General features: G+C 70.0%; 50 protein-coding genes, 1 tRNA gene and 2 pseudogenes (1 of these 53 cut by a window edge). 26 read left to right on the forward strand and 27 right to left on the reverse strand.

Annotated features, from left to right (window positions below; genetic code table 11):
* The 5 genes from AB0E98_RS26265 to AB0E98_RS26285 all read left to right on the forward strand — a co-directional run.
* A protein-coding gene (locus AB0E98_RS26265) for a CGNR zinc finger domain-containing protein (protein ID WP_361707014.1) crosses the window boundary here: on the forward strand, positions 1–240 show its final stretch. Its footprint begins 405 nt before the window's first position; 240 of the gene's 645 nt are visible here — the last part of the coding sequence; its start codon lies off the left edge, out of view; its stop codon occupies positions 238–240.
* A gap of 86 nt (positions 241–326) precedes the next feature.
* The gene (locus AB0E98_RS26270; RefSeq protein ID WP_361707017.1) at positions 327–758 is read left to right on the forward strand and encodes a hypothetical protein; all 432 of its coding nucleotides are present in this window, start codon (positions 327–329) and stop codon (positions 756–758) included.
* 78 nt (positions 759–836) lie between these two features.
* Positions 837–909, forward strand: a tRNA-Thr gene (locus AB0E98_RS26275).
* 82 nt (positions 910–991) lie between these two features.
* Entirely contained in the window at positions 992–1,789 is a 798-nt protein-coding gene (locus AB0E98_RS26280; protein WP_361707019.1) for a CPBP family intramembrane glutamic endopeptidase, read from the forward strand.
* Positions 1,790–1,991: 202 nt separating this feature from the next.
* Positions 1,992–3,026, forward strand: a complete 1,035-nt coding sequence (locus tag AB0E98_RS26285; protein ID WP_361707022.1) for a hypothetical protein — start codon at positions 1,992–1,994, stop codon at positions 3,024–3,026.
* A 27-nt stretch (positions 3,027–3,053) separates the two neighbouring features.
* Here AB0E98_RS26285 and AB0E98_RS26290 read toward each other — a convergent pair whose 3' ends face one another.
* Both AB0E98_RS26290 and AB0E98_RS26295 read right to left on the reverse strand, forming a co-directional pair.
* A complete protein-coding gene (locus tag AB0E98_RS26290) occupies positions 3,054–3,341 on the reverse strand; it encodes a hypothetical protein (RefSeq protein WP_361707024.1) in 288 nt (95 codons plus the stop codon).
* A gap of 155 nt (positions 3,342–3,496) precedes the next feature.
* Complete coding sequence (locus AB0E98_RS26295) at positions 3,497–5,008, reverse strand: LCP family protein (protein WP_361707027.1); 1,512 nt, start codon at positions 5,006–5,008, stop codon at positions 3,497–3,499.
* Positions 5,009–5,216: 208 nt separating this feature from the next.
* On the opposite strand from AB0E98_RS26295, the gene AB0E98_RS26300 reads away from it, so the two are divergent.
* The 3 genes from AB0E98_RS26300 to AB0E98_RS26310 all read left to right on the forward strand — a co-directional run bounded on the left by AB0E98_RS26300 (position 5,217) and on the right by AB0E98_RS26310 (position 8,814).
* Positions 5,217–6,611: a tetratricopeptide repeat protein gene (locus AB0E98_RS26300; RefSeq protein ID WP_361707030.1), complete on the forward strand. Its 1,395-nt coding sequence runs from the start codon at positions 5,217–5,219 to the stop codon at positions 6,609–6,611.
* Positions 6,612–6,694: 83 nt separating this feature from the next.
* Positions 6,695–8,107, forward strand: a complete 1,413-nt coding sequence (locus AB0E98_RS26305; RefSeq protein ID WP_361707033.1) for an MFS transporter — start codon at positions 6,695–6,697, stop codon at positions 8,105–8,107.
* 98 nt (positions 8,108–8,205) lie between these two features.
* Positions 8,206–8,814, forward strand: coding sequence for an RICIN domain-containing protein (locus tag AB0E98_RS26310; RefSeq protein ID WP_361707037.1), 609 nt, complete (start codon positions 8,206–8,208; stop codon positions 8,812–8,814).
* Positions 8,815–8,922: 108 nt separating this feature from the next.
* Here the strand turns inward: AB0E98_RS26310 and AB0E98_RS26315 are convergent, their stop codons facing one another.
* Complete coding sequence (locus tag AB0E98_RS26315) at positions 8,923–9,597, reverse strand: hypothetical protein (protein ID WP_361707040.1); 675 nt, start codon at positions 9,595–9,597, stop codon at positions 8,923–8,925.
* Positions 9,598–9,815: 218 nt separating this feature from the next.
* A complete protein-coding gene (locus tag AB0E98_RS26320; RefSeq protein ID WP_361707042.1) occupies positions 9,816–10,430 on the reverse strand; it encodes a maleylpyruvate isomerase family mycothiol-dependent enzyme in 615 nt (204 codons plus the stop codon).
* 71 nt (positions 10,431–10,501) lie between these two features.
* On the opposite strand from AB0E98_RS26320, the gene AB0E98_RS26325 reads away from it, so the two are divergent.
* Positions 10,502–11,425 (forward strand): LysR substrate-binding domain-containing protein, encoded by a 924-nt coding sequence (locus AB0E98_RS26325; protein WP_361707045.1) that lies wholly within the window; start codon positions 10,502–10,504, stop codon positions 11,423–11,425.
* A 103-nt stretch (positions 11,426–11,528) separates the two neighbouring features.
* Here the strand turns inward: AB0E98_RS26325 and AB0E98_RS26330 are convergent, their stop codons facing one another.
* A complete protein-coding gene (locus AB0E98_RS26330; protein WP_361707048.1) occupies positions 11,529–13,082 on the reverse strand; it encodes an MFS transporter in 1,554 nt (517 codons plus the stop codon).
* 95 nt (positions 13,083–13,177) lie between these two features.
* Here AB0E98_RS26330 and AB0E98_RS26335 point away from each other — a divergent pair, with 95 nt between their 5' ends.
* Complete coding sequence (locus AB0E98_RS26335; RefSeq protein ID WP_361707051.1) at positions 13,178–13,567, forward strand: helix-turn-helix domain-containing protein; 390 nt, start codon at positions 13,178–13,180, stop codon at positions 13,565–13,567.
* Here the strand turns inward: AB0E98_RS26335 and AB0E98_RS26340 are convergent.
* The gene (locus AB0E98_RS26340; protein WP_361707053.1) at positions 13,546–13,842 is read right to left on the reverse strand and encodes a hypothetical protein; all 297 of its coding nucleotides are present in this window, start codon (positions 13,840–13,842) and stop codon (positions 13,546–13,548) included. The genes AB0E98_RS26335 and AB0E98_RS26340 overlap by 22 nt on opposite strands.
* A gap of 234 nt (positions 13,843–14,076) precedes the next feature.
* On the opposite strand from AB0E98_RS26340, the gene AB0E98_RS26345 reads away from it, so the two are divergent.
* The 4 genes from AB0E98_RS26345 (at position 14,077) to AB0E98_RS26360 (ending at position 18,121) form a co-directional block, all read left to right on the forward strand.
* Positions 14,077–14,727: a CatB-related O-acetyltransferase gene (locus AB0E98_RS26345; RefSeq protein ID WP_361707056.1), complete on the forward strand. Its 651-nt coding sequence runs from the start codon at positions 14,077–14,079 to the stop codon at positions 14,725–14,727.
* Positions 14,728–14,831: 104 nt separating this feature from the next.
* Positions 14,832–15,383 (forward strand): DUF6542 domain-containing protein, encoded by a 552-nt coding sequence (locus AB0E98_RS26350; RefSeq protein ID WP_361707059.1) that lies wholly within the window; start codon positions 14,832–14,834, stop codon positions 15,381–15,383.
* Positions 15,376–16,713, forward strand: a complete 1,338-nt coding sequence (locus AB0E98_RS26355; protein ID WP_361707061.1) for an LCP family protein — start codon at positions 15,376–15,378, stop codon at positions 16,711–16,713. Before AB0E98_RS26350 ends, AB0E98_RS26355 begins: the two co-directional genes overlap by 8 nt.
* Positions 16,714–16,849: 136 nt before the next feature.
* Positions 16,850–18,121, forward strand: a complete 1,272-nt coding sequence (locus AB0E98_RS26360; RefSeq protein ID WP_361707064.1) for a serine hydrolase domain-containing protein — start codon at positions 16,850–16,852, stop codon at positions 18,119–18,121.
* On the opposite strand, the gene AB0E98_RS26365 is transcribed toward AB0E98_RS26360, so the two are convergent.
* A complete protein-coding gene (locus AB0E98_RS26365; RefSeq protein ID WP_361707067.1) occupies positions 18,108–19,199 on the reverse strand; it encodes an alkene reductase in 1,092 nt (363 codons plus the stop codon). The two genes, AB0E98_RS26360 and AB0E98_RS26365, sit on opposite strands and share 14 nt — an antisense overlap.
* A gap of 82 nt (positions 19,200–19,281) precedes the next feature.
* On the opposite strand from AB0E98_RS26365, the gene AB0E98_RS26370 reads away from it, so the two are divergent.
* The 3 genes from AB0E98_RS26370 to AB0E98_RS26380 all read left to right on the forward strand — a co-directional run bounded on the left by AB0E98_RS26370 (position 19,282) and on the right by AB0E98_RS26380 (position 22,295).
* Positions 19,282–19,671: a MerR family transcriptional regulator gene (locus tag AB0E98_RS26370; RefSeq protein ID WP_361707069.1), complete on the forward strand. Its 390-nt coding sequence runs from the start codon at positions 19,282–19,284 to the stop codon at positions 19,669–19,671.
* 181 nt (positions 19,672–19,852) lie between these two features.
* A complete protein-coding gene (locus AB0E98_RS26375) occupies positions 19,853–20,452 on the forward strand; it encodes a PadR family transcriptional regulator (RefSeq protein ID WP_361707070.1) in 600 nt (199 codons plus the stop codon).
* Positions 20,453–20,573: 121 nt separating this feature from the next.
* Positions 20,574–22,295 carry an acyl-CoA dehydrogenase family protein gene (locus AB0E98_RS26380; RefSeq protein WP_361707072.1) on the forward strand — a complete coding sequence of 574 codons (1,722 nt, stop codon included), beginning with the start codon at positions 20,574–20,576 and terminating at the stop codon, positions 22,293–22,295.
* Positions 22,296–22,380: 85 nt separating this feature from the next.
* On the opposite strand, the gene AB0E98_RS26385 is transcribed toward AB0E98_RS26380, so the two are convergent.
* Both AB0E98_RS26385 and AB0E98_RS26390 read right to left on the reverse strand, forming a co-directional pair.
* Positions 22,381–23,925 carry an AMP-binding protein gene (locus tag AB0E98_RS26385; RefSeq protein WP_361707075.1) on the reverse strand — a complete coding sequence of 515 codons (1,545 nt, stop codon included), beginning with the start codon at positions 23,923–23,925 and terminating at the stop codon, positions 22,381–22,383.
* 212 nt (positions 23,926–24,137) lie between these two features.
* Complete coding sequence (locus AB0E98_RS26390) at positions 24,138–24,896, reverse strand: MerR family transcriptional regulator (protein ID WP_361707077.1); 759 nt, start codon at positions 24,894–24,896, stop codon at positions 24,138–24,140.
* Between the two features lie 190 nt (positions 24,897–25,086).
* Between AB0E98_RS26390 and AB0E98_RS26395 the strand changes: the two genes are divergently transcribed.
* Positions 25,087–26,676, forward strand: a complete 1,590-nt coding sequence (locus tag AB0E98_RS26395) for an amidase (protein ID WP_361707080.1) — start codon at positions 25,087–25,089, stop codon at positions 26,674–26,676.
* 211 nt (positions 26,677–26,887) lie between these two features.
* The gene (locus AB0E98_RS26400; RefSeq protein ID WP_361707083.1) at positions 26,888–27,886 is read left to right on the forward strand and encodes a phospholipase; all 999 of its coding nucleotides are present in this window, start codon (positions 26,888–26,890) and stop codon (positions 27,884–27,886) included.
* A gap of 186 nt (positions 27,887–28,072) precedes the next feature.
* Here the strand turns inward: AB0E98_RS26400 and AB0E98_RS26405 are convergent, their stop codons facing one another.
* Positions 28,073–28,420 carry a hypothetical protein gene (locus tag AB0E98_RS26405; protein ID WP_361707086.1) on the reverse strand — a complete coding sequence of 116 codons (348 nt, stop codon included), beginning with the start codon at positions 28,418–28,420 and terminating at the stop codon, positions 28,073–28,075.
* A 264-nt stretch (positions 28,421–28,684) separates the two neighbouring features.
* Between AB0E98_RS26405 and AB0E98_RS26410 the strand changes: the two are divergent.
* From AB0E98_RS26410 to AB0E98_RS26430, 5 genes and pseudogenes are all read left to right on the forward strand, one after another.
* A pseudogene (locus AB0E98_RS26410) lies at positions 28,685–28,906 on the forward strand (dipeptidase); the annotation flags it as partial.
* Between the two features lie 17 nt (positions 28,907–28,923).
* Positions 28,924–29,307 carry a MazG-like family protein gene (locus tag AB0E98_RS26415; RefSeq protein ID WP_361707089.1) on the forward strand — a complete coding sequence of 128 codons (384 nt, stop codon included), beginning with the start codon at positions 28,924–28,926 and terminating at the stop codon, positions 29,305–29,307.
* The gene (locus AB0E98_RS26420; protein WP_361707091.1) at positions 29,304–29,831 is read left to right on the forward strand and encodes a hypothetical protein; all 528 of its coding nucleotides are present in this window, start codon (positions 29,304–29,306) and stop codon (positions 29,829–29,831) included. Before AB0E98_RS26415 ends, AB0E98_RS26420 begins: the two co-directional genes overlap by 4 nt.
* Before the next feature lie 429 nt (positions 29,832–30,260).
* Positions 30,261–30,764 carry a hypothetical protein gene (locus tag AB0E98_RS26425; protein ID WP_361707094.1) on the forward strand — a complete coding sequence of 168 codons (504 nt, stop codon included), beginning with the start codon at positions 30,261–30,263 and terminating at the stop codon, positions 30,762–30,764.
* Positions 30,765–31,129: 365 nt separating this feature from the next.
* Positions 31,130–31,705 carry an EF-Tu/IF-2/RF-3 family GTPase gene (locus tag AB0E98_RS26430; RefSeq protein WP_361707097.1) on the forward strand — a complete coding sequence of 192 codons (576 nt, stop codon included), beginning with the start codon at positions 31,130–31,132 and terminating at the stop codon, positions 31,703–31,705.
* A gap of 239 nt (positions 31,706–31,944) precedes the next feature.
* Here AB0E98_RS26430 and AB0E98_RS26435 read toward each other — a convergent pair whose 3' ends face one another.
* Positions 31,945–32,559 carry a GPP34 family phosphoprotein gene (locus AB0E98_RS26435; protein WP_361707099.1) on the reverse strand — a complete coding sequence of 205 codons (615 nt, stop codon included), beginning with the start codon at positions 32,557–32,559 and terminating at the stop codon, positions 31,945–31,947.
* Between the two features lie 679 nt (positions 32,560–33,238).
* Positions 33,239–33,883, reverse strand: a complete 645-nt coding sequence (locus tag AB0E98_RS26440) for a TetR family transcriptional regulator (protein ID WP_361707102.1) — start codon at positions 33,881–33,883, stop codon at positions 33,239–33,241.
* Between the two features lie 57 nt (positions 33,884–33,940).
* Here AB0E98_RS26440 and AB0E98_RS26445 point away from each other — a divergent pair.
* A pseudogene (locus AB0E98_RS26445) lies at positions 33,941–34,486 on the forward strand (SDR family NAD(P)-dependent oxidoreductase); the annotation flags it as partial.
* On the opposite strand, the gene AB0E98_RS26450 reads toward AB0E98_RS26445, so the two are convergent.
* From AB0E98_RS26450 to AB0E98_RS26505, 12 genes are all read right to left on the reverse strand, one after another.
* Positions 34,482–35,849, reverse strand: a complete 1,368-nt coding sequence (locus AB0E98_RS26450; RefSeq protein ID WP_361707105.1) for an integrase — start codon at positions 35,847–35,849, stop codon at positions 34,482–34,484. The pseudogene AB0E98_RS26445 and the gene AB0E98_RS26450 overlap by 5 nt on opposite strands.
* A 367-nt stretch (positions 35,850–36,216) precedes the next feature.
* Complete coding sequence (locus tag AB0E98_RS26455) at positions 36,217–36,573, reverse strand: hypothetical protein (protein WP_361707108.1); 357 nt, start codon at positions 36,571–36,573, stop codon at positions 36,217–36,219.
* A gap of 708 nt (positions 36,574–37,281) precedes the next feature.
* Positions 37,282–37,896: an aminoglycoside phosphotransferase gene (locus AB0E98_RS26460; RefSeq protein ID WP_361707110.1), complete on the reverse strand. Its 615-nt coding sequence runs from the start codon at positions 37,894–37,896 to the stop codon at positions 37,282–37,284.
* Between the two features lie 323 nt (positions 37,897–38,219).
* Complete coding sequence (locus AB0E98_RS26465; RefSeq protein WP_361707112.1) at positions 38,220–39,149, reverse strand: uracil-DNA glycosylase family protein; 930 nt, start codon at positions 39,147–39,149, stop codon at positions 38,220–38,222.
* Positions 39,150–39,576: 427 nt separating this feature from the next.
* Positions 39,577–41,610, reverse strand: a complete 2,034-nt coding sequence (locus tag AB0E98_RS26470) for an ABC transporter ATP-binding protein (protein ID WP_361707115.1) — start codon at positions 41,608–41,610, stop codon at positions 39,577–39,579.
* Entirely contained in the window at positions 41,607–42,155 is a 549-nt protein-coding gene (locus AB0E98_RS26475) for an NUDIX domain-containing protein (RefSeq protein ID WP_361707117.1), read from the reverse strand. The genes AB0E98_RS26470 and AB0E98_RS26475 overlap by 4 nt, the downstream gene beginning before the upstream one ends.
* Positions 42,156–42,310: 155 nt before the next feature.
* A complete protein-coding gene (locus AB0E98_RS26480; RefSeq protein ID WP_361707120.1) occupies positions 42,311–43,132 on the reverse strand; it encodes an endonuclease/exonuclease/phosphatase family protein in 822 nt (273 codons plus the stop codon).
* A gap of 171 nt (positions 43,133–43,303) precedes the next feature.
* The gene (locus AB0E98_RS26485) at positions 43,304–43,975 is read right to left on the reverse strand and encodes a nucleotidyltransferase family protein (RefSeq protein WP_361707123.1); all 672 of its coding nucleotides are present in this window, start codon (positions 43,973–43,975) and stop codon (positions 43,304–43,306) included.
* A 105-nt stretch (positions 43,976–44,080) separates the two neighbouring features.
* A complete protein-coding gene (locus AB0E98_RS26490) occupies positions 44,081–44,902 on the reverse strand; it encodes an endonuclease/exonuclease/phosphatase family protein (protein WP_361707126.1) in 822 nt (273 codons plus the stop codon).
* A 21-nt stretch (positions 44,903–44,923) separates the two neighbouring features.
* Positions 44,924–45,100 carry a hypothetical protein gene (locus AB0E98_RS26495; RefSeq protein WP_361707128.1) on the reverse strand — a complete coding sequence of 59 codons (177 nt, stop codon included), beginning with the start codon at positions 45,098–45,100 and terminating at the stop codon, positions 44,924–44,926.
* 255 nt (positions 45,101–45,355) lie between these two features.
* A complete protein-coding gene (locus tag AB0E98_RS26500; RefSeq protein ID WP_361707130.1) occupies positions 45,356–46,483 on the reverse strand; it encodes a hypothetical protein in 1,128 nt (375 codons plus the stop codon).
* A gap of 226 nt (positions 46,484–46,709) precedes the next feature.
* On the reverse strand, positions 46,710–47,096 hold the full coding sequence (locus tag AB0E98_RS26505; protein ID WP_361707132.1) for a hypothetical protein: 387 nt from the start codon (positions 47,094–47,096) through the stop codon (positions 46,710–46,712).
* A gap of 677 nt (positions 47,097–47,773) precedes the next feature.
* Between AB0E98_RS26505 and AB0E98_RS26510 the strand changes: the two genes are divergently transcribed.
* The gene (locus AB0E98_RS26510; RefSeq protein WP_361707134.1) at positions 47,774–48,334 is read left to right on the forward strand and encodes an NUDIX domain-containing protein; all 561 of its coding nucleotides are present in this window, start codon (positions 47,774–47,776) and stop codon (positions 48,332–48,334) included.
* A 139-nt stretch (positions 48,335–48,473) separates the two neighbouring features.
* Here the strand turns inward: AB0E98_RS26510 and AB0E98_RS26515 are convergent, their stop codons facing one another.
* From AB0E98_RS26515 to AB0E98_RS26525, 3 genes are all read right to left on the reverse strand, one after another.
* Positions 48,474–49,106, reverse strand: coding sequence for a DsbA family protein (locus AB0E98_RS26515; protein ID WP_361707137.1), 633 nt, complete (start codon positions 49,104–49,106; stop codon positions 48,474–48,476).
* A 53-nt stretch (positions 49,107–49,159) separates the two neighbouring features.
* The gene (locus AB0E98_RS26520; protein ID WP_361707139.1) at positions 49,160–49,819 is read right to left on the reverse strand and encodes a 3'-5' exonuclease; all 660 of its coding nucleotides are present in this window, start codon (positions 49,817–49,819) and stop codon (positions 49,160–49,162) included.
* A 100-nt stretch (positions 49,820–49,919) separates the two neighbouring features.
* A complete protein-coding gene (locus AB0E98_RS26525; protein ID WP_361707142.1) occupies positions 49,920–50,885 on the reverse strand; it encodes a phosphoribosylaminoimidazolesuccinocarboxamide synthase in 966 nt (321 codons plus the stop codon).
* Positions 50,886–51,098: the final 213 nt, after the last annotated feature.

Genomic DNA, 51,098 nt, shown 5'->3' on the forward strand with positions numbered 1-51,098 from the left:
GTTCTGGTGGCGGTCTTCGAAGCGCAGCGGGACGGTACGTGGGGCCGCCTCAAGACCTGCCGTGCCCCGCGCTGCCGGGTCGCCTTCTACGACCGTTCGCGCAACAACAGCGGTGTCTGGCACGAGGTCAAGTCCTGTGGCAACGCGGCCAATCTGCGTGCCTGCCGGGCCCGCCGACGGGCCCGGGAAGCCGGGCCGGAGGCGAAGGAGGCGCCGGGCGCACGTCACCCACACCGGTGAGCTTCACGGCGGGTCCGCACCCGTGCGCGGCGGTAAGCGGGAAGGCTGGCCCCCGGACCCGATCCGACCGGCCACGAGGTGGAGCGATGACGAGAACCCGGCTGCTGGCGGCGGCCCTGACCGCGGCCCTTGCCCTGACCGCCGCGCCCCTGGCGTCCGCGATGACGCCGTCCGCGGCCCCGAAGCCCCCGAAGCACAGGCATCTGAGCCTCACCAACCAGGACAACAGACAGTCCCTCGCGGTGCACAAGGGCGACGAGATCACCGTCCGGCTCTCGGGGGAGCGGACGCCCGACTCGACCTGGACGTGGAGCGTGCCCACGGCCGCCGACGGCGCCGTGCTGCGCCGCGGCGCCGTCGGTACGGCCCCGAACGGCGACACCACGGCCGTCTTCCACGCCCAGGCGGACGGGACGACCACCCTGGACTCCCGGCTGAGGTGTGTCGCCGATCAGCCCGGCCACGTGTGCTCGCAAGCGGTCGTCCCCTGGCAGGCCACCGTGCGCGTGCGGCGGTAGCGCGACGACCGCCCGGCGCGGCTCCTCCGGGCGCCAAAAAGCCCGTCTGACCATGGGGTATGCTTCTTCTCGTCGCCGGCCCCAATAGCTCAGTCGGCAGAGCGTCTCCATGGTAAGGAGAAGGTCAACGGTTCGATTCCGTTTTGGGGCTCTGTAACGGAAGGCCTCCACCGATGCGGTGGAGGCCTTCCGCGTAGCGGTGGCGATCCCCGCTCCCGCGGAACGAGGTAAGCATGGGTCCCCCTTCATCCGCTTCCCGCGCCCGGGGTACGCGGGCACCCCGCGCCGCCCGTGACTGGTGCCTGGTCGTCGCCGGTTTCCTGCTCGCCTTCGGGCTGTCGAGCGCCGTCGCCGTACAGATCCTGCTGACCGGGCGCATCGATCTCCCCGATTGGGCCGTTCGCCACCTCCCCGGCATGAAGGCGGGCTTCCTGGTCGCCGCCGTCGCGATGGCGCTCGCCCACCGGTGGCTCGGCCACGGCACCGCCGACCTGGGCCTGGTGGCACGCCCCCGCCGCCGTTTCCCGTACGGCGGGCTCGGCGCCGCCGGGGTGGCCTACCTCGGCATGTGGATCGGCTTCGAGGCGATGCGGCTCTTCCCGTCACCCGGATACGCCCCGGCCGGCCGCACCAGTGCCGGTGAGCAACTGCTGGCCAACCTCCACAGCGCCCTCGTCGAGGAGACCCTCCTGCTCGCCCTGCCCATGGCGGTGATGACACGGCTCCGCTGGTCGTGGTGGGCACAGCTCGCGGTACTGATCGCCCTGCGGGTCCCCTTCCACCTCTACTACGGGTACGGCGCGTTCGCCCTCTGCCTGATCTGGATGGGCGGATACGTCCTCGTCTACCGGCGGACCGGGATCGTATGGCCCTTCATGCTGGCCCACTTCGTCTACAACTCGGCCCACGCCGACTACCTGCCGACCGTACTGAGACCCCTGCTGGGGCTGGCCTTCTGGCTCCTCGGCGTCATCGCCCTCGTTCGCCTGGCCAGGGACGAGAAATGGCCATCCCGTCGCCCACACGGATGAATCCGTCAAAATCGCCATCTGATTGTCGGGCGATGCCGCTTCCATGGACCCGTCGTCGGGAAGTCGCGCGCGCATTCGGGAGGGCCGGTTGGACCGCCGCACGTTTCAGAGCCGACTTGTTTCGCTGGGGAGCCTGATGGTGGCCGGGGCGCTGCCGGGGACGTGGGGGAGCGCGGCCGCCGGGCCGGCGGGGAGTGAGGGGGTGTCGCCCCGGCGGTCGGTGGTCGAGTACGGGTTGCCACCCGCCGAGGAGACACACGAGATCGTCAAGGTGCCGGACAAGCCGATGGCACTGGTGTCGCAGATGTCCGACAGTCATCTGGTGAAGCTGGCCCTGGACCCGCGTACCGAGCGGGTGACCGGCGTCAAGGCGTTCGCGCTGGGGCCGAAGGACGCGATGCTGCACGGGCTGGCGGTGTCGGAGCGCCACCCCGGACGGATCTGGGCCACCCACGAGGGCGGGAACCGGCTGCTGCTGGTCGACCCGAGGGCGGACGGGCTCGATGCCGCGCCGCGCGTCGAGCGGGAGATCGGCATCCCCGGCGGTGGCCGGGGCCCGCACTACGTCAACGAGTACGGCGACACGCTGTGGGTGACGTTGAAGGGGAGCGACCAGGTCCTGGCCCTGGATCACACCCGCCCGGAACGGTTCCGGCTGTTCGAGGCGAAACCGCACCCCATCTTCGCCGCCCGGCACCCCGACAGCGGCGACTTCTACGTCAGCCAGGACAGCGCGAGCACGGTGCTGCGGATCGATCCGCGGAGCGGACGCACCTCACAGACGCCGATTCCCGCCGAACGGGGCAGCACCCCGGTCGGGCTGATCGGCGGAGCCGGCGGGGTCTGGGTGGTGCTGCTCGGCACGGACCAGGCCGGGACCGGCACGTTCGGCCGGATCGACGAGGACGGCCGGACAACCTGGCACCGGCTGCGCGCCCCGCAGGGCCGCTCGGCGTCGCTGCTGCACCTGGCCTTGGGGCGCGGACGAGAGCCCGTGTTGTGGCTGCTGGCGTCGTCGATCGTCTCCGACGACGCACGGGATCTCATCATCCGGGTGCGGTTCGACTCGTCGTGGACGCGGATCGTCGAGGAGGAGTACGTAGCGCTGCCGACGCAGATGTGCAAGGCGCATCGCCTGCTGCCGCTCGCGAACAGCGTGCTCGTCACCGAGCTGACGACCGCCACGGTGGCACAGCTGACCGCCGCCCGGCACATCCGTCCGGACGACGGCGTGTGAGCGCCGGCGCCGGGGACCGTACCGGCCCTAGCCGTGGCGGCTCTCCGGCGTTCGCGTCGCCTCCTGCTCGCCGGACCGCCTGCCCTCGGCCCATCCCGTGAGGAACGCCGAGATCAATTCGGCTCCGCGCGCGGCGAGATGACGCCGCCGCTCCCAGCGGGAGCGGGGCGGTACGCCGCCCCGGCCGCGCCCCGGATCGAGAGCGAGGGCGGTGAGGCGTCGGCCCGCCTGGGCCAGGTCGGCGAGGATCCGGTCCCGGCGCGGCCCGACGGGTGTGCTGTGGAGGGCGGTGTACAGACCCTCGATCTCGGACACGACCGCCCCGAGGCGTAAGTCGGTACCGCCTGTCGATGTCGTCCTGCCCTGCGCCAATTGCCGCCCCCTTCGTGCGTTCGCGTGCCCGGCGCACAACACTTGCCCGCTTGCGCAACTTCGCAATCCTGTCTGGGTGTTCGGCTCCGGCCGACCGGTCACCCGTAGGACAGGTTGGAGCACACGTCGTCGTCCGCCGACCGGGCGGTGCCGGCCACCTGGGTGGGCACGGCCGTGGGCGCCGGGGCCGGCGTCGTCGGCTCGGCCGGGGTCGGGGCGGCCGCGTACGCCTGGCCCAGGATAACGATGACGCCCGGTGTGCCGGAGGGGCGAAGTTCGGCTCCGGGGAACAGGCGGGCGACGGTCTGGGCGTGGCCGTGCTGCCCGGGTCCGTAGCTGATGACCGTGGCCGTCCCCTGGTGGGAGCGGCTGTTCGCGGTTCCGGTGACGGTGAACCCGCTGCCCTTCAGCGTCTCGGCGGCGCGGGCGGCCAGGCCCGGCGTCGTGGTGCCGTTGTGCACGGCCACGTCGATGCCCGAGCCGGACACGGGGGAGGGGGCGGTGGTGGCCGGCGCGGGCGGTTTGTCGTCCTGCTCGCCGCGCGCGTTCTGGCCGTCGATGGTGCGGTCGTTCCTGATCGCCTCCCAGAGGGCGTCCGCGTCGGGGTGGACGATCGCGACCCGGTTGCCCTGGTACTGCCAGGGGAGCGTGACGAACTTGGTGTTGTGGAGGTCGACGTCCTTCAACGACATCGCGAAGGAGAGCAGTTTGCGGGCCGAGTCGAGGCCGGGGTCGACCGTCATGGACTTGGTGGCCGCGTCCGCCAGCGGCAGCAGGGTGGTGGGGTTGAAACCCTGGCCCTTCACCTTCTTGATGAGGCTCGCGACGAACGCCTGCTGCCGCTTGATGCGGCCGATGTCGGAACCGTCCCCTATGCCGTGCCGCAGCCGCACATAGTCCAGCGCCTCCTGGCCGGAGACCGTCCGGGGGCCCTTGGGGAAGATCAGCCGGCCCTTCGAGCCGAGGTTGGGGTTGAGGTCGCCCTGGTAGACGTCGTTGGGCAGGCAGACGTTCACGCCGCCGACGGCGGACGTCATCTTCGAGAACCCCACGAAGTCCACGACGACCGCGTGGTCGACGCGAAGGCCGGTCAGCTTCTCCACCGTGTTCTGCGTACAGGCGGGGTTGCCCTTCGCGGTACGCCCGACCGAGAAGGCCGAGTTGAACATCGCATTGCTCTGGGGAGCCGTCCATGTGCCGTCGGGGTGCCGGCACGAGGGGATGTCGACCAGCGTGTCACGGGGGATGGAGACCGCGACGGCGTGCTTCTGGTCGCCGTAGACGTGCAGGAGGAAGGCGGTGTCCGAGCGGCCGAAGTCGTCGCCTCCGCCACCCATCCGCGCGTTGTCCCCGGAGCGTGAGTCCGACCCGATGACCAGGACGTTCTGGCCGCCGAACCCGGCGGCGGGCCGGTTCTTCGACAGGCCCTCCGCGCCGAAGCTGTCGATGTTGCCGTTGAACTCGTAGTAGAGCCAGCCCCCGGCGGCCACCATCAGCACGACCGTGGACGCCGATATGGCGGTGATGACCCGCACCCGGCCGCGACGGCGCTCCCGGATGCGGATGGCCTGCCGGCTCTGACGCCGAGGAGCCACCGATGTGCCTGTCATATGTGCGCTTTCGTCCGCGTGGCTACCGGGGAACGGCCGGCTCGCCCCACTCGTCAGTTGTACAGTTGCGCAATGTAGCAAGGGTTGGGGAGGTCGTGGCCTGCGGGTTCCAGGAATCCCGCCAAGGGAGGAAGGACGCTTGTGTCCACCGCTCCGGGGCGGGGCAGGGATCCCGACCGGATGAGGTGACCCGGCGGAAGGACGACGAGTGGCCACGGACCGGCACGCCCACACGATGACGCACACCGGCGCCGAAGCGGTGCGGTACTACGAGAAGGCGCTGGACAGCCTCCTCTTCTTCCGCGAGGAGACGGCCGCGGAGACCGGCGCGATGCTCGACGCCTCACCCCGTTCCGCCATGGGCAACGTCCTCCGGGCGTACCGGGGACTGCTGGGCACGGAGGAGAAGGACGCGGCCGAGGCGGCCACGGCGTTCGCCGCCTACCGGAAGGACGTACCGGTCGCCGAGCTGACACCGCGTGAACGCATGCACGTCGAGGCGGCCTCCTCCTGGCTGGGCGGCGACTTCCACGAGGCCGGCCGCCTCCTCGCCGAGCTCGTCGTGGCGTACCCGAAGGACGCCCTCGCCCTGGCCGTCGGACACCAGACCGACTTCTTCACCGGCAACGCCGCGCTGCTGCGCGACCGGATCGGCGGCGCGCTGTCCGCCTGGGACGAGCACGATCCCCACTACGGACTCCTCCAGGGCATGTACGCGTTCGGCCTGGAGGAGGCGGGCCACTACACCCGCGCCGAGCGCGTGGGCCTGGAAGCCGTCGAACGCAACCCGCGCGACGTGTGGGGCATCCACGCCGTGGTGCACTCCTACGAGATGCAGGGCCGGTACGAGGACGGCATCCGCTTCCTCGACACCCGTACGGGCGACTGGTCGACCGGCAACTACCTCACCGTGCACAACTGGTGGCACTACGCCCTCTACGTCCTCGAAACCGGCCGCACGGACGACGTCCTGGCCGTCCACGACGCCGCCCTCCGCCACGACGGCTCCGCCGGGGGCGCGATGGAACTCCTGGACGCCGCCGCGCTGCTCTGGCGGCTGTACCTGGCGGGCATCGACACGGGCGAACGCTGGCCCGCACTGGCCGACGCCTGGGCCGCACGGCACGACGGCCCGTACTACGCCTTCAACGACGTCCACGCCGTCATGGCCTACGTCGGCGCCGATCGCCTGTCCGACGCCGAACGCCTCATCCGCGACCGGCGGACCTGGCTGGAGGGGACCGGCACCGGGGCGGGCGTGTCCAACGTCGCGATGACCGCCGAGATCGGGCTCCCGGCCTGCCGCGCCCTCGTGGCGTACGGGCAACGACGCTACGCCGACGCCGTCGACGAGCTGCTTCCGCTGCGGCGCCGCTTCCATGACTTCGGCGGCAGCCACGCCCAGCGCGACGCCCTCCAGAAGACCCTGGTCGAAGCAGCCCTGCGGGCCGGACGCCACGACCTGGCCCGCACCCTGCTGAGCGAACGCGCCGGCCTCCGCCCCCAGTGCCCCTACGACCTCAAGGCCCGCGCCCGCCTCGCCCGGGCGACGGCGGCCGCCTCACGCACGGACCGATCCGGAAACCCTGCCGGCCACGGCTGACATCTGCGCCGATCCGGTGAACCCGGCACCCGTGTGTGCGCCCGGCCCTGTGTTCTCGTCCGCCCGCGCCGACAGTGTTCTCCATGGACGACCGGCCCACGGGATGGAGCACGCGGGTACCGCGTGAGCGCGCGCGGCCGCGATGGGTGCGGGAGTCGCCCGTCTCCTGGCAGTTGGCGGTGCTGACGGTCTGTTTCGGCGGCTTCATGAGCCAGCTGGACGCGAGCATCGTCACCCTCACCTACCCGAGCCTGGAGCGGGAGTTCGGCGAACGGCTGGCCGCCGTGCAGTGGGTGTCCCTGGTGTACATGCTGGTCACGGCGGCGGTGCTGGTCGCGGTCGGCCATGTGTCGGACGTGGTGGGCCGCAAACTGGTCTACCTCTACGGCTTCGGCCTGTTCGCGCTCTCCTCCGCCGCCTGCTCCCTGGCCCCGGACCTGACGGCGCTGGTGTGCTTCCGCGCCGTACAGGCGCTGGGGGCGGCGATGCTCGCGGGCAACAGCGTGGCCCTGGTCAGCCTGGTGGCCCCGCGCGAGAAGCTGCGCACCGCGCTGGGCATGCAGGCGGGAGGGCAGGCGCTGGGCCTGGCGGCCGGGCCGACGCTGGGCGGGGTGCTGGTGTCGGCGGTGGGCTGGCGCTGGGTGTTCTGGATCAACGTGCCGGTCGGCGTCCTGGCGACGCTGCTCGGCCGCTACCTGCTGCCCCGTACGGTCGAACGGGCCGGCGGCGCCCGTTTCGATCTGCGGGGGACGGCCTGGCTCGCGGTGGCGTCGGCCGCGTTGCTGGGCGGGGTCTCGGTGTTCTCCGGGACGCCGCTGCCGGGCTGGTCCGGCGTGGTGCTGCTCGCGGTGTCGGCGGCGGCGTCCTGGGGTTTCGCGCGGCGCGAGGCACACGCCCCCGAGCCCTTGGTGCCGCTGTCGCTGCTCCGGGACCGGCGGATCGGATGGGGGCTGGTGGGGGCCCTGGCCGGGTACCTCGTCCTGTTCGGACCGCTGGTGCTCGTCCCCCTGGTGCTGACGCGGCGCGGGGAGGGCGAGATGCGGGCCGGCCTGCTGCTCGGCGCCCTGCCCGCCGCGTTCGCGCTCGCCTCCAACCTTCAGGAACACCTGCTTCCCCGGCGGTGGAACGGCCGCCGCCGCGCCCTGGCCGGGGCCGCGCTGTCCATGGCGGGGCTGATGGGACTGGCGTTCGCCTGCCCGGCGGACCGGTGGCTGATCTGCTGGCTCGCCGTGCTGGGCCTGGGGCTCGGCCTGTTCACCCCGTCCAACAACGAAACCCTGATGCGGGCCGTGCCACGTCGGCTGTCCGGCACGGGCGGCGGCATGGTCAACACGGCCCGGGCCCTGGGCACCGCCCTCGGTATCGCCGTCGTCACCCTCACCCTCGAACTGGGCGACGGCCGCGGCGCGGGATCGGTCCTGCCCCCGCTCCCCGTTCTCACCCTCGCCGCGGCCGCTGCTCTGGCCGGGGCGTCAACGGTGCTGGTGGGGCAGTAGGGGTGGCCGGTTCCGTGTATGGACGACCGCTGTCGGCAGGGCTAGTCATGACCACGACATGAAGCGCGTTCATGGCGGAATCAGGAAGGGGATCGTCCATGTCACCTCGACGCGTCACGACCGGTCTTGCGCTGACGACGGCGCTGCTCACCGGCACGGGCCTGGCCACGGCCTCGGCCACCCCCCGTGAGACAAGACCGACGAACGCCGGCACCGCTGCCGCGACCTCGCTCCAGAGAGCCCACCAGGGCGCCCGTACCCTCGGGGAACGGGTCCAGGCGGGGGTCGTCAGGATCGCCAGCCTCTACGGGCGGACTCCCGGCCAGTGCCTGGACGCGGACGCCAACGCGGGCGGCAACGGCACCAAGGTGCAGGTCTGGGCATGCAACGGCAGTTCCCAGCAGGCGTGGATCTCCTGGGACGACGGGGCGATGGAGAGCGCCCGGTTCCGGGGCATGTGCCTCGACGCCGACACCAACGGCGGCGGCCGCAACGGCACCAAGGTGCAGCTGTGGCAGTGCAACGGAACGGCACAACAGCGGTGGTTCACGTTCCGGAACGACCTCGCGATCTACAACGACCTGTTCTACAACAACGGCAACACCGTCCTGGACCGGGACACCAACGTGCCCGGCAACGGTGCCCGTGCGCAGCTGTGGGCCAAGAACTTCCAGTCCCAGCAGTGGTGGCGTCCCGACCCCGCCTGATCACGAGGGCAGGGGTGTTCCGCCGTGTTCGTCACGGCGGAACACCCCCCGAGGGCTCGCTACCGGCCCGTCAGCTCGGCCGGCTGTGTCTCAGCGTCTCAGCGCGCTTCAGTGCTGCGGGTGCCGGCCGACACGGTCGTAGCGCTGGTTGTTCGTCCTGACGGACTTGTCGACCGACGTGCTGTTGTCGATCGTGGTGCTCTTGTCGACCGTGGTGCTGACCTGGGACTCCGAGATCTGCCCGCAACGGTTGTGGTTGGCCTGCTGCACGTTGGAGAGGTCCGCCGTGCCGCCCTTGCCGCCGTTGGCCGTCGCCCCCTGGTGCTGGGCGCCGTTGGTCGAGCCGGAGCCACCGCTGCCCGGGCCGCCGGTGCCGCGACCGCCCGTGCCGGGTCCGCCCGAGGCGGGGCCGCTGGTGCCGCTGCCGCCCGTGGCGTCCGGGCTGCCGCCGCCGAAGACGCTGCCGCCACCGCCGGCCCCGGCCGACCCGCCGCTGGCGTCACCGCTGGAGGCGTTGCCGCCCGAGCCGGTGCCACCGGCGCCGGAGCCGCCCGTCCCGTCACCGCCCACACCGACACCCAGGAGGTCCTGCGCCTGCCGCACCACCGCGGTTCCTCCGGAGGCGTCGACCAGGCTGGCGTTGTACGGGTTGTTGCAGTAGATGTTCGTGTAACCCTCGCCGTGCCCCGAATCCGCCGAAGCGGCCGAGGCGGTCCCGCAACCCACTCCGATGGCGGTGATGGCGAGCGTGGCGGCCGCGGCGACCCGCTGGATGATGCCCACAGGATTCCCCTCCAGTCGACGCCGGCGCACGTATGACCGGCGTACTTTCACTTCGAGTTAACTGCCGACCGGGGGAAGGGTGACGGGTTAAATGTGATGCGTCACCTTTACGGCATTCACCCACCCTTCTTGAGGGCTTCCATCGCCCCGGGTGACAAGGGAAAGTGACGGGCTGTCAATCACAGGGGGCGGCCATGTAGGCGCTCGGGCAAGGCCGTTCAGCTCAGGGGCGCCGTCGCGCGGCCCGCCGGGAGTTCACGCCCGTACGCGAGCAGCAGGAGCTCCTGGGCGGGTCCCGCCAGCGCCCTGCCCGAGCCGTACGACCACTCCAGATCGGTGGCGCGAAGCTCGACGCCTTCGAGCCTCGCCTTGAAGAACCGGAGCGTGCTCGGCTGAACGGTCCGGAACACGATCCGCAGGCGCTCCTCGGGGACCCGGCGTCCCAGGCCGAGGGGGACGGTGATGTCCAGGCCGTGGACCACGTCGTGCCCGAGCGCCGCCGGCAGCCCGCCCACCGGGGGCTTCCAGGGGTGGTGGGCGTTCTCCCGCAGCGCCTGGGCGATCTCGCGCCGGGACAGGGCCGCGGCGTCGCGGCGCGCGAGCCGGTCCGTCATCCTGTGGAGGTTGCCGCCCGCCCGGGCGAGTTCCAGCGCCGTCCTGCCGAACGAGTACCGGAACCCCTGGCTCATGTGGGCGGCGACCTCCCGTACCCGCCACCCCGCGCACAGGGACGGCGCGTCCCACTGGGCCTCGGTCAAGCTGTCGAGGACATCGGCGAGTTCACGCCGTTCCGACGCTATCGCCGCACGAACATCCACCGTCGCACTCTCCATGGCCACCAGCCTGATCGAACGCTTGCCAGAAGTCCAAGAGCCGGTATTTCTCGCTACTAGAATCCCTGCTTATGGAGCTCCGCCAGCTGAAGTACTTCCTCACCGTCGTCGAGGAGGCCAACTTCACCCGCGCCGCCGCCCGTCTCCACCTCGCCCAGCCGGGAGTGAGCGCTCAGATCCGGCAGCTGGAACGAGAGCTCGGGCAGGCCCTGCTGGACCGCTCCGGCGGCACCGTGACCACGACCGCCGTGGGTGAGGCGGTCCTTCCCTACGCCCGGGCGGCACTCGCGGCCGTCGAGGGGCTGCGGCAGACGGTGGACGAGTTCACCGGGCTCATACGGGGGCAGGTCACCATCGGGTTCGTGTCGGGCGCGGTCGCCGACGGTTTCGACGTGGCCACCGTGCTGGCCGACTTCCACGAGGACCACCCACGGGTCGAGATAGCGCTCACCGAGGACACCTCCGAGCGGATGCTCGCGGCCCTGCGCCTCGGCGAACTCGACCTCGCCGTCGTCGGCCTCGTCGGTGAGGACCACCTGCCGGGCATCGGTCTCCAGGTCGTCGTCGACACCCCGCTGGTCGCCGCCATGGCCCCGGACGATCCGCTGCTCTCACGGTTCGGCCGCGCCGCGCTCCCGCTGAGCGCGCTCGCCGGCCGTTCGCTGATCAGCCTGCCACGTGGCACAGGCCTGCGCGGAGTGCTCGAACACGCTTGTGAGCAGGCCGGGTTCAAGCCTCGCATAGCCTTCGAGGGTGCCGCGCCGAAGCTGCTGGCCCGGCTCGCCGCCGTTGGCCTCGGGGTGGCCATCCTCCCCGAGCTGCCGCCCGAGGGTGCCGCGGCGCTGGGCCTGCGCACCCTCCCCGTCACCGCCCCTCGCCTCCGTGGCCGGGTCGCCCTCGCCTGGCCGGCGGACGGCCCGGCCGCCCCGGCGGCCAAGGCCCTCCTCGCGCGCATGCGACAGGCCTTCCCACCGGCCCGGTCCGCACAGGACTGAAGGTCCGTGAGCCCGGCCGCGCCCGCTTGAGGAGTCCGTCGGGTGACCGTTGGACGGGCGGGGCGCGTGCCGTCCTCGGCCCGCTGCCAGCGGTCCGTCCCGCCTAGCGGTCCGTCCCGCGCGGGCGCAGTACGAGGGCCGCGAGCAGAGCGGTGAGGGCGAGCCCCGCGGCGGCGACCGCGGCCACGGCCGTGAACCCGTGGTCGTAGGCGTGCCGGGCGGCCGACATGACCTGCCGGGCGGCCGCCGTGCCGACACGGTCGGCGACGTCCTCGGCCCCGCCGAAGGACTGCTCGACGGTGGACCGGTCGTCCGGGCCCAGCGCGGGGAGGCCGGGGAGGCCCGTGCGGTAGGCGGCGGCGAGGACGGTGCCGAGTACGGCCACGCCCAGGCCGGCGCCGAGCTCGAAGGACGTCTCCTGGATCGCGGCGGCCTCACCCGACCGTTCGGGGGAGGCCGCCCCCATGATGGAGTCGGCGCCGAGCGTCATCACGACACCGGCCCCGTAGCCGGCGATGAGCATCGTGCCGACGAGGGTGGCGTAGTGGCCGGCGTCACCGATCAGGGCGAGCAGGGCGAAGGCGGCGGCGCAGGCGATGAGGGCGCCGGTGAGCGACCAGCGGTTGCCCCAGCGCGCCGAGAGCCAGGGCGCGGTCGCGGCTCCCACCGCGTTGGTGGCGGCCAGGGGCACGAGGGCGAGCCCGGCGCTCAGCGGTGAGTGGCCCCCGACCTGCTGGAGCCACTGGGTGAGGAAGAACAGCAGGGCGACGTAGGAGCCGAAGCAGCTGATCACGCAAACGGTCGAGGTGGAGAAGCGGCGGTCGTTGAACAGGGCGACGTCAAGGAGCGGTTCGGCCAGGCGCCGCTGACGCCGTACGAAGAGCACCAGCAGACCGGCGCCGACCGCGGCGGTGACGACGACGGAGGCGTCGACCGTCAGATGCTCGCCGGCGCGCTTGAGCGCGTACACGACCCCCGCAAGGCCCACGACCGACAGGGCCACGCTGGCCAGGTCCCAGCGGCGGGGCGCGGGATTCCTCGACTCGGGGACGACACGCGCGCCGATGACGAGGATGACCAGCACGATGGGGACGTTGACGAGGAAGACGGCTCCCCACCCCCACCGTTCGGTCACGAGCCCGCCCACCAGCGGCCCCACGGTCGCTCCCACGCTGTGCGCCGCGGTCCAGACGCCGATGGCGACGGCGCGCTCCCGGTCGTCGGTGAAGACGACGCGGATCACGGCGACGGTGGACGCCATGATCATCGCGGCGCCGGCCCCGAGCCCCACGCGCGCGGCGATGAGCTGGGGCGTGGTCGCGGAGAACGCGGCACAGGCGGACGCCAGTCCGAAGACCGCGAAACCGCTCAGCACCATGCGCTTGCGGCCGATGCGGTCGCCCAGCGTCCCGCACGTCACGAGCAGGGAGGCCAGCGTCAGGGAGTACACGTCGACGATCCACAGCAGTTCCACCGCGCTGGGATGCAGGTCCCTCGTCATGCTCGGCACGGACACATGGAGCACGGTCAGATCGATGCCGCAGAGCAGCAGGCTGGTGGAGAGCACGGCCAGGACCGCCCAGCGCCGTGCGGGCGGGAAGGGCTGATCCTTGGCCGTTGGGGGATTCGTACGTGTCGGCGTCTCGCTTCGGGGCATGACGGCACTATGGGCCGCTACTGACGCACAGGACAAGTACGGTCATGAATGTGCCATAGTGCCATTCTGTATACCGAGTTGGGGAGGTGGGCTCCGTGCGGGGCGACATCGAGGACACTCCGGAGTACTGCGACGTCGAGGCGGCGATGGAAGTGCTCGGCGGCCGCTGGAAACTGGCGATCCTCAAGAAACTGCTGGACGGCACCATGAGGTTCAGCGAGCTCAAGCGCGCGTTGCCGCGGATCACCCAGCGGATGCTCACACGTCAGTTGCGGGAGCTGGAGGCGGACGGGCTGGTCACGCGGACCGTCCACCGCGAGGTGCCGCCACGCGTGGACTACACGCTCACCGAGACGGGCCGGAGCCTGGACGCCATCGCGAACCAGCTCGACGTCTGGGGGCGCTGGTATCGCGCGACGCGCGGGGAGCAGGGCGGCGCGGAGCAGGCGGAGTCCGGCTCGCCTCACGCGGAACGCGGCCGGTAGGGGCCCAGCTCCCATGCCCACCGGTGCCGCAGCACCAGCGCCGCGACATCGAGCGGGGTGAAGGGGATGTCATGCCAGGTCAGCTCCCTCTCCGCCACGGCGGCCGGCAACCGCCGTTCCGGCTCGGGATCGACCGCGTGCCGCGCGAGGACGGCCCGGGTGCGTGAGCCGTCGGTGACCAGGAGACCCCGGCCGCGGCCCGCGCAGTGCCCGCTGTCGGCCCCGCCGCCGGCGAGCCGCTCGGCCGGCCGGGCGAGAGCCGTTTCCCCGTTCACCGCCTCCTCGGCCGGAACCGGCGACCGGGCGGCCCACCCGATGGAGCCACGCCCCGCTCATGCCGGGCGGCCGACTCCTCGGCGGTCAGCCCCTCGCCGATGCGGGCCACGAGCATTTCGTGCCGCCATGCTGTGAGTATGCCGGCCGGACGGTAAACCTCTTTCCCGGACGGCGAAGTGTTTGCGAGCATGAAATGGAACCACCGCCCCGCAACCCATGAGGACCCCCCTGCCATGCCTGTCGCCGCAGATCCGACCGTGCTCCATCCGATGCCTGGTCAGCCGCGGGTGGTGCTGCTCAAGCCGCTGGTGAAGTCCCCGCTGATCGAGGTGGGGGAGTACTCCTACTACGACGACCCGGACGACGCGACCGCGTTCGAGACGCGCAACGTGCTCTACCACTACGGTCCGGAGAAGCTGGTCATCGGTAAGTTCTGCGCGCTGGGCACGGGTGTGCGGTTCATCATGAACGGCGCCAACCACCGCATGGACGGCCCCTCCACCTTCCCCTTCCCGACCATGGGCGGCTCCTGGGCCGAGCACTTCGATCTGCTCACCGGGCTACCGGATCGAGGGGACACGGTCGTGGGCAACGACGTGTGGTTCGGTTACGGCGTGACGGTGATGCCCGGCGTACGGATCGGCCACGGCGCGATCATCGGATCCGGTGCCGTGGTCACCGCGGACGTACCCGACTACGGGATCGTCGGCGGCAACCCGGCCCGCCTCGTCCGCACCCGTTACGGCGCCGAGGACGTCGCCCGCCTGCTGGCGGTGGCCTGGTGGGACTGGCCCGCCGAGCACATCACCGAGCATGTGCGGACGATCATGTCGGGGAGCATCGACGACCTGGAGGCGGCCGTCCCGGACCTCAGCCCCATGTGACGCGGGCGCGGGACGCGGGGAACGCGGGGGCATCGCTTCCACCAGGAACCGATGCGCTCCTGCGGCACCCATACTTGCTATATTGCGCAACTATGCAATCCGGAATGCCCACGGCAGACCAACGGGCCACCCCATCGCGCGGCAGCGCGAGGCCCTCGCCCGACCCGGCCACGCCGCGCCCCCACGTCGAGGGGGCGCGGCGGGTGCCGGCCCCCCGGGGCCGGGCGGCGGCCGCGCACGGCAGGAGACGCGGCAGATCGCGGACGCGGCCCCGCGGGGCGGCCCTGATCGCTCTGGCCGCCCTGGTGCTGCCGGTGGCCGGGATCGCCGTGGACGGGCTGACCGGTTCCGCGCCCGGCCGGGCCTTCGTGGCCGCAGCGGTCGGCGCCGCGGTTCTGGCGGCCATGACCTGCTCACGGGCGGGCGCCTGGTGGGTGGCGTACGCCCCGCCGCTGGTGGTCGCGCCGATCACGGCGGTCGCCGAGGGGCTGGGCGGCGGCACGGCGGACGGTCACGGCAAGGGGATCGCGACCGCGGTGGTGCACTGCGCCGTCGACGCCTTCCCGGCGATGGCGGCGGCCGAGGCCGCCCTCCTCGTCGTGCTGGCCGCGCGGTGGATCCGGTCCCGGCGGAGCACGAGGAGGAACGGTGCGTGAGGAGCAGGACGCCGCCGCACGGCACGGCGTCGACAGGGCGGATGAGCTGTCCTCGGCCGGTGGCCCCGCCCGGGGCGGGGCGCCGCGGCATCGGGTTGGCAGGCGCACTCCCCGCACGGTCGTCACCGCGCGGGTCGTCGTGGGCCTCGCCTCCGCCGCCGTCCTGGCGACCAGCGGGGTCTCCTGGGCCGCGTACCGCTGGATCACCAACGGCCTGAACACCTCCGACGCCCTCGACAGGGTCGGGCGGAACGCGCCGAGACACCTCGACAACTCGGTCAACCTGCTGCTGATAGGCCTCGACTCCCGCAAGGACATGAACGGCAACGACCTGCCGAAGGAGTTCGTCCAGGACCAGTTGCACGCGGGGTCGAGCGACATCGGTTACTACAACACCAACACCCTGATCCTGATGCACATCCCCGCCGACGGCGGAAAGGTCCAGGCGTTCTCCATCCCCCGCGACGACTACGTCCAGACCTTCAACGGCGACGGTTCCTCCCAGGGACACTTCAAGATCAAGGAGGCGTACTCCAACGCCTACACCGGCGCCCGGGAGCGGCTCTACCGCGACGGCGTACGCGGCGGCGATCTGGAGGCGGGGAGCCGGGAGGCCGGCCGGGAGGCGACCCTGGCCACCGTGCAGAACTTCCTCGGAGTGCCGATCGACCACTTCGCCGAGGTCAACCTGCTGGGCTTCTACGACATCGCCAAGGTGCTCCAGCCGATCCAGGTCTGCCTGAAACACCCGGTGCGCGACCGCTACTCCGGCGCCGACTTCCCCGCCGGCCTCCAGGAGCTGAACCCCAAACAGGCGCTGGCCTTCGTCCGCCAGCGGCACGGGCTGGACGGCGGCGATCTGGACCGGACCCACCGGCAGCAGGCGTTCCTCTCCTCCGTCACCCACAAGCTCAAGACCCAGGGCGTCTTCGACGACCTGGGCAAGCTGCGGGGCCTGTTCGGGGTGGTGAAGAAGGACCTGGTCGTCGACAGCAAACTCGACGTGATCGACTTCGCCCGGCAGGCCGGCAACCTCACCGGCGGCAACGTCGAGTTCAACACCCTGCCGACCGAGGGATCCGCGACGCGCAACCGCGAGGAGGTGGAGCTCGTCGACCGGGACAAGATCCGGGCGCTCGTACAGGCGAAGATCGGCCGGCCTGCCCCGTCCTCGTCGCCGTCGTCTTCCTTGCCCTCCTCCCCGCCGCCGTCGCCGTCGCGGGGTGGGAGCGGCGGAGGACCGTCCTCTCCGGGACCGGAGTCGTCGGCGTCGGCCGGCGGCTTCGCGGGTGAGTCGGTGAAGGAGGGCGGTATCCCCTGCGTGAACTGACGTGCCGTGAGGACGGTCGGGGTCCCCTGAGAGGACGTCAGGGTCGGGCCCCGGCCCCGGGTCAGGGGCGCGTCAGGGGTGGATAGGGGGCGTTACCGGATGCCGGGTCCGGTCGGGTGCCGGAATCATGATCGTCATGACTTCGACCTTCCTCTCCCGCCGGGCCCTCGTGGGCACCACCCAGGCCCTCGTGGGCGCCGCGCTGACCGCAGCTCTCCTCGCCGGTGCCACCGCTCCCGCGGCGTTCGCGGCCACGCAGCCGTCCAAGACCTCCTCGGCGGCCAGGCCGGCGACGCCCGCCGTGCCGCCGCTCGACACGGCGGCCCTGCGCGCGGCCATCTCCGACCTGGCCCACCCCCAGGCGACGGCCGCGCAGCTGAGAGTCAGCGGCACGGCCGGCCAGTGGTACGGCACGGCGGGCGTGGCGGACATCAGGACGGGCGCGCCGGTCCGGGCGGACGACACCTTCCGGGCGGGCAGCATCACGAAGGTCTTCGTCGCCACGGCGGTGCTCCAGCTGTCGGCGGAGGGCCGGGTGGACCTGGACAAGCCGGTCCAGGACTACCTGCCCGGCCTGCTCCCCAAGAGCTACGCGCCCATCAAGGTCTCGCAGCTTCTCAACCACACCAGCGGCCTGCCGAACGAGAGCGACGCCGGTATTCCGCAGCGGGACACCCCGGAGCAGATCCTCGAGCACCGCTACGACCGGTGGACGCCCAAGAAGATCGTGGCCACCCTGCCCGACGGCCCGGTGAAGTTCACGCCGGGCACGAAGCAGGAGTACCGGGGCATGAACTACGTCCTGGCGGCCATGCTGATCGAAAAGGTGACGGGCAAGCCGTACGCGAAGGCGATCGGTGAGCGCGTCCTGCGCCCGCTGGGCCTCCGTCACACCTCCTTCCCGGGCAACGACCCGAAGATCCACGGCCCGCACGTCCACGGATACCTGGCGATGGCGGACGGCACGCTGAAGGACGCGACGGACTTCGACCAGTCCGAGGCCTGGGGCGAGGGCGAACTGATCTCCACGACGGGTGACCTGGACCGCTTCGTCACGGCCCTGTTCACCCCCGGCAGGCTGCTGCCCAAGGCGACGCTGGACAAGATGTTCACGCTGCCGGGCGCCGACGTGCGGATGGTGGACGGTTCCCCGGCCTCCTACAGCATGGGTCTCCAGTCGGTGACGGTGAACGGCGTGACGCTGTGGGGCAAGACGGGGGAGCGGTACGGCTACAACTCGGCGGTGGTCGCGACGCGGGACCTCCAGCGCAAGGTGGTGTACTCCTGGAACCCCACGCACCGGGACAAGTCCCAGATGGGAATGGTGCTGCGTATAGCGAGCGCGGTCACCAAGCCTGCGTCGCCTTCGCCTTCGCCTTCGGCTGGTCAGGCGGTCAACGCGGGGTAGCGGTGTATCCGGTGGCCCCTCCCACGTACATCGTGTACTTCTCGCGCACCGGGTTGAGGGGCGCTCCGGTGCGCAGGCGGGCGACGAGGTCGGGGTTGGCGATGAAACCGCGGCCCAGCGAGATCAGGTCGGCTCCCGCGGCCAGCAGGCGTTCTCCGGCGGCCTGTCCGCCGTCGGCGGGGAGGGGGCTCGGCCATCCCAGGTCGGGGTTGGCCATGAGAGTGCCGGGCCACGCGTCGCGGAGAGTCGCGAACAGGGCGTCGGCGGGGTCGGCGAACTCGATGTGGAGATAGGCCAGACCGGCGTCCGACAGGGCGTCGATGAGCGTGGGGTAGAGCCGCTCGGTGTCGCCTTCCTCGATGCCGTTGACGGTGTTGGCCGGAGAGATGCGCAGGCCCACCCTGTCGGGGCCTATCGCGTCGGCCACGGCGCGGGTCACCTCCACCGCGAAGCGGACGCGGTTCGCCGCCGGGCCGCCGTAGGCGTCCGTGCGGTGGTTGGTGTTGCGCGCCATGAACTGGTGGAGGAGCTGACCGTTGGCCGCGTGCACTTCCACGCCGGCGAAACCCGCCGCCACGGCGTTGCGGGCGGCCTGGGCGAAGTCGGCCACCGTGGACCGGATGTCCTGAACGGTCATCTCACGCGGCACGACGGAGGGCCGGCGACCGTCGGGGGTGTGGATCGTCTCGGGCAGCGGGACGGGGGAGGGGGCGAGCGGCATCAGCCCGCTGTTGAGCGGGTGGCCGACCCGGCCTCCGTGCTGGAGCTGGAGGAACATCCTTCCGCCGGCCGAGTGCACGGCATCGGTCACACGTCGCCACCCGGCCACGTGGGCCTCGCTGTGGATCGCGGGAATGTTGGGGTATGTCCGGCCCACGGCGTTCGGAGTGGTGCCCTCGGCGATGATCAGGCCTGCCGAGGCCCGCTGGGCGTAGTAGGTGGCCATCAGTGCCCCGGGGACGCCGTCGGCTCCGGCCCGGTTCCTGGTGAGGGGGGCCATGACCAGGCGGTTGGGCAACTGGAGGGGGCCGAGACGGGTGGCTTGGAAGAGGGCGGGGCGTACGGTCGTCTGCGTCATGCCCGTACGGTAGGAACTGACATCGGTGTCAGGTTCAAGTCCGGGCGGGTGCGCGCCCGGACGCCATGGGGCGGGGGGAACGATGCGGATAGGGGAGCTGGCCGAGCGTACGGGGGTGAGTGAACGCTCGTTGCGCTATTACGAGAAGCAAGGTCTGCTCACTGCCGAGCGCACGCCCGGCGGCCATCGCGAGTTCGGCGAGTGGGCCGTCGATCGGGTCATCCGCGTTCAGGCCCTCTTCGCCGCGGGCCTGAACAGCGCGAAGATCGCCGAATTGCTCCCCTGTATGCGTGACGTGGACGGCGGCCCGTCCGCGCGGGCGACCGAACGGCTTGTCGCCGAACTCGCCAAGGAGCGCGAGCGGACAGACCGACTGATCATGGATTTGATCCGCGCCCGTGACGTCCTGGACGAGGCGATCGGCCTGGCCTCCCCGCCTCACAGGCCATCGCAGGAGTCCGTCGCGCCGTGATCGCCCGGCGGCCGCCGGGTGCCCGGGGCCTCTGCCGCCGGGTGCCCGGGGCCTCTGCCGCCTCTGCCACCCCCGGCCCGGGGCTCGGGTCGCTCCCTCGCTGCCCGGTGGGGGCGTGAGCCGTGTCTCACCGTGCTCGGGTCACTTGCCTATGAAACGAGTTGCATAGAGGATCCGGCGTATGGCGCTCGAGCACGCGATCCTCGTCTCTTTGCTGGAGAAGCCGGGCTCCGGCTATGAGCTCGCCCGGCGATTCGACCGGTCCATCGGCTACTTCTGGACCGCCACCCACCAACAGATCTACCGCGTCCTGAAGCGGATGGAGAGCGACGGCTGGGTCGACGTTCACGAGGTGCCACAGCAGGGCAAGCCGGACAAGAAGCATTATTCGGTCGCCCCTGCCGGGCGGGCCGCCCTCTCCGACTGGCTCCACGAGCCCATCGAACCCGAGAGCGTCCGGCACGACCTCGCCGTGAAGATCCGGGGTGCCGCTTTCGACGACCCGACCGCCCTGATCCGCCAGGTCGAGCGGTACCACCGGGCGCACTCCGAACGGCTGACGCACTACCTCGCGGGCGAGCTGCGCGATTTCACCGGGCCCGACGCGCCCACCGAATCCGGACCGGACGCGATGCGGGAGCTCCAGCACGTCGTACTGCGCGGCGGCATCGAGTACGAGCGGATGACCCTCGCCTGGCTCGACGACGTCCTCGCCACCCTCCACCGCATCCAGGTGGCCCACGCCAGCGGAACGTGGACCGGCGAACGCCCCGGCGCCTGACTCCCCGGCCCCGACCCGGCCCCTGACCCCCGTGTCCGGGTCCCGGCCTCCCGGGGCACCCCACCGACAGCGACACCGAACCGTTCACCCCCCGACTCGCGCCGGAAAGGCGGACACAACCATGGCCGACCCGCTTCTCTTCAACCCGCGCACCTACGACCCCGCGCACTTCGACCCCGAGACCCGCAGACTGCTGCGCGCCACCGTCGACTGGTTCGAGACCCGAGGCAAGCGCAGGCTCATCGAGGACTACCGCTCCCGCGCCTGGCTGGCCGACTTCCTCGAATTCTCCACCAAGGAGGGCCTGTTCGCGACCTTCCTCACCCCCGCCGCAGCCGCCGCCGACCAGCCGGACAAGCGCTGGGACACCGCCCGCATCGCCGCCCTCAACGAGATATTCGGCTTCTACGGGCTCGACTACTGGTACGCCTGGCAGGTCACCATCCTCGGCCTCGGCCCCGTCTGGCAGAGCGACAACACCGCCGCCCGCACCCGCGCCGCCGAGCTGCTCGACCAGGGCGAGGTGTTCGCCTTCGGCCTGTCGGAGAAGACCCACGGCGCCGACATCTACTCGACCGACATGCTCCTGGAGCCCGACGGCGAGGGCGGCTTCCGGGCCACCGGGTCCAAGTACTACATCGGCAACGGCAACGCCGCGGGCCTCGTCTCCGTCTTCGGCCGCCGCACCGACGTCGAGGGCCCCGACGGCTACGTCTTCTTCGCCGCCGACAGCCGCCACGAGGCGTACCACCTCGTCAAGAACGTGGTCGACTCCTCGAAGTACGTCAGCGAGTTCCGCCTCGAGAACTACCCCGTCGCCGCCGACGACGTCCTGCACACCGGACAGGCCGCCTTCGACGCCGCGCTGAACACCGTCAACGTCGGCAAGTTCAACCTGTGCACCGCCTCCATCGGCATCTGCGAGCACGCGATGTACGAGGCCGTCACCCACGCGCACAACCGCATCCTCTACGGCCGCCCCGTCACCGCCTTCCCGCACGTGCGCCGCGAGCTGACCGACGCCTACGTCCGCCTCGTCGGCATGAAGCTCTTCAGTGCCCGCGCCGTCGACTACTTCCGCTCCGCCGGTCCCGACGACCGCCGCTACCTCCTCTTCAACCCCATGACGAAGATGAAGGTGACGACCGAGGGCGAGAAGGTCATCGACCTCATGTGGGACGTCATCGCCGCCAAGGGCTTCGAGAAGGACACCTACTTCGCCCAGGCCGCCAGCGAGATCCGCGGCCTGCCGAAGCTGGAGGGCACGGTCCACGTCAACCTCGCGCTGATCCTCAAGTTCATGCGCAACCACCTGCTGGACCCGGCCGACTACCCGGCCGTCCCGACCCGCCTCGACGCGGCCGACGACGCGTTCCTCTTCCGGCAGGGCCCGGCCCGCGGCCTCGGCTCCATCCGCTTCCACGACTGGCGCGCCGCCTTCGACGCCTACGCCCACCTGCCGAACGTGGCCCGCTTCCGCGAGCAGGCCGACGCCCTGTGCGCGTTCGTCACCACCGCCGCCCCCGACAAGGAGCAGAGCCGCGACCTCGACCTGCTCCTGGCCGTCGGCCAGCTCTTCGCCCTGGTCGTCCACGGCCAGCTGATCCTTGAGCAGGCCGCTCTCACCGGGACCGAGGAGGACGTCCTGGACGAGCTGTTCGCCGTCCTCGTCCGCGACTACTCCGCCCACGCCGTAGAGCTGCACGGCAAGGACTCCGCCACCGAGGAGCAGCAGAACTGGGCCCTCGGCGCGGTCCGCCGCCCGGTCGTCGACGCGGCTCGCTCGGCGCGCGTCTGGGAGCGCGTCGAAGCGCTGTCGGGCGCGTACGAGATGGCCCCGTAAACCCTGACGGGAGCCGGGGGAAGCGACACGGCTCCCCCCGGCCGGCAAGCCACTGCCCCGCCCGACCGGGTACCGCCGCCCGCTGTCAGACGCCCAGCGTCGCGCGCAGCAGCGCCTTGTCGGGCTTGCCCGAAGACGTGAGCGGGATGTCGGGCAGCAGGTGGAGGGCCTCGGGCGCGTACATGGCGCCCTTGCGGCCGGTCACGAAGGCGCGGATCTCGTCCAGACCGGGGGAGTGCCCGGCCGCGGGGACGACGGCGGCGTGGACGTGCTCGGTTGCGTCGGCGTCCCGGGTGCCGAAGACCGCGCAGCGGGCGACGGCGGGGTGGGACAGGAGCAGCTCCTCCAGCTCGGTGGGGTAGACGTGGCCGCCGACCACGATGATCAGGTCCTTGAGGCGGTCGACGACGAACAGATAGCCGTCCTCGTCGAGATAGCCGACGTCCCCGGTGCGCAGCCAGCCGCCCCGCAGGACCTCGGCGGTGAGCTCGGGCTGCTTCCAGTAGCCGGGCATGACCCCAGGGGACCGCACCTGCACCTCGCCCTCCTCGCCCGCCGGGAGGGTCCGGCCGTCGCCGTCGCGGATGGCCACCTCGACCCAGGGCAGTGGCCGGCCGGTGGTGATCCGGCCGCCGCGCCCGGTCACCGCGTGGTCCTGCGGGCGTGCCTCGGCGATGGCGGGGACCTCCGTCTGGCCGTACCAGCCGTACAGGATCGGCCCGAAGACTTCGATGGCCCGGCGCAGCCGGACGGCCGAGGCGGGCGAGCCGCCGTATGTGATCCGGGTGAGACTCGACAGATCGGTTCCTGCCAGGGCGGGGTCGTCGAGCAGCCGATGCAGCAGGGGTGGCAGCAGCCACATGTGGGTGACCCGCTCGCGTTCGATCGTCGCGAGGACATCACCGGGGTCGAAGACACGCCGCAGGACGACGGCCCCGCCGTGGACCAGGGCGCTGTCGCTGAGCGGACCGGAGAGCCGGGCCAGCGGGGTGGCGGCGAGATAGCGGGGCGGGTCGCCGGCGTCCGGAACCGGGTGCTCCTGCCCCAGACGGTAGGGGCCGTGTGTGGAGCGGATGCCCTTGGGGATACCGGTGGTGCCGCCGGTGAACGTGATGGACATGTCGTCCTCGGGGACGACCCCGGACGGGAAGGGCGTCGGCGCGTGCCGGGATGCGGCAGCCAGGACGTCCTCGCCGAAGGGGCCGGCGCCCAGGCCGAGCACGCTGGGGATCCCGTCCGGCCCGGCGAGGGACAGCAGCTCCTTCGCCGCCGTGTGCCGGGTGGCGTCGACGAGCAGCAGAGTGGTATCGACGGTGCTCGCGATACGGGCGAGCACCGTGGGGGCCATGCCCTCATAGAGGTGGACCACCCGGGCGCCGGCCAGATGCGCGGCGTAGCGCGCGACGAGGGCTTCCGGAGTGTTGCCGGTGAGCAGGGCCACGGTCGCGCCACGACCGACGCCCCGCCCGGCCAGCTCCCGCGCCAGCCGGTACGTGCCGTCGCGCAGCGCCCCGGCGCTGACGCGCCCCCCGTCGGCCGCCACCAGGGCGGTCCGGTCCGGGGCGCGTGACAGCACGTCGAGGATCGCCGTGGGATAGCAGACGAACGGTGCGGCACGGCCTTCGCTCATATACGGCTCCCCTCGGAGGAGTTACCGGTCCGGGGCCCCGGACCGGGGGATGCCGCCGCGGGTGGCCTTGCCGCGGCGGCATCCCGCCCTCCCGCCCAGTCTGCACGCGGGCCGACGGGCCCGGCAGGGTGCCCGCGCCACTCCGTACCCCCTGATCGTGTGACGGGTCGAACCGGAGGCGCATGGGCCCGTCACGTTTTCAGGGAGTTCGCTCAACTCAGGCGGGAGGCGTGGACCTCGATGGCGCCGCGCTGGTACGCGGCCAGGCCCGGCGCGATCGCCTCGTACGCCGCGTGCCACTGCTCGTTGTCCACACAGGCGCGCCCGATCGCGCGGTACTCCTCGACGGAGACGGCGTGCAGCGCGGTCAGCTCCCGGTACTGGGCTTCGACGTGCTCCTGCACCCGGTCGGCGTCCGCGGGCAGGCCCGCGACCATCAGCTCGGCCAGCCGGATCATCTTCGCCGTGCGGTCGCGGTGCGCGGCCTCGAGCTCGGCCTCGCTCATCACGGCGGTGCGGCGCCCGATGGTTCCGGCGAGCGCGGGGAACTCCCGCAAGGTCTGCCGGTGCTGGGGCGGCCGGATGCCTTCGAACAGGTTTTCCGGCCGGTTGATGGTGGTCATGGCGCTACCGTCCTTCCTGGACTGTTCCAGTTCGGTGATCGTGCGGGAGACGGTGCGGGCGAGGGCGTCGAGCCGGTCGCGCTCGTGGAGCAGCCGGCGCTGGTGGCCGCGCAGGGCCTCCAGCTCGTCGACCTGCTCGGCCAGGATGCGGCCGATCTCGGGCAGCCCCACACCCAGTTCACGCAGCACGAGGATCTGCTGGAGCCGCAGCAGCTGACGTTCCTCGTAGTAGCGGCGGCCGTTGGCCCCGGTCCGGGCGGGCCGCAGCAGGCCGATCTCGTCGTAGTGCCGCAGAGTCCGGGCCGTCAGCCCCGACATCCGGGCGATCTCCGCAATCGGCCAGTCCATCCCGTCGCTCCCCCCACGAACGTGTCCCGTTAACCGTCAACCGTGAACCGGAGTTGTTCTCCGGCCCTGACGAGAACGGTAGAAGCTGCCGTTGCGGCAGCTTCAAGCCCTGTGTCCCCACAGGCGACGATGTGTGCCCGTGTCGCGGCACTCTTGCGCCGGGATCTCCGCATGTAGTCGGCTACCGCACATGACGAAAAGGAGCACCACCGCTCTGGTCGCCGCGCTGGTCGCGGGATTCCTCCTGACGGGCGTGCCGGATCCGCGTGCGGACGCCGCTGAACCCGGCGGGGGCAGCGCGTCCCCGCCGGGCTTACCGGGGCTACCGGGGGTCGACCTCGACACGGTGACCATCCCGGAGCTTCAGGCCCGCATGGCGGACGGCTCGCTGACCTCGTCCGCGCTGACCGCCGCCTACCTCCGGCGCATCGAAGCCATCAACCCCGTGATCAACGCGGTTCTACGCACCGACCCGGAGGCCCTCCGGCAGGCGGCCGCCAGCGACGCCAGACACCGGCGGGGTGACACCCGAGGCCCGCTCGACGGCATCCCCGTCCTTCTCAAGGACAACGTGAACACCCGCGACACGCCGACCACGGCCGGCTCCCTGGCGCTGGCCGGACGACCGCCGCGCACCGACGCCGCCATGGTGACCCGGCTGCGGGACGCGGGGGCGGTGATCCTCGGCAAGACCAACCTGTCCGAGTGGGCGAACTTCCGTGCGACGAAACCGACATCAGGATGGTCGGCGGTGGGCGGACAGACCCACAACCCCTATGTCCTGGACCGCAACCCGTGCGGATCGTCCTCCGGCTCGGCCGCCGCGCTCGCCGCCTCGTTGGCGCAGGTGGCCATCGGCACCGAGACCGACGGTTCCATCGTCTGCCCCGCCGGGATGAACGGAGTGGTGGGCCACAAGCCCACCCTCGGACTGGTCAGCCAGGCGGGCGTGGTGCCGATCTCGGCCGAGCAGGACACCGCGGGGCCCATGGCCCGCAACGTGACGGACGCGGCGCTGACCCTCGCCGTCCTCAGCGGCGACGACGCCACCCTTCTCGGCCTCCCGGACGAGGCGGCGCGTGCCGGCGGACTGCGCGGCAAACGCATCGGCCTGTGGCGACTGCCCTCGCTCGGACCGGAGGTGGACGCCGTGATGGCCCGTACGGCGGAAAGGCTCCGCGACGCGGGAGCCGAGGTCGTCGAGGTGACGCCGCCGTACCAGCAGCGGCTCGCCGAGCTCGAATTCCCGGCACTGCTCAGCGAGTTCCGCCGGGACGTCAATGCCTACCTCGCCACGCGCGACGGTCCGCAGGACCTCGCCGCACTGATCGAGTTCAACCGGACCCACCCGGCGGAGCGCACCTGCTTCGCCGGCCAGGAACTCTTCGAGCAGGCCCTCACCGCGCCCGCCACCACCGACCCGGCGTACCGGGCCGTGCGTGCCGAGCTGAAGAACCTGTCCCGGCGCTCCGTGGACGAGACCATGGCCGCCCACCGGCTGGACGCCATCGCCGCCCCGGCGAACCCGCCCGCCTGGACCACCGACTGCGCGCGGGGCGACAACGACGTCATCCCGTCCTCCACCCCCGCGGCCGTGGCCGGCTACCCCTCGCTGTCGGTGCCCGCCGGATTCGTGAACAAGCTGCCCGTAGGACTGCTGCTGACGGCCGGCGACCGCCAGGACGCCGAGCTGCTGGCGCTGGGGGCCGCGGTGGAGCACCGGCTGAAGGCCTGGCGGGCACCGCGCTACCTGCCGTCGGTGGGTCCCGGGGCTCCGTGACCGAGAACTCCGCGCAGGGACGCTCCCCGTCCCGATGTGGCCCGGAGCATTCCATCCAGGCGTTCCGGGCGGCTTACGTCTCCCCTGGTCAAGGCCCACTTTCGCGTTCCCGCGTCCCGGAGCGCCCGGCAGCCGTGGCGGCCGGAACGCCCTGACCCACAAGCTCAGGTGGTCCAAGCGTTCAGGACACCGACATGAAGGAGTGCCTTTCTTGACCACTCGTCTACGACACCGCGGACACCGCGCCGGCCCGCGGATGGTGCTGGCGCTGATGGCGGCACTGTGCGGGATCATCGGCGCCACCGCGCTCAGCACCACCCCGGCGGCAGCGGCCGATCAGCGTCAAGCGATCTACGCCATCGCGCACCGGGTCGACACCCTGGACGGCGTGGACGCCGCGCTCAGCCATGGCGCCAACGCCATCGAGATCGACGTCTGCGCCTGGTGGAATCCGAACGAATGGCGCGCGTACCACGACTGTTCCTCGGCCGGTGAGAACCGGCGGGGCCCCAGCTTCGACAGCATGATCGACCGCATCGTCTCCCACGCCAATGCGGGGCGCCGACTGGCGCTGGTCTGGCTGGACATCAAGGACCCGAACTACTGCGGAGAAGCACCGAACCGTACGTGCAGCGTCGCCGGACTGCGAGACAAGGCGCAGCGGCTGACGGCTGCCGGGATCCAGGTGCTCTACGGTTTCTACGAGTACCACGGCGGCAACACCCCGGACGTCGGCGGCAGGGGCTGGAAGAGCCTGGAAGGCAAGCTCGGCAAGCTGGAGGGCATCACGACCACCGGCACCCGCGACCAGGTGGTGGGCGCCTTCAACCGGTCCGGTTCCGGGTTCCCGGCCGGTCGCCGGGTGATGGACTACGGCGACTCCGATATCACCAGGGGATTCGGCAACTGCACGGAGGCCGGCCGCAACACGTGCGCGGAACTGAAGAAGGGCGCCGGGGACCGCGCCGCCGGCCGGCTGGCGGCGACGCTGTCCTGGACGACCACCTACAACGACCCGTGGTACGTCGACAAACTGCTGGGCGACGCCCGCGTGGACGGCATCATCGCGGGCTACGGCGCCTTCACCGGAGTGCGCGAGTACGACAACAGCTGGCAGTGCGCCAACGCCATCAAGCTCGTCCGCGACTGGGTGAACCGCCACGGCACCACCCACCGCATGGCCACCAGCGCAGACCGCCTGTTCAAGTAGCGGACAGCCCTGGGGCAGGTTCGTAACGCCCTGTTCCCAAGGGCCCCTTCGAAGCCGTCGGCCGGGAACCCGGCCGACGGCTTTTCCTCATGGAGCCGCGGCCAGGCAGTACCGGCCGGCCGACGACGCGGGCCGGCGCCGGTACCGGACGCAGTACTGCCGCGTGCCCGACGGGGCGCCCATCTGCTACGGGGCCCCGGACCCGAACCACATGCTGTTGGGACGGTAGCTTCCCCAGGTGATTCCCGTGCGCTTCGGTACGACTTCCTTGGCTCCGGTGCAGCGGGCGGACTGGCCCTTGCCGGTGTACAGCGTGACTTGCGTGTCCGTCTGGTTGTCCACGCCGACCGCTGTTTTGGCGAGGTCGATGCACACGCCGTCCGGCGGGTTGGCGATCACGTTGTGGGTGCCGTCCGTGGCGTCGTAGTCAAACCTGCCGCTGGCGGCTCGGGTATCGGCGGGCGCGGCGGCTGCCAGCGCGAACGCGGCGCAGACGGTCAGGAGGAACCGGGGCGTCTTCCTGCGTGACTTCATGAGATGAGCATCCGTCCCTCTGGAGATCCATGGGAGAACGGCGCTCGCAAACCCCTCGATCCGGTACATGCCGGCGTCTTGGCGGCATGTACCAGCGGGCTGGAGGAGGGGGCCGGTAGTCCCTGGCTCGTGACCCCGGCGAGCGGCTTTCGCGTTTTCTCCATAGAACTGCCTTTACAGGCCTGGGAAAAGGCCCGTGACTTCACTCCGACCGAGCCGCTTAAACATCCAGCGGCCGAGTCGGCGCACGACGGAGGGGGAACCGTGTCCGACGTCATCTTGATGTGTGACCCGCGAGTCGCGGCGAGACCGGTCCGCGAGTGCGGCGATCGGCTCGTTGATGTGCGTTACAGCGGGCAGGACCCGGAGGGAGCCTTCGCGCGCGTGAGGGGAAGGGGCCTCGAACGGCTCCATCGGGCGCAAGCCGCACTTCCTGACGGAGTGCGGCTGCTGCTCGTCGAGGGCTACCGCCCGCCAGCCCTCCAGGACCCGAAGGAGCCATCATGAACGATCACACCTGGGACTTAATCCACCGCCTCGCGGACCGTCTGGACGATCACAGCACGCTCCCTCCTGAGCAGCGGCGCATTCTCCAGATCCTCAAGATCAGCGAGGAGGCCGGTGAAGCCGCCGAGGCGGTGATCGGCGCGTTGGGCCAGAACCCGCGCAAGGGCTTCTCCCACACCTGGGACGACGTCCAGGCCGAGGTGTGCGACGTGATCACGACCGGCATGATCGCGCTCCGTCGGCTCACTCCCGACCCTGCCGAGGTGGGGTTTTCGCCCAGGTCGACATGGTCGAGCCCGACGCCGGCATGGTCGCCGAGGCCAAAAGGCTCCTGCCCTACTTGGAAGGACCAGGGCAGACCGCTCGCCTGCACCACATGAAGGCGGAGGACTTCACCCCGCCGTCCAAGACCTGGCGCGCCGATCTGGTGACGATCTGCCGGGCCTTCCACCGGATCGACCAGGACACGCTTCTCCGGCAACTGGAGAAGTGGGCAGCTCCTCAGGCCGCGGTCGCGGTCATGGGCGACAGAAGCCTGTGGACCCTCGACAACGACTGGACCAAGGCCCTACGGCCGCTGATCCGATCGTTCCTCGGAGACGACCGGCGCGCCGTCCTCAGCGACATCTTCAACCCGCACGATCGCCCTTACGTGGAAGTCCTTGCCGGATCGGCCTTCAGCGACGTACAGGAGTACCGGTTCGAGGAAGAGCGAGAGTGGACCCCCTACCAGGTCATCGGCTATCTCTCCTCGACCTCGTTCGCGTCCCGAGCCGTTTTCGGAGACAAGTGGCACGCCTTCGAACGGCAGGCTCTGCGGCTGCTGACAGAGCACTGCGACGAAGGGACCGGGCTGCTGACGGAGGACAACGCCTTCACCGTCCTCCTCGCCTTCCGCCCATGAGCCGGTGGCCTGAGCCTGACAGCCGGAGGGGCACCGGAGACGGGTTTTCAGGCGTCGGTTAACCCGGTCTCCGGTCGTCCGGGCGTGGGGCGCGGGTGGCCGAGCGCTGCGAGTTCGGCGACCCGAGCACGTTCGTCGAGACCATCCATTGAGGGCCTGGGACGGCCGAGACGGGGCCGCGAGGGAATGACCCCTTCACGGCCTCCCTTTCCCACAGCCGGCCCGGGTAAATGAGTGGTCAATCAACGACCGGTATGCAGCCAAGGCTGCATATGGATTGCATATACAGCCGTCCACTTGTGACGAATTGGGCGGCTGCGGTGCCGCGACCACTGTCTACGGTGAACCGCGATCCGGTCAGCCGAGTACGGGAGGGGCACGCGGGGAGACCACCCCGAGAACGAGAACGCAATGAGGCACACGGCCAGAATGAATGCATCACCCGCCAAGGTGCGCTTCGGCGGCGTGGTCGCGCTGCTGATCGCCTGCCTCATCGGTGGCTTCAGCGCGTGCGGCCTCCCGTTTGCGGCCGGCATCGCGGGCACCCGCGGCACGCTCACGGTGGAGACGCACGAATACACGACCAGCAGCCGCGGCGGGGTCAATGTGACGTCCCAGGGAACTTTCCGTTCGTCGGACGGCCGAGTCGTGGATCACCACGCAAGGGTCGAGCCGGACTACGCGATGGGGCGCAGGGTCGAGGTGGCCAAGGCCTCATGGTCCTACTACGTGGTCCACCCCGCGTATGCGTTCGACTGGCTCGCGGGAACGTGTCTCGGGCTGACCTTTCTGTGCGTGGGCGTCCCGGCATTGATCTACGGCGGCCCGATGAACGCGCGACGCGTCCGTGTCCAGGGACGGCTCGTCAAGGGCGGCTTCTGGTGCGCGCTCGGCAGCGGGCTGCTGGGGGCGATTCTCGACATCGCGATGTGAGAGCCGTGTCGGTGCGGCGGAGACGGCCTGCTGGAACCGGGCGCGACCAAGCCGCCACCACGCGGGCTGGTCCGGCGGGTAGGCGCAAGCCCGAGGGCGTAGAATTCGGCAGGCTTGTGGTGGTCATGTCGTGCGACGCCGCATCCGTCCAGTCCCTCGAAGAGCGACTGCGGTCATTCCTGGAAGAGACACCCTTGTCGTAGGAGTCGGCTTCCCCCCTGCGCACCAGAGAAAGATGCCGAGGCGTTAAGTCTGGCCAGGCAGATGCCGTGGTCTTCCCGCCCTGGGAGCGTGGACGGCATGGTCAGCGGCCACTGCTCGCCTCGGCAATCTGATTACGGCTGGTGGTTGTAAGGGAGTTCTGGGTGAATACGGCGGACGAGTCGTTCCTGATGTGCGTCGAGGATGTCTTCTCCCGGAACCAGGGCAGGGTGGTCATGCTGGCGGGCCGGATCGAGCGAGGGCGGGTTCGTAAGGGTGACGGGGTGGAGATCGTCGGCTTCGGTGGCGGCGCGATTGTTCCTGTCGAAGGCATAGAGGCGGTTCGCGGCCGACTTGTCGGCGAGGCGAGTGCGGGGATGAACGTGGGTCTGTTGCTACCGGGCGTGGCGGCCGGCACGGCTGAGCGGGGGCAGGTCCTCGCGGCGCCCGGCTCGGTCACCGCACATGCGGGTTTCGAGGCGGACGTTGCACTGCTGTCCGAGGAAGACGGCTCTGCCGAGGTGCGCACGGGCGAGCGTCTTCAGTTCCACGTCCGTGCCGCTGTGGTGCCGGGCGTTGTGGCGCTGAGCCGGGAAATGGACGCGTTGCAGCCGCTTCACGGGGGCGCGGTGACGGTCACACTCGACCGGCCCGTCGCAGTGGAGGAAGGCCAGTCCTTCGCTTTCCGGCACCACGGTCGCGCTGCTGGCTCGGGGACCGTGACCCGACTCCCGCACTGAACGGATGAGCCCACTGTCTCCGCCCGGGATCAGACAGCCGTCGTTGCGGCCTTCCGCACCCTCGTGCCCGAACTGCCCGGCCTCAGCAAGGCTGAGGCCGCGCTTCTCGACGAGTGGCTGCGACGCTGATCCAGCACCGCGCTACGGGCCCTGGCCATGACGGCAAGGTTTCGACCGCCACTTCCGGGAACCGGACCCGGCGAACCTTGCCGGTCACAGCACCAGCCGACCCGAGACCGCTACTGGCCTCGCCAGATGTTGTCGAAGGCGGCCTGCTCAATGGCTCGCCGCTGTTTGACGGACTCCAGCTCGATCAACGCGTCATTGACCGCGGCGAGTACGGTCTCCGCTGCCTCGTCGGGGGCGTCCGGGGAGTCCGGGGCGCTTTCGGCCTCCTGGTCGCGGATCCCGACGGCAGTCGCGAGGGCGACGAGGACCGGCTCGTTCGACTCCCAGCGGTCCTTCGCCAGGCGGCGGCCGGGTGAATCGGCCAGAACCCTCCGGCCGCCCTGAAAGGGTTTCCAGTGGCTTCGCTGCCGCGTGAGCACTCCGTCCGCCTCCAGCGCGGCCAGATAGGCCGGGGCCAGCTCGCGGCCCCGGCGCCACAGCCAGTCGCTCACCACCTCGTATGGCGCCTCGCGAACGAGCGACGCCACGGCCTGGTCCAGAAGACGATCAGCCACGACCACCCCGTCACCGGGGACGATCCGGTCGTCGTCCAGGGTGATGACCCCGACGGCCAGAAAGTCGATCAACTCGGCTCCCGCCAGCGCGAGCGACATCTCGCCCCGCTCCACGGGGCGGCCGGGCGCCACCTCCATGGCTGTGATCAACAAGTCCCGGGGGGTGGTCATGAAAGGCTCCCACGTCAGAGGCATCGGCGAGCGACGGAGGCGCCGGTCGGGCGGCATCGTGCGCCGGGTGGGACCGGGCTGCCGACGAGTGCTCCCGTATACGAGCGTAAGGAGCGAGGGGGAGGGGCTCAAGTCTTCAGGGCGTCCCGCCCTCGCGGGCAGTCCATGCCGCGCCGCTCCGCCTGCCGGCAGTACCGCCGTGAGCCCGAAGGAGGTCACCGCCGCTCCGGCGACGAGACCATCCAGGGGAATACCGGCCCATGCCGGCGCGTCGCCCAGTGCGGCGACTCGGCCCGGCAGCGGACGCGGAACTCGCTCGAAGGCGGCCCGGCGGCGGGTCCGGCCGCGGCGGTCACGCCGGCCGGCGCCGATGTGGCGACCATGGCGAAGGTGAGCGTTCCTCTGGTCCAACGGCCCGGCGACCTCAAGCGACTTGACGGTCTCATGGCTGCCCTTCGTGCGCACCGAAGGTCGCGGCCCAGCCCGGTTGGTGACGTGGTTGGTGGCCGTTCCTGAGTTCCTGGTTCCTGAGTTCCGACGAGAGGGAACCCAGCGCCGCCGGTAGTGGCGGGCCACGACGGAATCAGCCATGGTCTGGGCCAATCGTCTGCCTGTTCCGTCGGGCCCCTCGGGCTCGGTGCGGCATCTTCCGTCGCGCCGGTCGCGCCACGAACAGGGGCTACGAACCGCCCGCGTCCAACGCCGGAGCGATCACGGCGAAGGCCTCGTCGATCAGTCCTGCCGGGTCCTCGGCCCCATCGCTGTCGCTCCACCGGTGCAGCACGGCGTCGAAGGCGGTGAGCGCCATTCCGGCGGCCATGAGCGGGTAGAGGCCGGTCGCGGGGGAGAGCCGCCGGCGGTGCGCCAGTTCCGTGGCGAGGTCGGTGCGCCACTGGGCCTGGCGTTCCAGGAAGCGTGCGTACAGGGCGGGGGTGCGCAGGATCAGCTGGACCACGCGCAGCGCTCTGCCGGAGTGGTCGGCGTCGTCGGCGCAGGCCGCCATGGCGACCCAGACGGCGTGCCGCAGGGCCACGGACGGGGGCTCCTCGGCGTGGCGGTCCGTGAGCTCCGTGCGCATGTCCGTGCCCATGCCGGCGAGGAACTGGACGACGACGTCTTCCTTGGAGGCGAAGTACCGGAAGAAGGTCCGCTTGGAGACCCCGGCCGCCGCCGCGATCTCGTCGATGGTGACGGTGTCGAAGCCCTTGAGGGCGAGCAGCTGGAGCGCCGCTTCGGTCAGTTCGTCGGCGACGAGCTGGCGTTTGCGCTGGGCCATGGTGACTTCGGGGCGGGAGCTCACGGATTCATCGTAGCGCGATGCCATGAGTGGCACTAGGGACCTTGCTTAACACTCGGTGACACGAAGGGCAGTGTGTGCCGTATGACAGGGTTACAGCACTGGACCACCGAACAGACCCCGGACCGTCCTCAGCGGGTGTTCGTCGTCACCGGGGCCAACAGCGGCCTCGGCCTGGCCACCACCCGGGCGCTCGCCCGCCAGGGCGCGCATGTCGTCCTCGCCGTCCGGGACGAGGTCAAGGGCCGCCGCGCGGCCGAGGACATCGTGGCCGGGCAGCCGGACGCCAGCCTGGAAGTACGACACCTCGATCTGGCCGACCTCGACTCCGTCCGGGCCTTCGCCGACCGGATGCACGCCGACCACTCGAAACTCGACGTCCTCATCAACAACGCCGGTGTGATGGCACCGCCCCGGACGCTGAGCGCGCAGGGGCACGAGCTCCAGTTCGCCTGCAACCATCTCGGCCACTTCGCCCTCACCGGCCTGCTCCTCGATCTGCTGACCGCCGGGGACGCCCCCCGCGTGGTCACGGTCAGCTCGGTGAACCACCGCAAGGGCCGCATGTACTTCGACGACCTCACCGGCGAGCGCCGCTACTCGCCCATGGGCTTCTACAACCAGTTCAAGCGTCGAGGTCCTGAGCGGCTTTGACCTGCTGTTTCCACCACTCTTCAAGATCGAATGGGAGAGCAGTGGGAGATGGCACCTTCCAGTGCTCTCCCTCGCTGGCCACGAAGCGCAGCCACCTGGTTTGCAGCGAATCGGCGATCTCCTGCTCCATGGTCAGGGTAACGTGCGAGTAGAGACCTTCCACGCCGGCAACCTCGTGACCCATGCGGGTCTCCACGGCGATGCGACTGTGCCGATCTTCGTCCAGCCACTCCTTGCCGCCGTGACGAAGCAGGTATAGCCGCTTCCCGGCGTACGTGGTCGCAGGGATCTCCGGAAGGGGACGGCGGGAGGTGACCAGCTGGGGTTGGTTCAGGCGAACCCTCGCGAACTCCTCGGAGGCTGGTCGACCGCGCGAGACCGGCTGCCAGTAGGAGTAGGTGAAGTTTGCTTGGGCCAGCAGCCCACCTTCAATGGCTGGGAACAGGTACTCGTGATCATGGGTGGCGAGGAGCGCCGTGTGCAGCTCCGCGAGGAATCCGGGAAGGGAGAGATTTCGATGGGATTCGTACTTTGGTGGGAAGAGCTTCACCGGCCCCTTGCCGAACTCGCGTTGGAACTGCCACTGGACGCGTAGTGCGGGCAGCGCGGTTGGCCCGTAGCGCTCCAGGGCTTCCTTCCGCCGTTCAAGGTCGGGGTCTGAGGTCGGCCAGTTCGGGTGGCAGAACTCGCGGCGCAGAGCGTAGAGCTCGCCAGGCCGCATGGTCGTGAACGGCATCGTCAGGAAGAAGACGTAACCGGCGAAGCCCCAGAAGGTAAGTGCATTGAGGGCAAGTTGGTGTACCTCCTTTATCTGCATATCCTGCTTCTTCTCCCGCGGCTTCTTCGTGTACTTGCCGCGTCGGGACTTCTTCTTCACCGGTGATTCGGTTCGGAGGCTGTCATCGACTGCATCGTCCATGAGCATGCTGAACACGAGCTGGATCTCTTTGGCGTACGCGTGACCGACACCGGGCTGGGCGTCTAGGTGGAGACTCCACGCGCGGTAGTCGGAGGCCTTGATGTCACCCACGGAGGTCTTGCCCCAGTAGGGCACGATGTGGTTGCGCAGGATGCCGTCGATCGCTCGCCATCGCAGGTGCCCGACGTCCTGCGTCTTGAGCCACTCAGGACAGTAGTTGGACATGAGGATGCTTCCGTCGCGGCGGCTTATGTAGCGCGCGTTCCGAACGTCGGATTCCCGGTCAAGCCCGTACTCGTAGGCGACATCCTCGTCGGTGAAGCCACCCTTGCTGTCGTACTCGGGCTTTCCGTTCGGCTTGGTGCGGCCGGTCTTCCAACGGACGCGGCAGAAGTTGCCGCGCCACTCGATGTAGGGCATCAGGTGTCTCTCTCTGGGCGGTAGGGGTAGAGCTCGGGCAGTTGAATGAGGCAGATGTGTCGCGGGGCGTGGGACTGCGGGGATCAGGCCTGTACCCCTTGGACGCGGCCCGGAGCCTGGCGTGGAACGGCCGGGATACCCCCCCATGACTCGGACCGTCTGCAACGGACACACCATCACTTGGTGAGTCACGGAAGCCGCGTTGGGGTGACGTGCAGGTTGCCGGGCATGGGAGAACCCGCCCTCGTCCGGGAGTTTTCTCACGTCAGGGCGGGTCCGGCGGAGCGAGCCGACCTATGCGCTCCTTCGTCTGGGAGAAGCGAGTCGGGGTGAGGCTGCCGGTCGCGGCATACCCTTAGGGATCACCTCACGCGGCGGGCTTGAACCGGACGGTGGCCGACGTAGCCGGGCCGCTGCCAGTGGGCTTACGTGGAGTGGCCTTGCGGCGGCGGGCCTTGGCCAGTGCCGACGGCCGACCCTTTTCGGCGTTCATCTCCCGGATTTCGCGGCAGTCCTGGAGGCTGAACCGCAGAAATTTGCCGAAGCGGTGGTGAGGGAAGCCGTGCTGGTTGGCCCCATCCCGTAGCCACCTCTCGCCGCAGCCGATGACGCGGGCCGCTTCCCCCGGGTCGAGCGTCACCTCGCCCTGCGCAAGGGCCCGTACGGCCGCATCGATCATGGCCTCGCGTTCGGCACCGGTGCGCTTCGTTTCGGGGCTAGTCATGGCACCTCTTCCTTCTGGGGCTGTTGGGGTGCTGCGTCAGCTGGGAGGCACCCGGGCATGAAGCGAGTGCAGGAACTTGTACGAACTCGTAGACGGCTGGTCCTTGTGTGTCAGCGCGGAGTGCACCTTGAAGCTGCGGCACTGCCGACGCTGTGCTGCAGCGATGATGTCGAGTCGGTTCCTGGTGTGTGTCAAGTCCTCATGGGTGACGCCCCGTTTCGCCTATCAAAGCTCACTCTGAAAGCCTAACGACTGACGTCTCAACTCGTCAATCAGGATCTTCCGTTCTTTGGGGTGAGTCGCTAATCACGCGCCCAGTCGATCGCTATCGACGTCTTGTCGAGTCCTTTAGCTCTTGAATGTCTGTAGCTCGCCATGCATGTCAGCCTCGGTCGCATGCTGGTGGGCACGGCGCGCCGTGGAATAGACCTTTGGGCCCTATGTGATCGCATCCTGTGCGCGCGTTGGTCGGGAACTGGGGCCGACTGGCGGCCCCAGGCCCAAGTCATCGGGGCCGGGACGGTCGAGGCTCTGACCAAGAAGCAGGTCACTCGATTCTGGCGTCGCGGATCCAGACCCCATCACGTCGGCGCGGCGCCGCCCCCTCACCAGCGGCCTCCGCATCGTCGAAGGCGACCGGGCCCGACTGCCGCCCGCTCAGAGCGGTTCCCAGTACGCGGCGGTCGAGGTCGTCGTCATGAGGCTCCTTCACGGGCGGACGGCACGGAGGTGCGCGGGCGGGACGGGCATGTCCCGCAAGGCGCGGACAGGGGAGACGAGCAGAAGGAGGCGGCGAAGGCGGGCGGCGTGGTCCCGGATCAGCTGCTGCTCGTCCTGGTTGAGCCGGTCCCCGGCGCGAGCCAGGTACTTCTCTGCTCCGTCAGCGGCGGCGGACAGGGAGGCTTCGGCCTCCACCCGGTCGCCGTGGTCGAGTGGCCCGGCGTCGTGGAGCCGGGCGCAGAGCGCCCCGGCCTGTTGGTGAACGGTCCGCCACTGGGCGGCGTCCAAGCCGAGTTCCTTCGCCGGGGCGCCGGAGACCGCGGTGAGCAGCAGGGCCAGGTCCTGGGCGCGGCTGTCGATGAGGCGGGGCGCCCGGGTGTGTCCGAGTGCGGGCACGATGTGGCGGTAGGACCGGCCCTCCCGGGTGAAGAATTTCACCGAGGGCGAGACCTTCAGGTAGTGGTGCGCGCCGCGTTCGCCCTCCAGGTCCCACACCCGGGAGCGGTCCCAGCCGTGCGAGGCGTCGCGGACGGACACGACGGGGCCGATCCGTTGTTCCGCCCAGCACTTCAGTGCCGCGGGCAGCGGCATCGTCCCGCTCATCCGGCCGACCTCGCGCCCGGGCGCGGAATGGCGGAGCGGACGGGCACACCGCCATGAACTCCTTGAGCCCGGCGCAGAACTCGCCGACGCTGTCCGCCAGCACCTCGCCGGCCAGGCCGGCTCCGAACGGAAGCCGCTCCCTCGTGAGCAGCCTCAGCTCTCCGCTCTGGAAGTGGTAGACGCTGACGCGTTCCGCGCCGAAATGGACCAAGACCCTGCCTTCTGTCACCACTGTGCTGTTCTCCTTCTTCTCGATCCGGCGCGTTGGGAGCCCTCGGCCTTCGGGAAGTCAGCTGAGGAATGTGCTGCGGAGGGTGCGGCGGCTAATCGCCTTCTCGGCGCAGAGCGCTGAGGTACTTTTCGGCGAATTCTTCCCTTCTCCCGCTGTTGTATTGCGTGATGAAGCGCGGGTGCTCCAAGGGCAGAATCTTTTTGAAGAAGCGCTGACCCTCGTTCACCTTCGTGAGAAATTTGAAGTTCTCGCCGCTGCCGATGCAGTAGCATACCGAGGCGTCAATTCCGAATGCCAGCTGGCACTCCAGGGTGTCCACGAGGAAGGAGTTCAGGAGCTCCAGCAGCTTCTTATTCTCATAGAAGTTGCAGTTGACCTCTCTTCCCTGGGTATTCGTTCTCACCAGACCGAGAGGGCACACAAAACTCATGACGAAGTCGGCGTAGAACCTTGTTCGGCCCCCATAGCGCGCAATGACGTCGTGCAGGAACCCGGCGGAGGGCCTGCTCACCGCATAGCCGTCGGCGACGTCGACTCCCGTGTCGCTTTCGAGGAGCTTGGCGTCTTCGAACGGGACCCCGGTCACGGCTGTGCCCCGCCGGGCAGGCGAGCTCCCCAGTACCAGACGGCGGGGTCTGTCGTCGTCGTAGTACTTGTGGTAGAACGCGGCCGTCACCTCGCGGACGCGCTCCTGCTGGGGGCCGCTGAACGGGTTGACGACCCTGAAGCCGGGAGGCAGTTCAAGCGTCGTCTCCGCGAGTTCCTCGTTGAACTGCAGGATCCGATCGGCAACAGTCGTTCGCCCGTTCATTGCAGAAGTCCTTCCTTCGCGCTGGTCCCTCTGAACCGTCCGGTCGCCCCTGTCCGTCTCCGATTCAGCCTTCCCGGAGAGCTGATGGGACGTCGCGAACGTGGCCGGCTGGAGGGGCGGTGGAAGCGTTAGGCGGTGACGGCCGACAGGTAGATCTCGGTACTTGAACGGCACCTGGTCGTCGTTCGTCGGCAGCAGCCTGGCCCGCACTTTCCCCAGCTAGCACTATCACGCACGAACGCGGATCGCCCCATGGACGGTGGGGCGATCCGCGTCCTTGTGCCCAGGCTCGGGCAGTCTAGGCATTCGTCCCTCTGCGGCGGCAGTACGCCGATACGATTCCGCGCATGCCGATCGTCCGCCGTGCGATACCTGACGACGCCCCTGAACTCGTCCGCCTTCGCCGCATCATGCTGGACGCCACCTCGGACCAACCCACCCCGGACGGCCCATGGACAGCCGAGTGCGAAAAGACCGTCGCCACGATGCTGTCGACCGACACGCGGTTCGCCATGTTCGTCATCGACGCCGCCGGCGACCGTCTAGCCGCCTGCTCCGCCGCCTCATACACCCCACGATTGCCCACGCACTACTCGAACGCCCCGCCACCCGCCCGTGGCCGGGGACGGGACGGTCGTCACCCGTCCCCCTCTCCCGGTGCGGCCGCTGCCTGGTAGGCGGAGGCCTGGAGGGTGAACATCTCGTGATATTCCCCGGGTTGGCCGTCGACGGTGTGGATCATCAAGTCCTGGTGGGTGCCGGATTCGATGATGCGCCCGTCGCGGAACACGTAGATCATGTCGCAGCTGGTGACGCTGCTGAGGCGGTGGGAGATCAGGATGGTGATGCGGTCGCGGCGGCGCTCGCCACGTTCGCCGTGCAGGACGGCCTCGTAGACAGCGTGCTCGGCACGGGCGTCCATGCTGGCCGTCGGCTCGTCCAGGAGCAGCACGGCGGCGTCCTGATACAAGCCCCGGGCCACGGCGACCTTGGCCCAGTTCCCGCCGGACAGCTCCTGGCCGTGCTTGAAGCGCTTGGACAGCGGGGTGGCCCACTGCCGGGGCAGGCCGGCGATGACACGATCCGCGCCGGACTCTGTCACGGCGGCGAGGGCCCGCTGCGGGTCGGCCTCGGTGATGCTCCCCGCGCCGATCGTCACGTTGGCCAGTGCCGACAGCGGCCACGCGACCGGGTCCTGGAGGACCATGGCGACCTGGGCCTGGATGCTCTCGGCGTCGACCTCCCGCACCTCCACCCCGTCCCAGCGGATACTGCCCTCGCTCGGTACGTACAGCCCGGCCAGGAGCTTGGCCATGGTCGTCTTGCCCGAGCCGTTCGTTCCGACGAACGCCACTGTGGAACCGGCCGCCAGCGTCATCGACACCCCGCGCAGCGCGGCCCGGCCGGCCTCGGGGTAGGTGTAGTGGACGTCGGTGACGGTGATGGTCTTCACCCCGTCCGCGAGGCGCCGGCCCGTACGGTGCGGCTGCAGGGCGCGGCAGCGCTCCAGATGCCGCTCGAGGTCGTCGATCCATAGGGCGTGCTCGTAGACCTGGTGCATGGCCAGCACCACGCTCACCAGCGTGCCCCGGCTGGAGCGGATGGCCAGGAACGCGCCGCCGCCCGCCGCCAGCGGCAGCCACCCCGACGCCGTCATCCACCCCAGCACCGCATAAGTGGCACCCACCGCCAAACCGCCCACCGCCCGGCCCCACAGCGCGACATTCGCCTCCTGCCGCCCCAGCCGCGCATCCTCCGCCTCGATCCGCCGTGCGAAACGCTCATGCTCCTCCAGCAGCGCCCGCTGCGCTGTCGAGGAGCGAACCTCCGCTGCGGAGTTCCGGTCGAGAAGGAGCCAGGTCAGCAGGCGGATGCGGCGTTGGAGGGTGCTGTAGCGGCTGTGGGAGAGGAACTGCGCCCGTGCCGAGCGCACCGCCGCGTACCCCTGCGGAATCACCGAGAGGACCAGCAGGGGCAGGAGCAGGGGGTGCAGGACGGCCAGGACGCCGGCGGCCCCGATCAGGCCGAGGACAGCGTGCGCGAGCTGGATCATCTGGGGCACGGACTGGCGCATGTAGTACAGGCCGCGGTCGTTGGCCTTGTTCGCCTCGTCGGCGAAGGCCGCGTCGTCCACCGCCTCCAGCCGCACATGGCAGTTCAGCCGCAAGAACTCCTGCTCCACCGCCCGCCGCACTTTCGGCGTGAGCGCCGCCTGCCCGCGGGCGACACCGAAGTCGAGCACACCCTGCGCCGCCATCAGCCCGGCGACCAGCGCGAGGGAGGGAAGAGCGTGGTGGATGCGCTCGGAGGTCGCGCCCTGGGTGAACAGGGCCGAGAGTACGCGCACCGAGGCCAGCAGCCCGAGCGCGCTCATCAGCGACGAGGCGATCTGGCACACGACGACCGTGACCGCGGCCCGGGCATCGGCCCGGTAGGCCAGGCCGAGCACCCTGCGGCTGATCCCCGGCAGCCGGCCGAGGATCCGCCACACGTTCGTGCGAGCGGCTTCGCCGTCCCATTGCATCCAGTACGCGTCTTTCAGCTCGTCGCCGACCTCTTCGCTCTCCGGCGCAGCCGCAGCCTTCTCCGGAGGCGGCAACAGCACGCCCTGGCGGGGGCCGGGGACCGCCCCACCCTCGCTCTGCGCCCCATGGGCACCAGGCGTGCTCATGCGCGCCTCCCCTCGAGGTCGGACTGCGGCCACCCCATGTCGGTAAAGGGCCAACCGGACGCGATCGCCTCCAGCGCCACCCGCGCGTAGCCGACCATCGGGTCCGGCAGGGCCAGGCGCGGCCACCACTTCCACGCACTGCACCGGTCCGGTTCCCTCAGCCGAGGCTCGCCCGACCACAGGCCGACCCGGAAGAACATCTGCATCCGCGGTACGCGGTCCCCAGGAGAATCAAGGAGGTGAACGACATGGACGAGCTGCAGGTCCTCTTCACGGACGGCGATGCCGAGCTCTTCCTCGCTCTCGCGCGCCGCGCAGCGGCGGGCACTCTCTCCCCCCTCGACGTGTCCAGCGGGAAGATGCCACGTATCAGGCGCGAACGCGGACCTGGGGGATCTCCGTCCCAGCAGGACGCGGTCGTCACGTTCGAATAGAAGATGGGCTCCGATGACAGTTAAAGCCGGGCTCAACAGTCCTCCCTGATTGACGGCACTTCGGACAGACGATCGGAGAACGAGCCCCGGCACTGCTCCGTCACGGGGCATTCTTCGCACTCACGTGCGCCCAGACGGTGTGGGGAGGGTGACGGCCCTGGGAGCACAAGAGAAGGGGGGCGCCGGGACTCGTTCGATCTCACCCGCACGGTGTCGGCAACCCGTCCGGGGGATTGCTCTCCACGGCGGCCGACAGAGCAGAGCGCCTACCGCCCGGAAACCCGGGAGTCCGCCGGCTCGGACCCGCAGAGTGCTGCGCGCACGGTCATGGCGGCGTGGTCGCTTAGGCCCTCTTGGCGGGGGTCGTGAAGGTAGGAGCAAGCGGTCAGGAGATGTCGGTGGCGGCTGGTGATGAAGGTGTGGTCGAAGCGGTAGCCGTTGCCTGTCCGGCCGAACCAGCTGTGCTCGACGACGTCGGGGTTCAGGTGACGGTAGGCGTCAGTGAAGCCTGCGGCGGCGAACGCGCGGTAGAAGTCGTACTCCCACGCACCGAAGACCGCGTGATGGGGCCGGTGGCCGGGCTCGACCACGTTGAGGTCTCCCGCAACGAAGACGAGGTGCCGCCCCGTCTCCTCGGCAAGCTGCCGCAGGGTGGCGGCGACAGATGCCTGGAAGGCGCGCTTGTCTTCGTTGCGGCGCTCTCGCGGTCCCCGGGAGGGAACGTACAGACCCACGAGGGTGACGGTGTGCGCGCCGATCGTCAGCCGGGCGGCGGGGGCGCGGTGTGGAAGGAAGACGACGGGGGAGGGGAGGCTGGTGAGGTGGGGCAGTCGGGTGGCGAGAACGGTGCGGTAGTCGCCGCGCGAGGCGGGGGAAATCAGCCCCCGGTATCCGGCCCCGGAGAGAGCCTGCACAAGGGCGGTTCCGCCAGGGCCGGCGCCGACTTCGGTCAGCACCACGGTGTCGGCGTGTTCCTGCGATGCGAGCCAGGCGACCTGGGCGCGGGAGCGGACTGGCGAAGCGCTCTGGACGTTCCAGGTGAGGATCCGCAGAGACCCGGCCGCGGTGCCGGGGCGGTCTCCTTTCAAGTTCTGAGAATGGTGGGCGGCCGCGATCACCTCATCACTCTCCTCCGCCTGGGCTGCTGCGAGTCCCGGCCCGCCGCTTTTCATTCCTCGGAGGTAGGGGCGGCAGCCGGTGAAGGCGACTGGACAGCGTTCCGGGGCTGGGGCTATCGCCTCGGGTGCTGCCAGTCGCCGTCAGCCAGCCGAGGGCCAGGGCAGTTTCGTCACCAGGGGCCACATTTCGCAGTAGCGGGCGGTCTTGGTCTCGTAGATCTCGCGGGGTGCGATGCTGGTCGGGCTGGGCCGCAGGGTGAGGGCGAAGAGGTCGTCGAACCCGTGGGTCGCGTGCACCGTCAGCCGGCCGGAGTCGTCGAGCCGCATGGCGACCGAGCAGCATGTCGCCGCGAAGCTGGAAACGGCGTGCTCGAGGTCGCGGTAGGCGGGGATGGGCTTGCCGAACTTGGCCTCGTACCAGAGGTGGACACGGGCCTGATTGCGGGGTTCGAGGTCGACGCCGAGGCCGTGGCAGGCCTCCAGGCAGCGCTTGATGACCACGTCCTCGGCCTCGTAGGACAGGTCTTGGTCGTCGAAGAAGAACAGGTCGAGGTCGCGGATACCGTAGTGGAGGTCGGAGTGCCCGGAAGCGGTGTTCCACACGGTCTGGAACAGCGCCCCGGCGGTGAGGTACCAGGGCGGGAGGTCCAGGTCGGCCAGGCGCTCCAGAGTCGCTCGGATCCGCGGATTGCGCAGCACGGTCGCGGCGAAGGCCTGTGCCTGGCGGTCGGGGCTGGCGGTGCTCAGTGCCGGGAAGTCCGCGCCGGTTGGCGGCCGGTACTGGAGTGCGGCCGCGTAGTCGAGGAGATGCACCCGTCTGACCCTGCCACATCAGGGGGTGCCCCAGGCTCTGGTTGAGCAGATTTCACTCGTCGGCACAGGGGTCCCCTCTCTGTCGTGCGGGGTCTGGTCAGGGCGCTATTGCAGGACAGTCGTGATGGCGGAGTGGTCACTGATCTTCTGGCTGCGGATGGTGTGTTCGAGGCGGCAGGCGCGCACGGACGGGGCGAGGTTGGTGCTGAGCAGGGTGTGGTCCAGACGCTGGCCGCCCTGGGGCCCATGCCAGGTCGCCTCTGCCCCGTCGGGGTTGAGGTGCCGGTAGGCGTCGGTCAGGCCCAGGGCGAGGAGCTCGCTGTAGAAGGTGTAGTCGTGCTGCGCGAACAGGTCGCAGGGTGGCTGGTGGCCGGGTTCGAGGACGTTGAAGTCGCCTGCGATGGCGATCGGCACGTCGGGGTTGGCCTTGAGATGGTCGTGCAGGGCGGTCAGGACCTGTTCCTGGAAGGCGCGGCGGCGCTGGCTGCTCTCGGCGGTCATGCCGTTGGTGAGGGAGTACAGGCCGATGAGGTCGATCGGCCCCAGGTGGGTCTCCAGGCGCACGGCGGTCATGCGGGGCGTGGAGAACGACAGCGCCACAGGAGCGTTGGTGTAGCCCTTGGTGGCGACCACCACGGCGTAGGCGTAGGCGTCGTCGGGGTCACGGTCGCGGAGGCGGACGGTGTAACCGCTGGCCTCCAGATCGCTTACGAGCCGGTGGGCGCCGGGGCCGAAACGGACTTCGCTCAGGACCAGGACGTTGGCACCACTCTCGTACAGCCAGGACAGCAGCCGCTGGGTGCGGGCGGTGGGGGCGCCTTCGACGTTGGCCGCGATCAGCCGTAGTTCGCGGTGAGCGAGGTCGTCCGTGACAGCGCCGGGTCCGCTGCCGAACAGCAGGCCTTGCGCGGGATCGAGGTGGTTCACGGCGTGGCCTTTTTCGGACGGTCAGCAGGGCCGCAAGGCATGGAGTTGTTGCAAGGTCGCGGCGAGCTGATCGGGGCGCATCCGCTTGGCGGCCCGTTCCTGTGGCGCTTCGTTGGCCGAGCCTCGGACGGTGAAGGAGGAGGTGCGGTCGGTGTCGATGATGCAGAAGCTGTCGGCCGTCGCTGGCCCGCGCAGCACGAGGGAGACGGTGCCGGTGGTGGAGAAACCCGCGTATCTACGCGGGACCGGACGACCCGGCCACCAACTAGATCACCGGCGGCGTACCGAGTTCCAGCCTGTCCTGCGCGTTCCGCTGTGTGCCCCCGAGTTCCCGGCCGCGCCGCGTTGAACGCTCAATTGGCGTGAGCGGACCATCCGTACGCCACTTCCGCGTGAGTTGGCGGTATCCACCAGGCTGCCGAGTTCGGCGGTGTCGGCCCTGCTGCCGGTTGGCTAGAAGAGGTGGGTGTGCATGTGTTGCGTGAGGTTCTCGAGGATTTCGCGCAGCCATGGGCTGCGAGCTGCTGATAGCCGGACCAGGGTGTGCTGGAATGCTCCGCGGTCGGCCCGGAAGAGGTGATCGGGTCGTGGTGCGGGCGGGTCGTCGCGCAGGACTCCGTCGGGCATGCGGCCTGATGCGGGGACGGGTAGGTGCGGTTCGGGGAAGGTCAGCCATAGCCATATCCCGAATGGCAGTGGCACCCGGTACGCCCGGTCGGCCCGGTCCGCCGCATCAGCCGGGGCCCAGACTTCCCCGGTCTGGGGGTGGGCCGGTACGAGGAGGATGTCGGCGTCCGTTTCGGGGGCGGGCTGTGCCGGTCCGGCCAGGACGGCGCGCCGCGTCGGCGGGCCCGCGGGTATCAGGGCGTCGAGGGCGCGTTGGAACACGTCGCTGGTCAGGCCGTCCGGGACGCTCACTGGCCGGCCTTCCGAGGCCGCCAGCAGGTGGGCGAGCGCCCGTCCGGCTGCGGCCTCCCACTGCGGGCTCCACGACCACCAGTGGTTCGACCAGTGGCCCGCCCCCATCCGCGATCCCCATGTGGCGATCGGCTCGAACGGGGGCGTGCCCTTCCCCTGCGCCATCAGCTCCGCCCAGGACAGCGGTGCGGCGTCGGTGTCGCCAGCGGGGAGGCAGCGGACGGCGTTTGGGGCGAGCCACACCGCCTGCCAGAGCGAGCAGTCGTCGATCCTGCTCGCCACGGGCAGGCCACACGCCGCGCAGGCCATGTTGGGGCCGTCCGCCCCGTCGAGGCCGCAGCAGTAGCCGCCGCCTTTCTCCGGGATCAGCCGGGTGTTGCGGGTTTCACCGGGTGCGATGACGACCGCACCGGGCGCGCCGTCGGACAGGCCGGGGACCGGCGCGTAGATACCGCGGGCCGCTGCCTCGTCCGGATCGATCTCCTCCCACCTCCGCCACGGCGGCCCCCAGGGCTCCGGGTCCACGGCGAACGTGCCCGGCTCCATCAGCACCGGGAGCTGAAGCCCGTTCCCGTACGTCTGATGGGCGTGGGCCGGCAGGGCGACCGGGGACAACGGGGTGGTCAGCTCGGCGCCGCACCCCGCACACACGAAAACGAACAACCGTCCTCCGCTTGAGAAACAAAGGCCATCGTGCCAGGTCAGCGGCGGCACGCCAACATGTTTTCGTCCCAGAGGCCCGGAGCGCCGTGACGGTATGGGCATCAGTTCCAGCGCGAACTGGTGCCGGCTGATGGCTGGGTATCACGGCGACATTGTGTGCTCCGGTACTTCCCGAACGATCAGGTTCGGCTCCGGCAACCGCACGCTTTCCCAGCCTCCCCAGTGGTCAGTCGGCTGCGGGGCTGGAAGCGGTTTGGTCCGGCGCGCCGGAGGGGGCGGCCAGGATTTCCCGTAGAGGTTCGAGGTCGTCGGCGAGCTGACGGAGCGCGCCTTGCCATACGCGCACTTCTTCCGCTGCGGTCAGCTCGAATGCCACGTGCCCTGCTGTGGCGTCGATACGGCAAGGGCCGGGCGTGCCATTGGCTGCGGAGTAGGAGACGGGTGTGAAGCTCAACTCAGGTGCGGGGAAGCGGAGGGGAACTTCCAGGTAGGCGCCGTCGCCCATGTGGAAGACGTCTTCTGTGCTTTGGATGCTTGTGTCCGAGTGATCGCCATTGCACCACTCGGGGTGTGTGATCGCGGCCATGATCTTCTCGGTGAGGAGGGTGCTCATGATCCCAGGATGTCGGTCGGCCCGCCGCTGCGAGTGGAAGCGACAGGCAGGCGTCAACCGAACAGAGGAACAATCCTCTAGAGGTGGTGGCGTGCTGTGGCCGAGGTTGCGCTGCCGTCGGCACGCCCAGGTGTCGATGCGGTTCGGGCGCTCATGCCGAGTCCTCGTTCTGCGCGCCGTACGGGCGACTTCCGTCTCCTGTCAGTCCCGGACGAGTACGAGAATGGCTGTCGGTGTCACAAGCCGTATGAGGCGGCTGCAGGAGCCAGACGGCGCTTGAGGGGGGCCGGAGCGGGACCGTCAGAGCCCGCGCCGCCCACTTGTGCTTCGAACTCGATTGGTCTGGTTGCGTGAGGGTGATTATCGGCCCGATTCGGGAGGAACCCTTGGTGCTCTTGAGCATCGTCGCCCTCCACCTGGCGGGCATCGACGCTCGCCCGGTGGAGGGCCACGGCGTCCGGGGTGCGGTATGGCCGTGCCGGGTGCTGAGTCGGGCCGGCGACCTGGAGGGTGAACATCTGCCGGTACTCGCACACTGGCTCAGGCCCACTTGTAGAGTGCGAGTCTCCTCGTACGCCACACGCCTTTCATGGAGTTGCCGGTGTTAGCACTCGTTGCTCGCATCCCAGCAGTCGGTCACGGAGAACATTGCTTTCGGACTGGTGCGGAGGCGACCTGTGGCGATCAGTGATTCGGATATCTCGGACGTGCTTGCCGCCTACCTTGAGCGATACCCCGAAGAGTCCGAGCAGCTTTCCGAGCCACTGCGGATCCTGGACCAGGGCCGAGACTTTGCCTCCCGGCGGAGCTTCCCCATGCACGTGACCGTTGGCGCTCTCCTTGTCCGCGATGGCACCGAGATCCTGCTCATCGAACACCTCGCGTACGCGATCACTTTGCAGCCTGGCGGCCACCTCGAGCCGACCGACGCCACACTGATCGACGCGGCAGTACGTGAGCTGACAGAGGAGACCGGCATCGACCCTAGCCAGGTCTTCCCCGTCTCACAGGCTCCCGCCTATGTCGAATACGGTGGAGTGCCGGCCCGACCGGCGAAGGACGAGCCAGCGCACTACCACCTCGACATCGGGTTTGCCTTCAAGACTGCCGATGCCGAGGTCGGACGCATTCAGGAGTCCGAGGTGACCGGTGCCAGCTGGTACCCGTTGGCCCTGGCTGAGCGCCTTGTCGGACACCGCATCGCGCGAGCGATCACTGCGCCGGTCCAGACCGGCTGACCCCCCCGCCGAAGCAGCCCGCAGGTACAGCGCGCGCCGGTCGGGACTCCCGCCTCGTTATTCGCCTTCCTGCAGAACCGATCACGGGAATCTCGACGGTCGTCCTCTCGGCCGAAGTCCAGCCGCGCTGTGGGTTCGCTCATTCGAAGGACGGTTTGCTGTCCCGGCTTCGCTTGAGCTCGAAGAACCCATCCGTCCCGGCGACTATGACCAGGCCGTCCCAGAGCTGTCCGGCGGCCTCACCACGCGGGGCTTGCCTGAGCACGGGGCCAAACAGAGCCGTTCCGCCAACGCGGAGGACGGGCGTCCCGACGTCCAAGCCAACCTCGGTGAACGCCTCGTCGTGAGAGTCCTTGATCAGCTGATCGAATTCCGTGCTCTCGGCGGCCGACGCCAACGAGTCGGGAAGACCCGTATCGGTGAGGGCCTCGGTGATCACGGTGGGGTCGTCGCGTCGCCGTTGGTTGTGAAGCCGGGTGCCGATGGCGGTGTACAGAGGGCCGAGGATATCGTGGCCAGCGTGTTCGGCAGCGGCCGCGCAGACCCGCACTGAACCCCATGCTCTTTCCATCAGCGCGCGGTAGTCGTCGCTGAGTCCCTTGCCCTTGCGCTGTTCGAGATTGAGGTAGGCCAGCGACATGATCCGCCAGTCCGCGCGGACCGGCCGGACCTTCTCGACTTCCAGGAGCCAGCGCGAGGTGATCCATGCCCAGGGGCACAGCGGGTCGAACCAGAAGGGGGCCTCGGTGAGCTTCTGCTCTTCTTCTTTCATCGAAAACCGTCCTCTCTCGGAGCGGTTGTACGAATTCCTCTTGGGCCAGCCCGTCAGACGTCAAACAGCTCTGTTTGGACGGGCCGGTTGGCCTTGGCGGTGCGCCCTGCGGTCTTCACCAGGGCTGCGAAGTCGACGAGCTGAGGGTCCAGGTCAGCGGCGCGGACGAGGCGGAGGAAAGCCTGCGCGGTGACGTCGACGTCGGCGTAGGCACGGTGCCGGTCCGGCGGCTGCTGGATTCCGAAGTGGGCCAGCAGGGTGTCGAGCTTGTAGTTCGGCAGGTTCGGGATGAGGTGCTTGGCCAGCGGGATCGTGTCGAGGAAGTCGGTGCGGGCCAGTCTCGGGCAGTGCTCCGCCTGGTGGTGGATGACGCCCGCCTCGGTGGCCGCGTGCTGGGCCACCAGCAGGTACGGGGTGCCGGCCGTGAGCCGCCGGTCCAGTGCCCCCAGCACCTCGGCCGGGGTGGGGGCCTGATGAAGCTGCTCGGCAGTCAGGCCGGTCTGGGCGGTGTCCGCCGGCGTCACCGGGGCGTAGGCGGGTGGCCGGATGAGGGATGTGCTGCGGCCGGTCTCCTTCCATACGCCGTCCTCGCAGCGCAGGGCGAGCGCGGCGACCTCAATGGGCTGGGCCGGGTAGCCGGTGGGGGTCGTCGTCTCGAAGTCGATGACCACGTACGTCGTCGCCCGGAAAGCCGGGTCCTCGGTCAGGCCCATGCGCTCACCGCTTCCCGTAGGTTCCCTAGCGCAGCCCGCCCCGGGGCCTGCCTTCGCGCCGAGGCGAGTATGCCCGAGCCCCACCCGCCGTGGTGCGCCGTCACCGGTTGATGAGGCCGGTGACGGCCCGGGTCGCGGTCGGCAGGTCCGGCGCGTTCCAGCGCCGCTCGCCCGTCCAGGTCTCGCTGAGGGACTGGTACAGGTCCGTCATCACCGGCAGGTAGGCGGGTGGGAGCGCGGCGGGTCGCGGCCACTGGTTCCGGGGCACGCCGTCGGCGATAAGCCTGTTGACCGGGATCTCGTGTCCGGAGCTGACGTACCAGTCCCGCAGGATCTGTTTGCCGCAGTGCACGCCGTTGAACATCAGGCGGCTCTCGTCCGGCGTGCCGGGGCTGTCGGCGAGCATGAGTTCCTGGTCGCTCGTCATCAGGTACTCGACCTTGCCGTCGCAGTGGTTCAGCCCCACCTTGGCCGCGTGGCCGGTCAGCACCTCGTTGACTTTGAGGGTGATCTCGCGCAGGGCCCGGAAGTGTTCGCCGTCCAGGCCGGCGAGGCGCTGGGCCTGGCCGGGGGTGATGAACCGGTTGATGTCGTCCCGTGTCGTCGCGTACTCGATGAGCGGCTGCTCCAGCCTCTGGCCGACCGCGGGGACCTTGTCGAGTCCGACGTCGGCCGGGGTCAGTTCACCGGCGGCCAGCCGCCGGTGAACTGAGCTGCCTGGCGGGAGCTCGTTGCGGAAGAGGACCTGCAGGGGGAGGAGGTAGTTGCCGCAGTCCCGGGTCAGGGAGCGGGCGGCCGGGTCCGGGCGGCGCGCGAGGGTGACCTCGATCCGGTTCGGAGCGATGACCCGGCGGAAGTGGGTCCGTATGCCGGCCTCCTCCAGCATCGTGAAGTTGAAGACGGCCATGCGGCATGTCGCCTCGCCCTTGCCCGGGATCGAGTCCGGCATCCGGCCGTAGTGGAAGACGGAGTAGTGGTCCGTGTACGCGAAGACGCCGACGCCTTCCCTCGTCGCGGTGGGCGGTTCGACAATATGCAGGTCCTTGGTCGAGTTCAGGATGGGCATCATGCTCCTCAGCTCCGACAGCGACGCGCCGTCATCGGATGGGATCTGTGGATCGGGACGAGACGGTGACGCCGACGGGCGCCGCCCGCGTCCGCCGGGCCGCACCATGCCGCGCGGCATGGTGCGGTGTCCCGTGTTGACCGTCACCGGTATGTCGATGTCCTACCGCAAAACCACCACTCCGGTGTTCAGCGAGGTGGACTTCACCGTTCC

It is taken from the genome of Streptomyces sp. NPDC037389 (genome assembly GCF_040636475.1).
GTDB lineage: Bacteria > Actinomycetota > Actinomycetes > Streptomycetales > Streptomycetaceae > Streptomyces > Streptomyces hesseae.

Excerpts from the sequence above, each read along its gene's own strand:
- AB0E98_RS26270 (WP_361707017.1), top strand. The coding sequence starts at position 327 with ATGACGAGAACCCGGCTGCTGGCGGCGGCCCTGACCGCGGCCCTTGCC.
- AB0E98_RS26280 (WP_361707019.1), top strand. The coding sequence starts at position 992 with ATGGGTCCCCCTTCATCCGCTTCCCGCGCCCGGGGTACGCGGGCACCC.
- AB0E98_RS26295 (WP_361707027.1), bottom strand. The coding sequence starts at position 5,008 with ATGACAGGCACATCGGTGGCTCCTCGGCGTCAGAGCCGGCAGGCCATC.
- AB0E98_RS26305 (WP_361707033.1), top strand. The coding sequence starts at position 6,695 with ATGGACGACCGGCCCACGGGATGGAGCACGCGGGTACCGCGTGAGCGC.
- AB0E98_RS26310 (WP_361707037.1), top strand. The coding sequence starts at position 8,206 with ATGTCACCTCGACGCGTCACGACCGGTCTTGCGCTGACGACGGCGCTG.
- AB0E98_RS26320 (WP_361707042.1), bottom strand. The coding sequence starts at position 10,430 with ATGGAGAGTGCGACGGTGGATGTTCGTGCGGCGATAGCGTCGGAACGG.
- AB0E98_RS26325 (WP_361707045.1), top strand. The coding sequence starts at position 10,502 with ATGGAGCTCCGCCAGCTGAAGTACTTCCTCACCGTCGTCGAGGAGGCC.
- AB0E98_RS26330 (WP_361707048.1), bottom strand. The coding sequence starts at position 13,082 with ATGCCCCGAAGCGAGACGCCGACACGTACGAATCCCCCAACGGCCAAG.
- AB0E98_RS26345 (WP_361707056.1), top strand. The coding sequence starts at position 14,077 with ATGCCTGTCGCCGCAGATCCGACCGTGCTCCATCCGATGCCTGGTCAG.
- AB0E98_RS26350 (WP_361707059.1), top strand. The coding sequence starts at position 14,832 with ATGCCCACGGCAGACCAACGGGCCACCCCATCGCGCGGCAGCGCGAGG.
- AB0E98_RS26360 (WP_361707064.1), top strand. The coding sequence starts at position 16,850 with ATGACTTCGACCTTCCTCTCCCGCCGGGCCCTCGTGGGCACCACCCAG.
- AB0E98_RS26365 (WP_361707067.1), bottom strand. The coding sequence starts at position 19,199 with ATGACGCAGACGACCGTACGCCCCGCCCTCTTCCAAGCCACCCGTCTC.
- AB0E98_RS26370 (WP_361707069.1), top strand. The coding sequence starts at position 19,282 with ATGCGGATAGGGGAGCTGGCCGAGCGTACGGGGGTGAGTGAACGCTCG.
- AB0E98_RS26375 (WP_361707070.1), top strand. The coding sequence starts at position 19,853 with ATGGCGCTCGAGCACGCGATCCTCGTCTCTTTGCTGGAGAAGCCGGGC.
- AB0E98_RS26380 (WP_361707072.1), top strand. The coding sequence starts at position 20,574 with ATGGCCGACCCGCTTCTCTTCAACCCGCGCACCTACGACCCCGCGCAC.
- AB0E98_RS26385 (WP_361707075.1), bottom strand. The coding sequence starts at position 23,925 with ATGAGCGAAGGCCGTGCCGCACCGTTCGTCTGCTATCCCACGGCGATC.
- AB0E98_RS26390 (WP_361707077.1), bottom strand. The coding sequence starts at position 24,896 with ATGGACTGGCCGATTGCGGAGATCGCCCGGATGTCGGGGCTGACGGCC.
- AB0E98_RS26395 (WP_361707080.1), top strand. The coding sequence starts at position 25,087 with ATGACGAAAAGGAGCACCACCGCTCTGGTCGCCGCGCTGGTCGCGGGA.
- AB0E98_RS26405 (WP_361707086.1), bottom strand. The coding sequence starts at position 28,420 with ATGAAGTCACGCAGGAAGACGCCCCGGTTCCTCCTGACCGTCTGCGCC.
- AB0E98_RS26415 (WP_361707089.1), top strand. The coding sequence starts at position 28,924 with ATGAACGATCACACCTGGGACTTAATCCACCGCCTCGCGGACCGTCTG.
- AB0E98_RS26420 (WP_361707091.1), top strand. The coding sequence starts at position 29,304 with ATGAAGGCGGAGGACTTCACCCCGCCGTCCAAGACCTGGCGCGCCGAT.
- AB0E98_RS26425 (WP_361707094.1), top strand. The coding sequence starts at position 30,261 with ATGAATGCATCACCCGCCAAGGTGCGCTTCGGCGGCGTGGTCGCGCTG.
- AB0E98_RS26435 (WP_361707099.1), bottom strand. The coding sequence starts at position 32,559 with ATGACCACCCCCCGGGACTTGTTGATCACAGCCATGGAGGTGGCGCCC.
- AB0E98_RS26440 (WP_361707102.1), bottom strand. The coding sequence starts at position 33,883 with ATGGCATCGCGCTACGATGAATCCGTGAGCTCCCGCCCCGAAGTCACC.
- AB0E98_RS26450 (WP_361707105.1), bottom strand. The coding sequence starts at position 35,849 with ATGCCCTACATCGAGTGGCGCGGCAACTTCTGCCGCGTCCGTTGGAAG.
- AB0E98_RS26455 (WP_361707108.1), bottom strand. The coding sequence starts at position 36,573 with ATGACTAGCCCCGAAACGAAGCGCACCGGTGCCGAACGCGAGGCCATG.
- AB0E98_RS26460 (WP_361707110.1), bottom strand. The coding sequence starts at position 37,896 with ATGAGCGGGACGATGCCGCTGCCCGCGGCACTGAAGTGCTGGGCGGAA.
- AB0E98_RS26470 (WP_361707115.1), bottom strand. The coding sequence starts at position 41,610 with ATGAGCACGCCTGGTGCCCATGGGGCGCAGAGCGAGGGTGGGGCGGTC.
- AB0E98_RS26475 (WP_361707117.1), bottom strand. The coding sequence starts at position 42,155 with ATGCCCCGTGACGGAGCAGTGCCGGGGCTCGTTCTCCGATCGTCTGTC.
- AB0E98_RS26505 (WP_361707132.1), bottom strand. The coding sequence starts at position 47,096 with ATGAGCACCCTCCTCACCGAGAAGATCATGGCCGCGATCACACACCCC.
- AB0E98_RS26515 (WP_361707137.1), bottom strand. The coding sequence starts at position 49,106 with ATGAAAGAAGAAGAGCAGAAGCTCACCGAGGCCCCCTTCTGGTTCGAC.
- AB0E98_RS26520 (WP_361707139.1), bottom strand. The coding sequence starts at position 49,819 with ATGGGCCTGACCGAGGACCCGGCTTTCCGGGCGACGACGTACGTGGTC.
- AB0E98_RS26525 (WP_361707142.1), bottom strand. The coding sequence starts at position 50,885 with ATGCCCATCCTGAACTCGACCAAGGACCTGCATATTGTCGAACCGCCC.